This is a genomic window from Cupriavidus sp. OTU4054 (assembly GCF_038440175.1).
GTDB lineage: Bacteria > Pseudomonadota > Gammaproteobacteria > Burkholderiales > Burkholderiaceae > Cupriavidus > Cupriavidus pauculus_D.
This window is the reverse complement of sequence record NZ_JASATF010000010.1, coordinates 1-57,136: the sequence shown is the minus strand read 5'-3', so window position 1 is coordinate 57,136 and position 57,136 is coordinate 1. Positions and strand designations below refer to the sequence as shown.

At 66.0% G+C, this 57,136-nt stretch carries 51 protein-coding genes and 1 pseudogene (1 of these 52 cut by a window edge); 33 read left to right on the top strand and 19 right to left on the bottom strand.

The window, feature by feature from the left end:
* Together AAHB16_RS13850 and AAHB16_RS13845 are read right to left on the bottom strand one after the other, a co-directional pair.
* Positions 1-252, bottom strand: the 5' end (the start) of a protein-coding gene (locus AAHB16_RS13850) for a tripartite tricarboxylate transporter substrate binding protein (RefSeq protein ID WP_342051142.1). 765 nt of this gene lie to the left of the window's left edge; the window shows 252 of its 1,017 coding nt (coding positions 1-252); its start codon is at positions 250-252; its stop codon lies off the left edge, out of view.
* A gap of 57 nt (positions 253-309) precedes the next feature.
* Positions 310-1,188, bottom strand: a complete 879-nt coding sequence (locus AAHB16_RS13845; protein WP_342051141.1) for an HpcH/HpaI aldolase/citrate lyase family protein — start codon at positions 1,186-1,188, stop codon at positions 310-312.
* 101 nt (positions 1,189-1,289) lie between these two features.
* Between AAHB16_RS13845 and AAHB16_RS13840 the strand changes: the two genes are divergently transcribed.
* The 3 genes from AAHB16_RS13840 (at position 1,290) to AAHB16_RS13830 (ending at position 4,554) form a co-directional block, all read left to right on the top strand.
* Entirely contained in the window at positions 1,290-2,165 is an 876-nt protein-coding gene (locus AAHB16_RS13840; protein ID WP_342051140.1) for a LysR family transcriptional regulator, read from the top strand.
* Positions 2,166-2,308: 143 nt separating this feature from the next.
* Positions 2,309-3,241: an MBL fold metallo-hydrolase gene (locus AAHB16_RS13835; protein WP_150374784.1), complete on the top strand. Its 933-nt coding sequence runs from the start codon at positions 2,309-2,311 to the stop codon at positions 3,239-3,241.
* A 173-nt stretch (positions 3,242-3,414) separates the two neighbouring features.
* Positions 3,415-4,554 carry a porin gene (locus AAHB16_RS13830; protein ID WP_446718093.1) on the top strand — a complete coding sequence of 380 codons (1,140 nt, stop codon included), beginning with the start codon at positions 3,415-3,417 and terminating at the stop codon, positions 4,552-4,554.
* A 100-nt stretch (positions 4,555-4,654) separates the two neighbouring features.
* Here AAHB16_RS13830 and AAHB16_RS13825 read toward each other — a convergent pair whose 3' ends face one another.
* A complete protein-coding gene (locus tag AAHB16_RS13825; protein WP_150374786.1) occupies positions 4,655-4,879 on the bottom strand; it encodes a hypothetical protein in 225 nt (74 codons plus the stop codon).
* 300 nt (positions 4,880-5,179) lie between these two features.
* On the opposite strand from AAHB16_RS13825, the gene AAHB16_RS13820 reads away from it, so the two are divergent.
* The 5 genes and pseudogenes from AAHB16_RS13820 (at position 5,180) to AAHB16_RS13800 (ending at position 9,937) form a co-directional block, all read left to right on the top strand.
* Positions 5,180-6,094, top strand: a complete 915-nt coding sequence (locus AAHB16_RS13820) for a manganese catalase family protein (RefSeq protein ID WP_342051139.1) — start codon at positions 5,180-5,182, stop codon at positions 6,092-6,094.
* Positions 6,095-6,762: 668 nt separating this feature from the next.
* The gene (locus AAHB16_RS13815; protein ID WP_342051138.1) at positions 6,763-8,283 is read left to right on the top strand and encodes a DUF1254 domain-containing protein; all 1,521 of its coding nucleotides are present in this window, start codon (positions 6,763-6,765) and stop codon (positions 8,281-8,283) included.
* Between the two features lie 109 nt (positions 8,284-8,392).
* A pseudogene (locus AAHB16_RS13810) lies at positions 8,393-8,506 on the top strand (hypothetical protein); the annotation flags it as partial.
* A gap of 461 nt (positions 8,507-8,967) precedes the next feature.
* Positions 8,968-9,150 carry a DUF1214 domain-containing protein gene (locus AAHB16_RS13805; protein ID WP_342051137.1) on the top strand — a complete coding sequence of 61 codons (183 nt, stop codon included), beginning with the start codon at positions 8,968-8,970 and terminating at the stop codon, positions 9,148-9,150.
* A gap of 22 nt (positions 9,151-9,172) precedes the next feature.
* On the top strand, positions 9,173-9,937 hold the full coding sequence (locus AAHB16_RS13800) for a bestrophin-like domain (RefSeq protein ID WP_342051136.1): 765 nt from the start codon (positions 9,173-9,175) through the stop codon (positions 9,935-9,937).
* 26 nt (positions 9,938-9,963) lie between these two features.
* On the opposite strand, the gene AAHB16_RS13795 is transcribed toward AAHB16_RS13800, so the two are convergent.
* Positions 9,964-10,428 carry an Lrp/AsnC family transcriptional regulator gene (locus tag AAHB16_RS13795; protein WP_446718092.1) on the bottom strand — a complete coding sequence of 155 codons (465 nt, stop codon included), beginning with the start codon at positions 10,426-10,428 and terminating at the stop codon, positions 9,964-9,966.
* Between the two features lie 164 nt (positions 10,429-10,592).
* Between AAHB16_RS13795 and glmS the strand changes: the two genes are divergently transcribed.
* Positions 10,593-12,422, top strand: a complete 1,830-nt coding sequence (gene glmS / locus AAHB16_RS13790) for a glutamine--fructose-6-phosphate transaminase (isomerizing) (protein ID WP_342051135.1) — start codon at positions 10,593-10,595, stop codon at positions 12,420-12,422.
* On the opposite strand, the gene AAHB16_RS13785 is transcribed toward glmS, so the two are convergent.
* From AAHB16_RS13785 to AAHB16_RS13775, 3 genes are all read right to left on the bottom strand, one after another.
* Positions 12,405-13,283, bottom strand: a complete 879-nt coding sequence (locus tag AAHB16_RS13785) for a DUF817 domain-containing protein (protein ID WP_342051202.1) — start codon at positions 13,281-13,283, stop codon at positions 12,405-12,407. The two genes, glmS and AAHB16_RS13785, sit on opposite strands and share 18 nt — an antisense overlap.
* A gap of 68 nt (positions 13,284-13,351) precedes the next feature.
* Positions 13,352-14,230, bottom strand: a complete 879-nt coding sequence (locus AAHB16_RS13780) for an anti-sigma factor family protein (protein ID WP_342051134.1) — start codon at positions 14,228-14,230, stop codon at positions 13,352-13,354.
* Entirely contained in the window at positions 14,227-14,808 is a 582-nt protein-coding gene (locus tag AAHB16_RS13775; protein ID WP_150374795.1) for an RNA polymerase sigma factor, read from the bottom strand. The genes AAHB16_RS13780 and AAHB16_RS13775 overlap by 4 nt, the downstream gene beginning before the upstream one ends.
* Positions 14,809-15,013: 205 nt before the next feature.
* On the opposite strand from AAHB16_RS13775, the gene AAHB16_RS13770 reads away from it, so the two are divergent.
* Both AAHB16_RS13770 and AAHB16_RS13765 read left to right on the top strand, forming a co-directional pair.
* Positions 15,014-15,913: a metallophosphoesterase family protein gene (locus AAHB16_RS13770; RefSeq protein WP_342051133.1), complete on the top strand. Its 900-nt coding sequence runs from the start codon at positions 15,014-15,016 to the stop codon at positions 15,911-15,913.
* Positions 15,910-16,284, top strand: a complete 375-nt coding sequence (locus tag AAHB16_RS13765) for a cupredoxin domain-containing protein (protein WP_150374797.1) — start codon at positions 15,910-15,912, stop codon at positions 16,282-16,284. The genes AAHB16_RS13770 and AAHB16_RS13765 overlap by 4 nt, the downstream gene beginning before the upstream one ends.
* A gap of 19 nt (positions 16,285-16,303) precedes the next feature.
* On the opposite strand, the gene AAHB16_RS13760 is transcribed toward AAHB16_RS13765, so the two are convergent.
* Both AAHB16_RS13760 and AAHB16_RS13755 read right to left on the bottom strand, forming a co-directional pair.
* Positions 16,304-16,609, bottom strand: a complete 306-nt coding sequence (locus tag AAHB16_RS13760; RefSeq protein ID WP_223851741.1) for a hypothetical protein — start codon at positions 16,607-16,609, stop codon at positions 16,304-16,306.
* 45 nt (positions 16,610-16,654) lie between these two features.
* Entirely contained in the window at positions 16,655-18,367 is a 1,713-nt protein-coding gene (locus AAHB16_RS13755) for a M30 family zinc metallopeptidase (protein ID WP_342051132.1), read from the bottom strand.
* Between the two features lie 146 nt (positions 18,368-18,513).
* Here AAHB16_RS13755 and AAHB16_RS13750 point away from each other — a divergent pair, with 146 nt between their 5' ends.
* Positions 18,514-20,184, top strand: coding sequence for an ABC-F family ATP-binding cassette domain-containing protein (locus tag AAHB16_RS13750; protein ID WP_150374799.1), 1,671 nt, complete (start codon positions 18,514-18,516; stop codon positions 20,182-20,184).
* An 8-nt stretch (positions 20,185-20,192) separates the two neighbouring features.
* On the opposite strand, the gene AAHB16_RS13745 is transcribed toward AAHB16_RS13750, so the two are convergent.
* Positions 20,193-21,413, bottom strand: a complete 1,221-nt coding sequence (locus AAHB16_RS13745; RefSeq protein ID WP_342051131.1) for an MFS transporter — start codon at positions 21,411-21,413, stop codon at positions 20,193-20,195.
* 170 nt (positions 21,414-21,583) lie between these two features.
* Between AAHB16_RS13745 and AAHB16_RS13740 the strand changes: the two genes are divergently transcribed.
* From AAHB16_RS13740 to nadC, 6 genes are all read left to right on the top strand, one after another.
* A complete protein-coding gene (locus AAHB16_RS13740) occupies positions 21,584-22,525 on the top strand; it encodes a LysR family transcriptional regulator (RefSeq protein ID WP_150374801.1) in 942 nt (313 codons plus the stop codon).
* A 57-nt stretch (positions 22,526-22,582) separates the two neighbouring features.
* Positions 22,583-23,566 carry a Bug family tripartite tricarboxylate transporter substrate binding protein gene (locus tag AAHB16_RS13735; RefSeq protein WP_150374802.1) on the top strand — a complete coding sequence of 328 codons (984 nt, stop codon included), beginning with the start codon at positions 22,583-22,585 and terminating at the stop codon, positions 23,564-23,566.
* Between the two features lie 58 nt (positions 23,567-23,624).
* Positions 23,625-24,860: a CaiB/BaiF CoA transferase family protein gene (locus AAHB16_RS13730; RefSeq protein WP_342051130.1), complete on the top strand. Its 1,236-nt coding sequence runs from the start codon at positions 23,625-23,627 to the stop codon at positions 24,858-24,860.
* A gap of 13 nt (positions 24,861-24,873) precedes the next feature.
* Positions 24,874-25,668, top strand: coding sequence for an enoyl-CoA hydratase/isomerase family protein (locus AAHB16_RS13725; protein ID WP_342051129.1), 795 nt, complete (start codon positions 24,874-24,876; stop codon positions 25,666-25,668).
* Between the two features lie 59 nt (positions 25,669-25,727).
* Positions 25,728-26,234, top strand: coding sequence for a MarR family winged helix-turn-helix transcriptional regulator (locus tag AAHB16_RS13720; protein ID WP_150374805.1), 507 nt, complete (start codon positions 25,728-25,730; stop codon positions 26,232-26,234).
* A 192-nt stretch (positions 26,235-26,426) separates the two neighbouring features.
* Positions 26,427-27,260 (top strand): carboxylating nicotinate-nucleotide diphosphorylase, encoded by an 834-nt coding sequence (gene nadC, locus AAHB16_RS13715; protein ID WP_150374806.1) that lies wholly within the window; start codon positions 26,427-26,429, stop codon positions 27,258-27,260.
* A gap of 111 nt (positions 27,261-27,371) precedes the next feature.
* On the opposite strand, the gene AAHB16_RS13710 is transcribed toward nadC, so the two are convergent.
* Complete coding sequence (locus tag AAHB16_RS13710; protein WP_150374807.1) at positions 27,372-27,917, bottom strand: MarR family winged helix-turn-helix transcriptional regulator; 546 nt, start codon at positions 27,915-27,917, stop codon at positions 27,372-27,374.
* 303 nt (positions 27,918-28,220) lie between these two features.
* Between AAHB16_RS13710 and phnN the strand changes: the two genes are divergently transcribed.
* From phnN to AAHB16_RS13695, 3 genes are all read left to right on the top strand, one after another.
* Positions 28,221-30,050, top strand: a complete 1,830-nt coding sequence (phnN, locus tag AAHB16_RS13705) for a phosphonate metabolism protein/1,5-bisphosphokinase (PRPP-forming) PhnN (protein ID WP_342051128.1) — start codon at positions 28,221-28,223, stop codon at positions 30,048-30,050.
* A gap of 43 nt (positions 30,051-30,093) precedes the next feature.
* Positions 30,094-31,086, top strand: coding sequence for a tripartite tricarboxylate transporter substrate binding protein (locus AAHB16_RS13700; protein WP_342051127.1), 993 nt, complete (start codon positions 30,094-30,096; stop codon positions 31,084-31,086).
* Between the two features lie 195 nt (positions 31,087-31,281).
* Positions 31,282-32,397, top strand: a complete 1,116-nt coding sequence (locus AAHB16_RS13695; RefSeq protein ID WP_342051126.1) for a porin — start codon at positions 31,282-31,284, stop codon at positions 32,395-32,397.
* 51 nt (positions 32,398-32,448) lie between these two features.
* On the opposite strand, the gene AAHB16_RS13690 is transcribed toward AAHB16_RS13695, so the two are convergent.
* A complete protein-coding gene (locus AAHB16_RS13690; RefSeq protein WP_342051125.1) occupies positions 32,449-34,635 on the bottom strand; it encodes a xanthine dehydrogenase family protein molybdopterin-binding subunit in 2,187 nt (728 codons plus the stop codon).
* A gap of 59 nt (positions 34,636-34,694) precedes the next feature.
* On the opposite strand from AAHB16_RS13690, the gene AAHB16_RS13685 reads away from it, so the two are divergent.
* Positions 34,695-35,438, top strand: coding sequence for a TetR/AcrR family transcriptional regulator (locus AAHB16_RS13685; RefSeq protein ID WP_342051124.1), 744 nt, complete (start codon positions 34,695-34,697; stop codon positions 35,436-35,438).
* 1 nt (position 35,439) lies between these two features.
* On the opposite strand, the gene AAHB16_RS13680 is transcribed toward AAHB16_RS13685, so the two are convergent.
* From AAHB16_RS13680 to AAHB16_RS13665, 4 genes are read right to left on the bottom strand one after another with little or no spacing between them, the layout of a single operon-like run.
* Complete coding sequence (locus AAHB16_RS13680; RefSeq protein WP_150374813.1) at positions 35,440-36,102, bottom strand: N-carbamoylsarcosine amidohydrolase; 663 nt, start codon at positions 36,100-36,102, stop codon at positions 35,440-35,442.
* A complete protein-coding gene (locus AAHB16_RS13675; protein ID WP_150374814.1) occupies positions 36,095-37,174 on the bottom strand; it encodes a 2,5-dihydroxypyridine 5,6-dioxygenase in 1,080 nt (359 codons plus the stop codon). Before AAHB16_RS13675 ends, AAHB16_RS13680 begins: the two co-directional genes overlap by 8 nt.
* Positions 37,175-37,197: 23 nt before the next feature.
* Positions 37,198-38,025: an alpha/beta fold hydrolase gene (locus AAHB16_RS13670; RefSeq protein WP_150374815.1), complete on the bottom strand. Its 828-nt coding sequence runs from the start codon at positions 38,023-38,025 to the stop codon at positions 37,198-37,200.
* Positions 38,026-38,039: 14 nt separating this feature from the next.
* The gene (locus AAHB16_RS13665; protein WP_150374816.1) at positions 38,040-38,792 is read right to left on the bottom strand and encodes a maleate cis-trans isomerase family protein; all 753 of its coding nucleotides are present in this window, start codon (positions 38,790-38,792) and stop codon (positions 38,040-38,042) included.
* Between the two features lie 328 nt (positions 38,793-39,120).
* On the opposite strand from AAHB16_RS13665, the gene AAHB16_RS13660 reads away from it, so the two are divergent.
* The 4 genes from AAHB16_RS13660 to AAHB16_RS13645 all read left to right on the top strand — a co-directional run bounded on the left by AAHB16_RS13660 (position 39,121) and on the right by AAHB16_RS13645 (position 45,291).
* Complete coding sequence (locus AAHB16_RS13660; RefSeq protein WP_342051123.1) at positions 39,121-40,281, top strand: FAD-dependent monooxygenase; 1,161 nt, start codon at positions 39,121-39,123, stop codon at positions 40,279-40,281.
* Between the two features lie 9 nt (positions 40,282-40,290).
* On the top strand, positions 40,291-40,800 hold the full coding sequence (locus AAHB16_RS13655) for a (2Fe-2S)-binding protein (RefSeq protein ID WP_150374818.1): 510 nt from the start codon (positions 40,291-40,293) through the stop codon (positions 40,798-40,800).
* Positions 40,797-43,724: a c-type cytochrome gene (locus AAHB16_RS13650; RefSeq protein WP_342051122.1), complete on the top strand. Its 2,928-nt coding sequence runs from the start codon at positions 40,797-40,799 to the stop codon at positions 43,722-43,724. The genes AAHB16_RS13655 and AAHB16_RS13650 overlap by 4 nt, the downstream gene beginning before the upstream one ends.
* Positions 43,725-43,995: 271 nt before the next feature.
* The gene (locus AAHB16_RS13645) at positions 43,996-45,291 is read left to right on the top strand and encodes an MFS transporter (protein WP_342051201.1); all 1,296 of its coding nucleotides are present in this window, start codon (positions 43,996-43,998) and stop codon (positions 45,289-45,291) included.
* 5 nt (positions 45,292-45,296) lie between these two features.
* On the opposite strand, the gene AAHB16_RS13640 is transcribed toward AAHB16_RS13645, so the two are convergent.
* Entirely contained in the window at positions 45,297-45,962 is a 666-nt protein-coding gene (locus AAHB16_RS13640; RefSeq protein ID WP_223851742.1) for a GntR family transcriptional regulator, read from the bottom strand.
* A 255-nt stretch (positions 45,963-46,217) separates the two neighbouring features.
* Between AAHB16_RS13640 and AAHB16_RS13635 the strand changes: the two genes are divergently transcribed.
* From AAHB16_RS13635 to AAHB16_RS13615, 5 genes are read left to right on the top strand one after another with little or no spacing between them, the layout of a single operon-like run.
* Positions 46,218-47,516 (top strand): MFS transporter, encoded by a 1,299-nt coding sequence (locus AAHB16_RS13635; RefSeq protein WP_150374822.1) that lies wholly within the window; start codon positions 46,218-46,220, stop codon positions 47,514-47,516.
* A gap of 17 nt (positions 47,517-47,533) precedes the next feature.
* On the top strand, positions 47,534-48,718 hold the full coding sequence (locus tag AAHB16_RS13630) for a serine hydrolase domain-containing protein (RefSeq protein ID WP_150374823.1): 1,185 nt from the start codon (positions 47,534-47,536) through the stop codon (positions 48,716-48,718).
* A 29-nt stretch (positions 48,719-48,747) separates the two neighbouring features.
* Positions 48,748-49,476 carry a maleate cis-trans isomerase family protein gene (locus tag AAHB16_RS13625; RefSeq protein WP_150374824.1) on the top strand — a complete coding sequence of 243 codons (729 nt, stop codon included), beginning with the start codon at positions 48,748-48,750 and terminating at the stop codon, positions 49,474-49,476.
* A gap of 18 nt (positions 49,477-49,494) precedes the next feature.
* Positions 49,495-50,913 (top strand): dihydropyrimidinase, encoded by a 1,419-nt coding sequence (gene hydA / locus AAHB16_RS13620; protein ID WP_150374825.1) that lies wholly within the window; start codon positions 49,495-49,497, stop codon positions 50,911-50,913.
* 3 nt (positions 50,914-50,916) lie between these two features.
* Entirely contained in the window at positions 50,917-51,669 is a 753-nt protein-coding gene (locus tag AAHB16_RS13615) for an aspartate/glutamate racemase family protein (RefSeq protein ID WP_150374826.1), read from the top strand.
* Positions 51,670-51,700: 31 nt separating this feature from the next.
* On the opposite strand, the gene AAHB16_RS13610 is transcribed toward AAHB16_RS13615, so the two are convergent.
* Positions 51,701-52,870, bottom strand: coding sequence for a zinc-dependent alcohol dehydrogenase (locus tag AAHB16_RS13610; protein ID WP_342051121.1), 1,170 nt, complete (start codon positions 52,868-52,870; stop codon positions 51,701-51,703).
* A 252-nt stretch (positions 52,871-53,122) separates the two neighbouring features.
* On the opposite strand from AAHB16_RS13610, the gene AAHB16_RS13605 reads away from it, so the two are divergent.
* Both AAHB16_RS13605 and AAHB16_RS13600 read left to right on the top strand, forming a co-directional pair.
* Positions 53,123-55,438 (top strand): FdhF/YdeP family oxidoreductase, encoded by a 2,316-nt coding sequence (locus AAHB16_RS13605; RefSeq protein ID WP_150374828.1) that lies wholly within the window; start codon positions 53,123-53,125, stop codon positions 55,436-55,438.
* Between the two features lie 78 nt (positions 55,439-55,516).
* Positions 55,517-56,302, top strand: a complete 786-nt coding sequence (locus tag AAHB16_RS13600; RefSeq protein WP_342051120.1) for a class I SAM-dependent methyltransferase — start codon at positions 55,517-55,519, stop codon at positions 56,300-56,302.
* A gap of 34 nt (positions 56,303-56,336) precedes the next feature.
* Here the strand turns inward: AAHB16_RS13600 and AAHB16_RS13595 are convergent.
* Positions 56,337-57,136 (bottom strand): FAD-dependent oxidoreductase (locus AAHB16_RS13595; RefSeq protein WP_342051119.1); only part of this gene is annotated, 800 nt, incomplete at its 5' end.

Here is a 57,136-nt window from a genome sequence, read left to right as displayed (position 1 = left end):
GGGGCGGTTGTCGATGATCACCGGCTGCTTCAGGTCCTCGCCGATCTCCTTGGCGACGATGCGCGCGAAGATATCGTTCGACCCGCCCGGCGGGTACGGCACGATGATCGTGATGGGCTTCGAGGGATAAGGGCCGTCAGCGGCCAGTGCGGGCACGGCCAGCGTGGCGGCCGTGGCGATCCATGCAATGGACGCAATGGACGCAATGGACGCGATGGATGCGAGCTTGCGGCACGACGGTGAAGTCGTCATGGTGTTGTCTCCGGATGTTTTTATATGAGGGGTGCCGCGCGATGACGGTCGGCAATATCAGGCGGGAATCAGTCCCAGCCGCCTGCCAATCTCGACAATCGCCTGCGCGCGGTGCACGAATGGGGGATCGATCATCTTGCCATCGACGACGTAGGCGCCGATGCCCTCGGCTTCCGCGCGCGCCGCGGCTTCGACGACGCGCAGCGCATGGGCGATTTCCTCGTCGGACGGACGGTAGACGTCATTGGCCAGCGCGATCTGCGTCGGGTGGATGCAGCTCTTGCCGATAAAGCCGAGCTGGCGAGACATCTCCGCTTCCGCCCGGAACCCGTCGGCATCGCGGATATTGGCGAAGACGGTGTCGTATGCGTAGACATTGGCTTCCGCGGCGGCCATGCGTACCGCGAACATGGCGGCGTGGATCGCGGCGACATTGCGCCGGTGAATGCCGTTGGGCTCGAACAGATCGCCGAGGCCCAGTTGCAGGCCCGCCACGCGGGGATGCGCGGTGGCCAGTTCGGCGGCGCGGCGCAGCGCGGCCGGCGACTCGACGTTCAGCAGCAGCCGGACTTTCTCGTCCTTACTGGTAAACCCGTTGGCGCGCTCGGCCTTTTCGATCGCGTCCGCGGCGCGGCGCACGTCTTCGGGGCTTTCCGGCTTGGGCAGATTGACCACATCCAGTCCGGGGAGGACCACCGCGGCGATATCGGCTTCGAAGTGCGACGTCGTGAGGCCGTTGACGCGGACGATCAGCGTCTTGCCGGAGGTCCGCGCCATGTCGGAACGCAGCATCTCCGCCAACAGCTTGCGCGCCTCGCCTTTGCGGTCTTCCGCCACCGCGTCTTCGAGGTCGAAGGACAGCGCGTCGGCTTCGCTGGCGAATGCCTTGGGGAAGAACTCGGGCCGCGACCCCGGGACGAACAGTTTGCTCCTCATACCGACACTCCCTCTCTGTGGATGTTTGATGACTCAGGAGTTTGCCCAAGGCGATCAACAAGATAAACTATACTTTTCTACCTTCACACCATAGAAACTCTATGGAAACCGCCTACCTTCGCGCCTTCGCGCTCGTCGTGGAAACCGGCACGCTGGCGGAGGCGGCCCGCCGCCTCAATGTCACGCCCGCGGCCATCTCCCAGCAGATTCAGGTTTTGGAGCGGCAACTGGGTACAACGCTGCTGGGCCGGGCCGGCCGCACGGTGGCGCCGACCGAGTCCGGACGCCGGCTGGCGGAACGCAGCGTGCTGCTGCTGAGCCAGGTGGACGAACTGCGCAGCTGGGTCAATCAGGCCGAAGAGATGCACGAACTGCGTATCGGCACGATCAATACGGCGCTGCACAGCCTGTTGCCCGATGCGCTCGCGCGCTTCACCAACGCGCATCCGGATGTCTCGGTCCATATCCGTTCGGCCACGTCGGGCGAACTGTTCGAGGCCGTCAAGCAGCTGGAACTCGATGCGGCGGTCTGCCTGCACCCGCCGTTTGCGTTGCCCAAGACGTTTGCGTGGGAATTGCTGCGGCAGGAACCGCTCGTGGTCCTGGCCCGGGCGCGCGACCGGCAGACGGATCCGCACGAACTGCTGCGCACACGGCCGCTCATCCGCTATGACCGGACGCTGGGCGGCGGCAAGCAGGCCGACGACTATCTGCGCAAGAACGGCATCACGCCCGCGCTGGAACGCTTCGAGCTGAGCTCGCTGCTGGCCATCGCGATGATGGTCGATCGCGGGCTTGGCGTATCGCTGATTCCGGATATCGCATCGCAGCTGACGGCTCGGCTGCAGGTGGCCAAGCTGGCCTTGCCGATTCCCTCCGAACCGCGGCGGTTCGGCGTGTTGTGGCGCCGCACGTCGCCGTGCGCGAGCCTGATCAAGTCGTTCCTCGCGCACGCGCGCGTGGCGGCGCGGACCTAGCGATTGTTGCCCCGGTGACAACATACTGAAGGCCTCCAGGACCCTACTGGTGCGCGCGTCCCGTTACTAGAATCCGTCACACGGCTGGCCGCCAAAGCGAGCCGTCCAGTGCCCTTCCCCACTCGATCGACAGGATTCTGAAAATGAGCGCAACCACCCGCAACGTGCAGCCGGTTATCACCCCCATTGGCAAGGAGGGCTCTGGCGAACTCGTGTCGTCTCGCTACGGCGTGCGTATCGGCGATGTCGATGTCGTGCTGATCAGCGACGGCGTTCTGCCGCTGCCGACGTCCACGATGTCCACCAACGTGAGCGAGGCGGATCGCAATGCATGGTTCGACGGCCGCTTTCTCCAGCGCGACATGTTCGACTGGGCGCTGAATATCGCGCTCGTGCGCAGCGGCGACAAGCTGATCCTCGTCGACTCGGGCGTGGGTGACGGCTTCGAGTACTTCTCGCGCGCCGGGCAATCGGTGATGCGGCTGGAGACCGCCGGCATCGACCTGCATGCGATTACCGATATCGTGATTACCCATATGCATATGGATCACGTCGGCGGCCTGAACGTCGACGGCGTAAAGGCCAGGCTGCGTCCCGACGTGCGCATTCACGTGGCGGCCGCCGAAGTGGAATTCTGGAAGCATCCCGACTTCAGCAAGACCGTGATGCCCGAGGCGGTGCCGCCCGCCCTGCGCAAGGCCGCGGCAAAGTTCGTGGAACTCTACGGCGAACATATCGTGCAGTTCGACCGGACCGTCCAGGTCGCGCCGGGGGTATCGGCGCGCGTCACGGGCGGACATACGCCGGGACACTGTGTGGTGGACGTGGCGTCGCAGGGCGAAAAGCTGACCTTTGCCGGCGATGCGATCTTCGAAGTCAACTACGACAACCCCGACTGGCAGAACGGCTTCGAGCACGATCCCGAGGGCGCCGTGGATGTCCGCATCGCGCTGTTCGAGGAGGCCGCCGCAACGGGCTCCCTGCTGGCCGCCGCGCACGTCGCGTTCCCGTCGATCGGTCATGTGGCCAAGACCGGCAACACCTACCGGTTCGTGCCGGTGCAGTGGGATTATTGACGCATCGCCAATCTGTTTTTCCGGGAAATGTCTTAGATTTATTTATGAAGTTTCCCGGATAAAATAGGAAGCCATATTTTACTTAAACATTGGCAATGTCATAAACCATGACGAAGTAAACGATATATTTATCTCGCGCCTCCATTCAACAAACTGTTCCCCGGAGGAGCGACATGAATACGACTTTCCGTCATGCTGTCAACGTGTGTACCAGCGTGTGTGCCCGCGTGTGTGCCAGCGTGTGTGCCACCACGGCTGCCTCGCTGTGCGCCGGCATGGCAATGGCACACGCCAAATCCAGCGTCACCTTGTATGGCGTGGCCGACGCCGGCATCGAGTATCTCAACAACGTGCCCACTGCCTCGGGCGGCGCCAGTCAGTTCCGCATGACGTCGGGCAACATGGCCACGTCCCGCTGGGGCATTCGCGGCACCGAAGATCTCGGCAACAGCCTGCGGGCGGTCTTCCATCTCGAGAGCGGCATGCTCGTGGATACCGGCGCGCAGGGCAACCGGACGCGCCTGTTCGATCGCAGCGCCTACGTGGGCCTGGCAAGCCGGTACGGCAGCGTGACGCTCGGCCGCCAGACGACGCCGATGTTCGACACCGCGCGGCGCTTCGACCCGATGGGCTTTTCACCGCGCTATGGGCTCGTCAGGAACGACGTCATCCTCGCGGGCCGCGCGGACAACGCGGTGAAATACAGTGGCACCCTCGGTAGCCTGACCGCTTCCGCGATGTATAGCCTCGGCCGCACTGGCGGCGGCGAGCTGCCGGGCAACCACAAGGTGGACCGGAACTGGGGCGCGGCGCTCGCCTATGGCGCGGGCGCGCTGTCGGCAGGCGCGGCCTACGACGAGTTTCAGGGGGCATCCGCCGCAAGCGCGGACCGCAGGGACCGCCGCGCGCTGATCGGCGCCAGCTATGCCATGGGTCCCACCACGATCTTTGCGGGCTATCGCTGGTACGGCGGCAATACCGGAAGCCTGCCCACCCATCGTTCGAACCTGTACTGGGCCGGGGTGCGCTACGCCCTGAAGCCGGCGCTGACGCTGGCCGGCGCCGCTTATTACACAGACGCCCGGGACACGGACACCCGGGCCAGGAACGCCGACGCCGTCATGTTCGTGGCATCGGCCGATTATGCATTCTCCAGGCGAACCGATGTCTACCTGAACATTGGTTACGCGCTCAACCGGGGCGCGTCCCGGCTGGGCATGAATGGCTATGGCTCCGTACGCGGCAAGTCTGCCCATGTCGTCACGGGCAAAGGGCAGAGCGGCGTGGTCATGGGAGTGCGCCACCGGTTCTGACACACCGACCCCGCCTGCGCTGCAATGCAATACGACGACTTTCATCCTGACGCCCTGACACGCAGCGGTAAGAGATACAACCGGACTTGCACGCCATGGCTCAGCCACTCACGTGCGGCTTGTCGGATTGATCGCGATTGCCCTGCTCGTCAGGCGGCGAGGCCTGCTCGTTCATGATCTCGTTCGGTGTGGGCTTGCGGTCTGCGTCGCGCTTTGGTTCGCCCGCTGACGACGCGGTATCGGCGTCGGCGGAAGGATTCTGGCCACGCTCCGACGTCGTCGGCTTGCGCGCGGGATGATTGATGCTTGTCTCCTGATGCTTCATGTCGAACTCCTGTGTGAATGCCGGATGCGAATGTTGCCTGCGGGGTGTGGACGCAAGGGTCATGCCCATGCATCCGCCTGCGCCACGCTCACGGCGCCATCATGTAGATCAGGCCGACCGCCGATGCACGCATTACACGGCGTCGCCATGGAATTCGATCCGCCTGCAAACACCGTGCACATCGCGCGAATCCCTCGCGGATAGGGCGACGTGCGCGTGCAGGAAACGTTCGTCGCGGGTACTGGGCATACTCGTTGCGCATCGAGTCTCGGCACACTCACCGCCAAAAGGAGATTCGATATGTTCGTTCACAACAAGCGCCTGCAATACACCGTCCGCGTGGCGCGGCCGGATCCCGGCCTCGCCAATCTGCTGCTCGAGCAGTTTGGCGGCCCGCAGGGCGAGCTCGCCGCCGCGTGCCGCTACTTCACCCAGGCGCTCGCCGAGGAGGACCCGGGCCGCAAGGACATGCTGTTCGACATCGCCACGGAAGAGCTGAGCCATCTGGAAGTCATCGGCTCGCTGATCGCCATGCTGAATCGTGGGGCCAAGGGGGACCTCGCGGAAGGCGTGCAACAGGAAGCCGAGCTGTATCGATCGCTGCAGGGCGCGGGCAACGATAGCCACGTCACGCAGTTGCTTTACGGCGGCGGCCCCGCGCTCATCAACTCGGCGGGCGTGCCATGGACCGCCGCCTACATCGACAGCATCGGCGAACCCACCGCGGACCTGCGCTCGAACATCGCCGCGGAGGCCAGGGCAAAGATCATTTACGAGCGCCTGATGAATGTCACGGACGACGCGGACGTGCAGGAAGCGCTCGGATTCCTGATGACGCGGGAAATCTCGCATCAGAAGTCGTTCGAGAAAGCGCTGTACTCCATCACGCCCAACTTCCCTCCGGGCAAGACGCCCGGCGATCCGCGCTTTGCAAGCGTCTATTTCAAGATGTCGCAAGGCGAAGCGATGCGTGGTCCCTGGAACGCGGACAGTACGTTCGTCTTTGTCGAGAATCCGCCGCCCGCGGTCGATGGCGGCGACGGCCTCGCGACCGTGGAACTGCCCGCCGATCAGCAATCCACGCTGGAAGCCTTTGCCATGCGCGGCGAGTCGGACGTGAATAGCGACCCGGTCACCGGCGCCGATCTCGGCAAGGCCGACGACGACCTCGACGGTACGGGCGAAGCGGATCCCCCCGCACGCAACAAGCGCTGATGCCGCGCCGCGGGGCCGGGCGCTGGCACGGCCCCCGACATCTCACGGCATGATGCAATGCCGTGAGCGCCACGACTGGTAAAGGGTTGCTCAGTCGAGCCCCCCTTTAGAACGGTATGTTCGAGACACCAACGAAGCGATCCTTCGCAAAAAGACCACATTAGGCAAGATCCTCTAATTTGCTCCGCTTTGTCGATTTTTGTGCATGTCATTGTCTGTACCGCAAAGACGCCTCGTTCATCTCCTGAACAGTGGCGCGCAGCTTCGCATCGTTCGATCGGTCCTGAATCGTTCCCCCGTCTATTGCGAACTTTCCCCCGCGAATGCATCGGGTCCGATCGAGATCATCCCGATGTGGCGCATTCGGAAACTACTTGCCACGAACGCCGTCCGGCTGGATACCGGCGACATGGCGACCGCCACGGAGATCGTTCTCGCGACGCGCCCCGCTCCCGGTGACGACAATGGCGGCAATGGGCAGAAAGACCTGCCCGATACGTGATGCCGGCCCGTCTCGCGACGTTCGCAGAGACGGTAAAAGCTTTTACATCCGGCGCGAAATCTTTGACTTCTCGTCGCGCGTGCCGCGGTCCAGTATTAGGTGCTGGCTGGGGCGCCTCGTCATGCAACCCCCCCCCGGTCTGTCTCCGTTCCTGCCGAGGGTTTCCATGCCGAGTCCGATCGACGTAGACATTACACGCAGGCTGTTCACCGCGCTGGGCGGGGCCATTCCGCTGGCGATGGCATTGCCGGCGGCCGCCGCCGATTCGAAAAGCCGGGCGTCGGCTGGCGCCAGTCCGCCAGCAAATCCCGCGGCGGCGGAGACCAGGCCGCCGCCGGGCTTGCCGATGCACGAAGGCTACGCGGAGGTCATCGCGCGCATGGCCTACATATGGGGCTGGCCGATGGTGAACATGCTGAATCGCTTCGCGCGCATCACGCAGGCCCCGCATCCGGGCCTGCTCAATGGCGTGCTACCCGCCGCGCCCCGCGGGCAGGTCGGCATGCTGCACGACTACATCGACCCGGCGGAAACGTTCGTGACCTGTCCGAACCAGGACGTGGTCTACGGACTGGGGTTCTTCCAGCTGGATGAAGAGCCGGTGGTCGCTCAGGTGCCCGACTTCGGCGACCGGTTCTGGGTCTACGCGCTGTACGACGCGCGCACCAATCAGTTCGGCCAGGTCGGCAAGCCGTACCGGACGCGGCCCGGTTTCTACCTGCTGGCGGGCCCCCAGTGGAAGGGCAACAAGCCGTCGGGCATCGCGTCGGTCATTCGCTGCCCCACATCGCTGGCCAACGCCATTCCGCGCGTGTTCATGAACGACACGCCCGACGATCGCCGCGCCATTCAACCGGTGCTCAACCAGATCGTCTTCTATCCGCTCAAGCAATTCGATGGCCGCATGAAAACCATCGACTGGGCGAAGGCACCCGAGATTCCGGGCCCCAAATCCGAGGCCGGCGCCGGCGGCGGCGAGACGCGATGGGTCATCCCCGAGACGTTCTTCGATCAGTTCGGGCAGGTGCTGGACACCGTGCCGCCCCTGCCCGGGGAGGAAGCGCTCTACGCGCAGTTCCGGTCGCTGATGGAAGTTGCGGGCCGCGACGAGGACATCCGGAAGCACCTCGTATCCGTCGCCGTCAGCACCGAACGCGACGCAATCGGACCGTTCTTCGAATGGCGCCGTAACGGCCTGCCCGCTGGCAACGGATGGAACCGCTCGACCAACAACGCGCAGACCGGCTTCGACTACTTCGATCGTACGGGCACGGCCAAATCGAACATGTTCGACAACCGGCCCAATGAGACGCAGTACTTCTATACCGACGTCGATGCGTCCGGTGCGGCGCTCAACGGAACGAACAGCTACGAGGTCGTCTTTCCCGCCGGACAGGAGCCCCCTGTCAATGGCTTCTGGTCGCTGACGCTCTACAACGACAAGCATCTGTTCCACCCGAACGAACTCAAGCGTTATTCGCTCGGCACGAAGAACGCGACCCTCAGGCGTCAGGCCGATGGTTCGCTGACGCTGTATGCGGGATCGCGGTCCCCGGGCGCGGCGCGGGAGTCGAACTGGCTGCCCGCCCCCGGCGGATCGTTCTCGCTCTACATTCGCGCCTACTGGGGCAAGACGCCCATTCTCGACGGCGCCTGGAAGCCGCCAGCCATCCGGAGGATCGCATGAACAGAACGAACGTCGCCTCGCTCGCGCTCGCCGCCATGGCGTTGTCGCTCCCTGCCCTCACCCATGCGCAAGGCTCGCGCTACGACGCGCTGGCAAGGGTGGCATCTACGTGCTGCTGCCGCCCGACTACAAGGGCGAGCCGCCGAAGGCGAGCCTGCCCAAAGGCGCGTTCGTTTACCGTTCGCGCACCAACAACGTGTTCCTGTTCTGGCGAACGTTCTTCAGCGATCCGAAAGACCTGTCGAAGGCCAATGCACAGATCGCGGCTACGCGCATCTACCCGCTTGGCCAGAAGGGCTCGGCCAGACCGATGCAGTTCCCCGACGGCAATGCCGAACCCGCGAACCTGCTGTTTCCGCGCGATGCCAGCTACTTCGACATGCTGTCCCGCTTTATCGACAGCGAGACCGTCGATCCCGCGGACATGGACATGCGAGGCTTCCTCCATACCATCGGGATCGAAAAGGGCCGGCCGTTCTCCCCCCCGCCCGAGCTGCGCGCAATGCTCGACCGCGCCGCACAGACCGGGTTCAAGATGAGCAAGGTCGTGATCACCGCTATGGTGACCGCGAGCCAGGCGGGCTCTACTATCCGGACCGGCAATGGGTCAATGTGTTCGCCGGTGAAGACACGTCGTTCCAGTCCGGCCGTACGTTTACCAATCTGGAGCAGCGCGACAAGCCCATGCAGAACGCGGATGGCTCGATCGATCTGTACTTCGGCCCGAACGCGCCCGCCGGCAAGGAAAAGAACTGGCTGCGCACGCTGCCGGGCAAAGGCTACTTCGTGATCCTCAGGCTGTACTCGCCCGAGGAAGCGTTCTTCAGCCAGACGTGGAAACCGGGAGACATCGAGAAGCGCCGTTGACCCGGCGCCAATGCATCCGCGCATGGAACAGATCATCCGCCATCCCGCCGTCCTGTTCGTCCTGCTGCTGATCCTGCTGGCGGCAGCCACGGCCATTGGCGCGCAGGTGCTGCGCCGCATGCGCCCGGTCGGCAAGGAGAACCGCGATGACTTCAATATCGTGCAGGGCGCAACGCTCACGCTGCTCGCATTGCTGATCGGCTTCACGCTGTCGATGGCGGTGGGCCGATACGACCAGCGCAAGAACCTCGAGGAAGAAGAAGCCAACGCCATCGGCACGGAATACCTGCGCGCGGATCTGGTCGAGGGGCCGGAGGCCGGACAGATCAAGGCGCTCCTCGTCCGGTATCTGGACCAGCGCCTCCAGTATTACCGGACACGCGACCGCGAACAGCTGCACGGGATCGCGGCGGCCACCGCGCAGATCGAGGACGAGATGTGGAAGACCGTGCGAGGCATCGCGCGCGACAAGCCGACACCCATCACCGCCCTTGTCGTGAGCGGCATGAACGACGTGATCAATTCCCAGGGCTACGCCGAAGCCGCGTGGCTGAACCGCATTCCGGTGGCGGCATGGTGCCTGATGATCGTCATCGCATTCTTCAGCACGCTGATGCAGGGCTATGGCGCGCGCGCGGAGACGTCCAGGGCGTTCCTGCTGCTCGTGCTCCCGCTGACGGTGTCGCTGTCGCTGGCACTCATTGCCGATATCGACAGTCCCCGCGGCGGCCTGATCCGCGTCATCCCACAGAACCTCGAAAGCCTCGCCGCATCGCTGGGCCGCTGAGCCGTCATTCTCGGCGCAGCCCGACGTCAGACCGGTGCATTCACCGCGAACTTGCCACGCTTGGTCGAGAAGAACGTCCGCACATTGCGAACGTTGTGCGTGCCGCTGAAAAGGCGGCGGGCAAAGGCATCGTAGGCGCTCATGTCCGCCAGCTCCGCGATGACGACGAAGTCTGGCCCCGGTGAGACCCGATAGCACTGGGTCACCGTGGGCTCCGCGCAGATATGCGCTTCGAACGCGTCGCAGTCTTCGGCCGCCTGACGGTCGAGCGAGACCTCGATGATGGCCGTCACCGATCGGCCGAGCTTGCCCTGATCCAGCATCGCGACTTCGCGCACGATCACCCCGGCCTCCCGGAGCCGGCGTAATCGCCGCATTGTCGTCGGCGCGGACGCGAACACGCGCTGCGCCAGCTCCACATTGGACAGGGAGGCATCCTCCTGCAGCACGCGGAGGATGCGCAGGTCCAGGTCGTCGAGGTCGTCCGTCATCGGTGAGATAACAAATCAGTGAAAGAAAATTTCACACGGAGGTTGAATCGTCGTAATAAACCATAAATCACCGGTTTTTGAAAGAAAATTTCATTACATCACCCCTACCATCGGTCCCGTGGCCACTCAACCGAAACAACGAACTTCTGAATGGAGCTGACGGTATGTGCGGAATCGTGGGTGCGGTATCGCATCGCAACATCGTGCTGGATCTCGTGGATGGACTGAAACGGCTGGAATACCGCGGGTATGACTCGTGCGGGGTGGCCGCGATACAGGAGGGCAGGCTCGTCAGATCGCGCAGCGTCGATCGCGTCGCGGCATTGCGGGGCGATATCGCGGATCGCGGCGTCGATGGCCATACGGGCATCGCCCACACGCGCTGGGCCACGCACGGGATGCCCGTCACGGCCAATGCGCATCCGCACTTCTCCCCGAACGACGACGCGCCTCGCGTTGCGGTGTCCCACAACGGGATCATCGAGAATCACGAGGCCCTGCGCACCGAGCTCGAAGGCCACGGCTATGTGTTCGCCAGCCAGACCGACAGCGAGGTCATCGCCCATCTGATCGACCACCTCTACAACGGTGACCTGTTCGAGGCCGTGCGCGAAACCGTGGCGCGCCTGCATGGCAGCTATGCCATTGCCGTGCTATGCCGCGACGAACCTCATCGGATGGTCGGCGCGCGCCGTGGCATGCCGCTGGTCGTGGGCGTGGGCGACGGCGAGAACTTCCTCGCCTCCGATGCGATTGCGGTGGCCAATGCCACCACGCAGATCGTCTATCTCGCGGATGGCGATGTCGCGGACGTGCAAATGCATCGCTACTGGATCGTCGATGCGCACGGCCAGCGCGTGGAACGCGACGTGCATACCGTCGCGGCGCATAGCGCGGCGGCCGATCTCGGCCTCTACCAGCACTACATGCAGAAGGAGATTTTCGAGCAGCCGCGCGCCGTGGCCGATACGCTGCGCGATATCACGGCGATCATGCCCGAACTGTTCGGCGACGGTGCCTACCGGCAGCTCGACAATATCGATGCCGTGCTGCTGCTGGCCTGCGGCGGCAGCTACCACGCGGCGCTGACGGCGAGCTACTGGATCGAGCAACTGGCCAACCTGCCCGTGCGCGTGGAAATCGCCAGCGAGTACCGCTACCGAGAGCCGTTCAGCAATCCCCGGATGCTGGTCGTCGCGGTGTCGCAGAGCGGGGAGACCGCCGACGTGCTCGGTGCCGTGCATGCGGCGCGCGAACGCGGCATGCACCGTACGCTGGCCATCTGCAATGTCGCGACGAGCGCGCTGGTGCGCGAATGCGCCATGCACTTCATCACGCGCGCGGGCATCGAAATCGGCGTCGCGTCGACCAAGGCCTTTACCACGCAACTGGTGGCGCTCTACCTTCTTGCGCTCACGCTGGCACAGATGCGCGGACGCCTGACGGACGCGGAAGAGCAGGAACACCTGCGCGCGCTCCGGCACCTGCCGGATGCACTGACGCGCGTCCTGGCGCTGGAGCCCAATATCATCGGCTGGGCGGAACAGTTTGCCCGCAAGGAGAACATGCTGTTCCTCGGGCGCGGCATGCACTATCCAATCGCATTGGAAGGCGCGCTGAAGATGAAGGAGATCTCCTACATCCACGCCGAGGGCTACGCCGCGGGCGAACTCAAGCACGGCCCGCTCGCGCTCGTCAGCGACCAGATGCCCGTCGTGGCCGTGGCGCCCAACGACAGCCTCCTGGAGAAGCTGAAATCGAACATGTATGAAGTCAATGCCCGCAGCGGCAAGCTATGTGTCTTCGCGGACATCGACTGCGCATTGCAGCCCAGCCCCGGGCTCGAAATCATCCGGCTGACCGAGCATTACGGCATGCTTTCCCCGATCCTGCATACCATTCCCATGCAACTGCTGTCGTACCACACCGCGCTCGCGCGCGGCACGGACATCGACAAGCCACGCAACCTCGCGAAGTCAGTGACCGTGGAGTAGCGCGGGCCGCGGCCGGCTGACCAGTGTCACCATCACATAGCTCATGATCATCAGCATGAACCACGACCCGAGCTTGCCGATGCCGACCAGATGCCAGCCGTCGAGCTGGTTGGGATACAGCCACGTGCGCGTCACGGTGCCGATGTTTTCGGCGAGCCAGATGAACAGCGCCACCAGCGTGAAGCCGAGCAGCATGGGCATGCGCCGGTGCACGCGGTCGATGCGGAAGTGGACCCAGCAGCGGCCGAAGGCCACGGCCACGAGGGCCACCAGCACGTAGCGGGCGTCCCACCAGTAGTGATGCAGGAAGAAGTTGACATAGATGGCCATCGATAACGCGCCCGTGACGACGAGCGGCGGATGGCGCGTAAAACGGAAATCGAACTCGCGCCAGACCCGCGCGATATAGCTGCCGACGGCCGCGTACATAAAGCCCGTGAACAGCGGCACGTTGCCGACGCGCAGGACCGAGGCCTCCGGGTAGATCCATGAGCCGACCGATGTCTTGAACACCTCCATGACGGTGCCGGCCACGTGGAACAGCATGATCACCTTCGCTTCGTCCCACGTCTCCAGCCGCAGCCACAGCATGGCGATCTGGATCGCCACGGCCGCCACGACGAGAAAGTCGTAGCGCGTCAGCGCCGCGCCGGCCGGGTACCAGAGATGCGTGCCGATGAGCAGCGCCACCATCAGGCCGCCGAACAGGCAGGCCCACGCCTGCTTGATGCCGAACACCACGAACTCGTGCAGGACCGTGGCCCACTCCCCGCGCCTTGCGGCCCATGCTCCGGAGATGTCCCGCCAGCCGTGGTACGTCGCGCTCAGGGTCGCCCGCAACGATCCGCCGTTTGTTGTCATTGTCATGCCGCTTGCGTTATCGATGCGGCATTTTGCCATCGGTGGCCGTGGCCCTCCAGCGAGCGCGGTCAATCCGCCGCGCGCTGCCATGCGGCGACGAACGCGCGCAACTCTCCGCCCGACGCGTCGGTCACGGCCCAGTAGCGCATGCCGCGCGCGCTCCAGCTTTCCATCTCGTAGCCCTGCACCACGCGTCCGGCGCTATCGCCGCGGCCCTTCTCCGGCAGGACGTAGACCTCCAGCGGATGGTGGTTGCGGCGATAGACAAGCACCGCGACGCGGCGGCCGTCCACGTAGTCGAGGCGTCCGCCCACCAGCGGAAATCCCTCCGCGGCAAGGTCCCGGACCTCAGGCGCATAGTCGATGCGGCCGTTGAACCATGGCTTGACGGTATGGCGATCGGTGGACGCCACGTCGATCTCGCGCGTCGACAGCAGCGCGCGGACGTGGCTGGCGACGATCGCGTCCGCGGTAAGGTCGGTCGGGGATTCGCGCAGCGCGTAGCCGGCGATGGCCAGCCCCACGGCGGCCACCGTCACGGCCGCCATGGCCGCGTTGAGAGCCGGCGACCATGTGAACCAGCGACGCCAGCCCGCCTTCAAGGCCGGAACATCGGCCGGCCCCACGGTTGCCTCCATATTCGGTCCCACAGCCGATCCACCGGACGGAAAGGCGATACCGGGCGCCAGGTCGTCCCACCCGGCATCGGCATCGGCATCGGCATCGGCAACTGGCAGCGCCGCCAGCACACGCGCGCGCAACGCGGGCGATGCACGGTAGTATCCCGCCCCCTGTCGTACGGTCCTCCGCAGCGCCCGCAGTTCCCGCAACGCTGTCACGCAGTCGCCGCAATCCTCGAGATGCCGCTCCAGCCGAACGCTGTCGGCCGCGCCGATCTCGCCGTCCGCGCAGGCCTGCAGCAGTTGACGGGCTTCGTTGCAGTTCATGGCCGCCCTCCCCGCTCGCGCACATCGCCGACCCAGGCACCCGCACCCTGCCCCTCGCGCAAGAGCACGATCTCCGCGGCAAGCATGCGCCGTCCCCGCGCCAGCCGCGACATCACGGTACCGGCCGGAATATCGACGATGCGCGCGATATCGCGATAGTGCAGGTCCTCGAGCTCGCGCAGCACGATCACCTCGCGAAACGCCACGGGCAGCCGCTCGAGCGCCGCATGCACGAGCCGCACGTCCTCCTCGCGCAGCAGCACCTGCTCGGGATCGGCCGGCATGCCGTGCCATGCCGGCAGCTCGGCGTCGGCGGCATTGTCGTCATAGCCGGTTTCGGCGGCGGATCTGCGTTGCTGGTACATCGTGAACCATGTATTGCGCACGATCGCGAGCAGCCATGGGCGCGGCCGCTCGCCCCGAAAACTCGCGAACAGGCGGAACGCGCGCAGGAACGCCTCCTGCACGACGTCGTCGGCATCGCTCGCGCCACCGCACAGCCACCGCGCGAGATTGTGCGCGGCGTCGAGGTGCGGCAGCACCAGCGCATCGAAGCGGCGGCGCTCGCTGGCGTCCACATCAGGCCTCGTGATGCCGGGTGGCGGCGAAGGTGGGGTCTGTCGGCGATCGAATCATGTTGGGTATTCCTCGCTATACCGACGGCACCCCGAGTTTATTCCCGCGATCGGCGGTTTGCGGTGAATTTTTTTTGCGGCCGCTTGCCGGGAATATTCCGCTGTGGGCGACGGTAAGACTGGCAGGATCATCGAGCAAGGAGCCACCATGACCCTCCCCTGCAACCGGCGCGCCTTTCTGCGCCTGGCCGGCGCCGGTGCCGGCGCCGTCTTCGCCTCCGGCCTGCCCGGCTGGGCCGCCGCGCGCGACGACGACTTCTTCTTCGTGCAGTTGTCCGATTCCCACTGGGGATTCCAGGGCGCGGCAAACCCCGACGCGCGCGGCACGCTGCCCCGCGCGGTGGCGGCCGTCAACGCGCTGCCGCGCGAGCCGGACTTCATCATGTTTACGGGCGACCTCACCCACTCCACCGACGATCCGGCCGAACGGCGCAAGCGCATGCGCGAGTTCCAGGCGGCCATCGCTCCGCTCAAGGCCGGCCAGATCCATCTGATGCCGGGCGAGCACGACGCAAGTCTCGACAACGGCGAGGCCTATCGCGAGCTGTTCGGGCCCACGCATTACACGTTCGATCACAAGGGGCTGCACGCGATCGTGCTCGACAACGTGTCCGATCCCACGGGACAGGTCGGCGACGCACAACGGCAATGGCTGGCGGACGATCTGTCGAAGCAGCCGCGCGATGCGCGCATCGTGGTGTTCACGCACCGGCCGCTGTTCAACCTCTATCCGCAATGGGACTGGGCCACGCGCGATGGGGACCGCGTGGTCGAGTTGCTGATGCCTTACCAGAACGTGACCGTGTTCTACGGCCATATCCATCAGGAGCATCACCACCTGACCGGGCATATCGAGCATCATGCGGCGCGGTCGCTGATGTTTCCGCTGCCGCCACCGGGCTCCCAGCCCCGCCGCGAGCCGCTGCCCTGGGATGCGGCACAACCGTACCGCGGACTGGGATGGCGCGAGGTGACAGCGATGCGGCAGCCGGCCGGCTACCGGCTGGCCGAACGTCCCGTGAGCGATACCTCGGGAGGCCAGTCATGACGACGCGCGTACATACCCGGCGCCGCACGGTGCTTGCATGGTCGGCGGCACTGCTCGCCACGCCGTTGATCGCCAGGCTCGGCGACGCCGCCGCGCCCCGCGTGATTCCCGTTCGCGCGCGGCGCTTCGTGTTCACGCCGGACAAGATCGTGCTGAAGGCAGGAGAGCCTGTGGTGCTGGAGTTGATCGCCGAGGACGTGATCATGGGCTTCAGCGCACCGGACCTCGGCGTGCGCGCCGATATGCCGCCGGGGCAGACCGTACGGCTCGCGGTCACGCCCGCGAAGGCGGGGACCTATACGTTCCTGTGCGACCTGTTCTGCGGGTCCGGGCATGAGAGCATGTCCGGTGTGATTGAGGTCAAAGCCTGAGCGAGTTCAAGCGAAGGCCCTACGGCTGCGCGGGCTTCGACGTCTCCGTCACGCGCAGGGAGGGCAGCCACACATCCGGGCCCGGCGCCCGGACCACGGTTCCCTTCACCCTCGTCTCGCGCCCCGCCAGCGACCTCGCCTCCGCCAACGGCATGCCGATCAGCTCCCAACTCTCCTTCGATGTCGTGTGCATCATCACGGTCGGGAACGGTTCGTTGCCCTTGATATGAATCTCGCCGACCAGCGTTCTCTCTCCGGAATCCGCGGCCGCGGCGCATGCGGTCAGGCCGAGGGCCATCAGCAAAGGCAGGATCTTGGTTTGCATTGTCTTGTCCATCGGAAGAAAGGGCGGCAACCGCCGCCCCCTAGCTTACTGAATGACGACCGATAGCGTCGAGCCCGCGGGGACCTTCACCGTTTCACTGTAGGTACCGGACACGGCCCTGCGCACGACCGGCAGGCTGGCGTACGGCTGCAACGTCGCGGGTACCGATTGCGTCAGCGTGCGGGTGGCCAGCAACGCCTGCGGGTCGATCACGGGCAGCGTGAAGCCACCTTCCGCGCGCGCCGGGAAGCCGAAGCCAGCCGGGCTCGGAGCCTTCATCAGCGAGGCCGATGTCGCACCGAACCGGCGCAGCTGTTCGCCGAGGCTCGACGTCGGCGCAATGGCCCGAATCGACGAATCGAGCACGGCCAGCGAGTCCGTGCTGCTCACGTTCGTCAGCAGGTGCTTGTAGAACGCCAGCCCCAGCTGCCGATCGAGGAAGCCGCCCAGCGAGCCGGACACCGAATAGCTGTCGCAAGCCGCGCCAAACGGGTCCCACGTGGTCAGGCTGCAGTTATACGACCCGGCCTTGTAGCCGACGTAGTTGGGGAACCGGACATCCCGGATGGCGTTGTAGGTCGGGTCGATCGACTGGCTCGCGAAGTCTTCCATCATCATCGCGGTGCCTTCTTCCAGCCAGGTATCGAAGGCATTGGCGGGCCCCTGCACCACGGCGCGACGGTAGAAGTTCTGCATATGCATGCCTTCGTGCGCCATCGTGAGGAGCATCGACTGCAGGCCCGACGAACCGCCAAGGTAAAGCGTCTCCGCATCCAGATACAGCGACACCGACTGGTTGCTGAACGCACTGCCCGCCGTCGTCAGCGCATTGCGCGCGTAGAAGTATCCGACCACGCCAAACGGCCGGCCATTGTTGTCGAAGTTCAGGATGACGATGTCGATCGGCTGCGCGACCGCGCCGCTGATGAGGTCGGTATAGGGGTGCGGCCCCCAGACCGGCCCACCGGTCTGCTTGAGCATGTCGTAGATCTTGCCCGTCGGGACGAACCCCGCATACAGCGCATTGACGATGGCGGCGCTGACCTTGGTCGGGTCGCTCTCGGCGCTTTCCACCCAGAAATTCACGACCGTGCCATCGGAAGCGGTATCCGTGCGCACCAGCGTCGTGGCGCGCACGCTGTTGTCCTCGTGGAAGAAGTTTCGCGTATCGCCAACCGTATAGGCCGCGCGCTGGGGGACCGTGCCGAACGACGAACCGTTGATCCCCGCCTTGCGGGGACCGGCAAGTGCCGCCCAGCCGTCGCGGTTGAAGTCCGAGATGCGGCGCGTGATCGCGCTCTTGCCGTCATCGAGCTGGATCGCGCTCGCGGCGATCGCCGGCAGGTACGAGGCCGTCAGCGGGATGGTCGGCATCGTCTGCGCCGTGCCCGTCTGGTTCGTGAAGACCAGCGTCACGTCCTGGCCGCCGAGCCCGGAGATGCTGATCGGCATGTCCACGGCGGAGGCGGTCGCATTGATGTTCTGCCACACGCCGATTCCGCTACCGGCGTAAGTGTTGGCATCCACGGCGGCACAGCCCGAGCAGGCCGGCGATACGACGCTGGTCGGCTTGGCGACCGGCGTGGCCGGCGTTCCGGGGGTGCCGGGGGTACCCGGTGTTTGGGTGCCCGTGGTGGCGGTCGTGGATTGCGCCGCGGGCGCATCGTCCCCACCGCCTCCGCAGGCGGCAAGCACGGCAGATGTCAGCAAGGCCACGGCCAGAGACCCCGGGAAAGACAAAGTGCGCGCGTTGCGCATGTATTTCTCCTGATTGTGTTGGATGCCGCGATCCGTCAATACGCGGCATTCCCCTTATCGGCAGAAATACGAGGTCGAATCACCCCGCCATCGGGGGGCTCCCGGCCATTGGGCTATCATGCGGGTCCCCTCCGAAGTGGTCCCCTATGATTACCGTCCGTAATGTCACGCTGCGCCGTGGCGTCAATGTCGTGCTCGATCGCGCGTCCGTCACCTTCAATCCCGGCGAGAAAATCGGTCTTGTTGGCCGCAATGGCGCGGGAAAGTCGTCCTTTTTCGGCCTTCTGAACGGCACGCTGCACGAAGACAGCGGCGAATTCTCGATTCCGGCCGCGTGGCGGATGGGTCAGGTCGCGCAGGACATGGCGGAGACCGAGCAAAGCGCGACCGACTTCGTGGTCGAGGGGGATACCGTGCTGCTGGCCGCGCAGGCCGAGGTTGCGGCCGCCGAGGCCAGCGAGGACGGCATGCGCATGGCCGAGGCCTATATGGCCCTGCACGACGCCGGCGCGCACGACGCGCCCGCCCGTGCCCAGGCGCTGATCCTGGGTCTCGGTTTCGGCGCCGCGCAGCTGAGCCAGCCCGTCAACAGCTTCTCGGGCGGCTGGCGCATGCGGCTACAGCTGGCCCGCGCGCTGATGTGCCCGTCCGACCTGCTGCTGCTCGACGAACCGACGAACCACCTGGACCTCGATGCGCTGGTCTGGCTCGAAGCATGGCTCAAGCGTTATGCGGGCACGCTGGTCGTCATCAGCCACGACCGCGAGTTCCTCGATGCGGTGACGCAGGTCACCGTGCACGTCGATAACGCGAAGCTCGTGCGCTACGGCGGCAACTACAGCCGGTTCGAGGAGATGCGCGCGGAGCAGCTGGAGCTGCAGCAGGCCGCGATGGCCAGGCAGGCGGACAAGATCGCCCATCTGCAGAAGTTCATCGACCGCTTCAAGGCCAAGGCGTCGAAGGCCAAGCAGGCACAGAGCCGCGTCAAGGCGCTCGAGCGCATGGAAAAGATCGCCCCGGTGCTGGCCGACGCGGAGTTCTCCTTCGAATTCAAGGAGCCGCTCAACGTCCCGAATCCGCTGCTCTCGATGCTCGATGCGAGCTTCGGCTACCCGGTGCCCGACGACGCGCCGGCAGGCGCCACGCCCACGGTCATCGTGCGCGGCATCAACCGTTCGGTGATGGCCGGCCAGCGTATCGGCATTCTTGGCGCCAACGGGCAAGGCAAATCCACGCTCGTGAAGACCGTGGCACACGCCCTGGCCCCGATTGCCGGCGAGATCAGCGAGGGCAAGGGCCTGAATATCGGCTACTTCGCGCAGCAGGAACTGGACGTGCTGCGTCCGCACGACACGCCGATGGAACACATGATCCGCCTGGCGAAGGACACGCCGCCCCATATGCGCGCGCCAGGCCAGAGCGGCACCGAACAATCGCTGCGCACCTTTCTCGGCACGTTCAATTTCAGCGGCGACATGGTGCATCAGGCCGTCAGCACGATGAGCGGCGGCGAAAAGGCACGGCTCGTGCTGTGCATGATCGTGTGGCAACGCCCCAACCTGCTGCTGCTCGACGAGCCGACCAACCATCTGGACCTGGCCACGCGCGAAGCGCTGGGCATCGCGCTCAACGAGTTCGAAGGCACCGTGATGCTGGTCAGCCACGACCGCGCGCTGCTGCGCGCCGTCTGCGACGAGTTCTGGCTGGTCACCAAGGGTGGCGTCCATCCTTTCGACGGCGATCTGGAGGACTATCAGCAGTTCCTGCGCAACGAGGCGCGACGCATGCGCGAGGAGATGCAGGGCAAGCCGCAATAAGCCGTTCGTTATGCGGCGGGAGCGGGCGAGCGGACGCACAACAATGGCACCGCCCCCGCCGCCAGCAACGCGCCGGACAGCGTGAATGCCAGATTGAAGCTACCCGTCTCGGCCACGATATAGCCCGTGACGATGGGCGCAACCAGGCCGAAGATATTGCCCACGGTGCTGATAAAGCCAACGGCGCTTCCCACATCGCGCGCATCGCGGGTCAGGTCATTGGCGAGCGCGAGGTTGAGCGACACCGCCGACGCGCAGGCGGCGAGCGACAGCGTGATGACTGGCAAGATCGCCACGAGGTGGTTCAGGTACGGCACCGCCGCGACCAGCGCGGAGCCGAACAGGCACGCGGCCACCCAGAACTTGCGCGTCCCCGATGCAAGGTTGGCCGGCATGAACGCATCGCTCAGCCGGAGCACCGCGACGACCAGCAGCGCGGCGCCAAGATACGTCGCACCCAGCAGCAGTCCGGTCGTCGTGACCGGCAGCGACTGCTCCTTTTGCAGGTAGCTCGGCAACCATGCCAGAAACAGATGCGTGGAAAACCCGGCGCAGCCGTGTGCGAACGCGCTCGCCCGCATGGGAGCGCTGCCGGCGATGCCGCGCAGCCCGGCCGAGACCGATCCCACAGGCTGCGCGGCGTCCACCTGCGCGGGAGGTGCGGGACGCGCGGGACGTGCGGGACGTCCGCCGTGCCGGTTCCATGCAACCCAGAAGCCCAGCCACACCGCACCGATGGCCCCCGCCACGATAAAGACGACACGCCATCCCCACGTCGAGATCATGCCCGACAAGGCCACCGCACCGATGGCCGGCCCGATCAGGCTGCCACTGTGCAGGATGCCGGTCGCCAGCCCCCATTTGTTTCGGGGCACATGATCCCGAATCGTGCGCGCGCCCGTCGGATAGGTAACCGCGGCGCAAAGGCCGGCGGCCAGACGGCATGCGAGCAGCGACAGAAAACTCCACGAGAACGCAATGGAGGCACTGGCCGCGGAAAGCAGCCCGATACCGAGGCCGCCCACCCGATAGGCGCCGAACCGCCCGACCAGATGGCCGGCGGGAATCAGCGCCATGAAGTACAGCCAGCTGAACGACGACAGCAGGTATCCCATCGCCACGGGGGACAGACCGAACTCCTCGCTCACCGCGACCGCCGTCAGCGACAGCGCCGTGCGATCGACATAGAGAATCACGGTTAACGCGGACAGCAGAACGTAGATTCGCATCGGCTTCCTGTTCAGAACCCCGGTGCCGTCGGCCTTGCACGCATATCGTTGCTATCGACGTCAGCCGGCTGCCGCAGGTACTGTACTTCAACTCGCTTTCACCCGCGCGGTAGAATCCGGTTCTTACCAGACTTGGACGGCACCCCTGCCTCGGGCACGCCTCAATTGCGATGTCATCCAGCCAAGCGCGCGCCTCGCGACTGCATTTCGATCTGACCACCGTTCAACTGTTTATCGCCGTGGCGGACATGGGCAGCATTACCCGTGGGGCGGAGCGGCTGCATCTGGCGCCCGCGGCCGCGTCCCGCCGCATCCTCGAGCTCGAATCGCAGTTGGGCGTGTCGTTGTTCGAACGGCTCCCGCATGGCATGGCCGTGACCGAAGCGGGCGGCGCGCTGCTCGCGCATGCGCGCGGCATCAGCCATACCGTGCAGCGCATGCAGGACGATGCCGCCTCGTACATCGGCGGCGTGCTTGGCGTCGTGCGCATCGCCGCGCCCAAGTCGGCCGTCATCCAGTTCCTGCCATCGGACATCCAGCGCTGCGCGGCGGAGTGTCCGGGCATTCGCATCGACCTGCAGGAGATGAACAGCGAGGAGGTCCAGCAATCGCTGCGCCGCGGCATGGCCGACCTGGGCATCTACGACGGCAACCTCGGCGTCGTCGATCTGCCCACCGCGCCCTATCGGTCCGACCGCCTCGCGCTGGTCGTCGCCAGCCAGCACGCGCTGGCCCGCCGCAAGCGGGTATCGCTCGAGGACGTCCTCGACTGCGACCTGATCGTGCTCAGCGCGAGCTCGGCCATTTCCATCCTGCTGGAGCGCCTGGCCGCCGAAGCGGGCAGGACGATGCGCATGCGCATGCGGGTGCAGGGGTTCGACAGCATCGCCGCGCTCGTCGCCGAGAACCTCGGCGCCGGCGTCATGCCGGAAGCCATCGCGAAGAAGGTTGCGGCCGGATCCCGGTTCGTCCGCATACCCATCGACGAGCCCTGGGCGGAGCGGCGGTTTGTCCTGTGCCACCGGCCCCACGGCGAACTGTCTTCCGCCGCCCATGCGGTATTGCGGGTGCTTGCGCAAAAGGCGAAACCAGACTTCCCCAAACAGCGATAGCGTTCCCGGGGCGCTTTGCACATCATGGTCTCCATAACAAGTACCACGGAGACAATGATGCAACGCAGACAGTTCATGCTCGGCGCGGCGGCCGGGCTGACGGGATTGACCGGGTTAACGCTACCCGGCCTCGTCAGGGCGGCCGACATGGCGGGCCCCGTCCGCATCCTCGTCGGCTTCGCCCCCGGGGGCGGCACCGATGTGCTGGCCCGCGTGCTGGGCAACAAGCTCACGCAGATGTGGAACACCAGCGTGGTGGTCGAGAACAAGCCCGGCGCTTCCGGATCGATCGCGGCCGGCTACGTCGCCAAGCAGCCCCCCGATGGCACGACCCTGCTGATGGCGCACGTCAACAGCCATGCCATCGCCCCGGCGATGCTGGACCTCAAGTACAACCCGCGCACGGATTTCTCCCCCATCGCGATGGTCGGCGTCACGCCCAATATGCTGACGTGCCGCGCCGAACAGAAGATCCGTACCGTGGCCGAAGTGGTGGCGCTCTGCCGCCAGAAACCCGGCAAGATCTCTTTCGGCTCTTCGGGCATCGGTTCCTCGCAGCATCTGGCGCTCGAGCTGTTCCGCATGCAGGCCAAGATCGACGTCGTGCACGTGCCCTACAAGGGATCGGGCCCGCTGGTGGCCGATCTGCTGGGCGGTCAGATCGACTACGCGTTCGATACGATGACCGCCGCCACGCCGTTTATCCAGCAGGACAAGGTGGTTGCCATCGCGCAAACCCGCCTGAAACGCGCCGCCGCCTATCCGAACGTGCCCACCCTGGCCGAGTCCGGCTTCCCCGGCCTCGACGCCGCGTCCTGGTATGGCCTGGTCGGCCCCAAGGGCATGTCTCCCGCGCTTGTCCAGCGCATGAACGCCGACGTCAATCGCGCGCTGGCCATGCCCGACGTCGTCGAGCGGCTCAAGAGCTTTGGCGCCGAGGACTACGGTGGCTCCAGCCAGCAGTTCGGCGAATTCATCGCATCGGAGTCCACCAAATGGGCGAAGGTCGTGAAGGACGCCAACGTCAAGGCGGAAAGCTGAGGCCACCCTTCTGACGCCCAGCGCGACACCGAACAGAAACCCCTAGCAGGATACGACGATGACCGATGCGCGCAACGATCAGGCACAGCGCAGTGCCACCCCATTGCCTCTGGCCGGCGTCCGGGTGCTGGATGTGACCCAGGTCATGGCCGGCCCCTATGCCTGCATGCTGCTGGCCGACCTCGGCGCCGACGTGATCAAGATCGAACCGCCGAAAGGCGGCGACCAGACGCGCGGCGCGATGGGATTCAAGATGAAGGGCCCGGACAGCATGGGCTTTCTGAACATGAATCGCAACAAGCGAAGCATGACGCTGGACCTCAAGACCGAATCGGCGCGCGAGGTCTTTCTGCGGCTCGCGAAAACCGCGGACATCCTCGTCGAGAACTATCGGCCCGGTGTCATGAAGCGCCTTGGCATCGACTACGACACGCTGCGCGAGATCAATCCCAGGCTCGTCTATTGCAGCATCTCGGGTTTCGGGCAGTCGGGACCGTGGGCCACGCGGCCCGGCTTCGACCTGATGGCGCAGGCCATGTCGGGCGTGATGAGCGTGACCGGTTACCCCGGCGGCGCGCCGGTCAAGGCCGGTGTGCCCGTGGCCGACATCGGCTGCGCGCTGTTCGCGGTGTACGGCATGCTCTCCGCCTATATCGGCGCGAAGGCCACCGGCAAGGGCCAGTACGTCGATGCCTCGCTGTTCGACTCCGCGCTCGCGTTCTCCATCTGGGACACCTCGGAGTACTGGGGCACGGGCCGCGAGCCGGAGCCGCTCGGCACATCCAATCGCATGAGCGCGCCCTATCAGGCCGTGAAGGCCGCCGACGGCTACTTCGTGATGGGCGCGACGAACCAGAAGCTCTGGCAGTTGCTCTGCAACACGCTCGAACGGCCCGATCTGCTCGCGGACGAGCGCTTCGGCACCGTGGCGTTACGCCTCGCCAACCGCAACGAACTGATTCCGGCCCTCGAGGAGAGCTTTGCCGCGGACAGCTGCGACCGCTGGATCGAACGCCTGCTGGAAGCGGGGATCCCGGCCGGGCCGATCCTGACGTATCCTCAGGCTTTCGACAGCGAGCACGGGCGGCACCGCCAGATGCGCATCGAGATCGATCACCCGATCGAGGGCAAGGTGCCCAATATCGGCTTTGCCGTCAAAATGGGCGGCACCCCGCAGCAGGTGCGCCGCCACCCACCGCTGCTGGGCGAGCATACGGCAGAGGTACTGGACGAGCTCGGGCTGTCGAAGGACGAGCAGGCGTCGCTGGCCGATGCCGGCGCGTTTGGCGGATAACGGAAAACGGCCAATGACAGAACCCTCGGCACAAGGACAGGTCACGCTCTCCAGACAGGGCCCAATCGCCTTCATCACGTTCGACCGCCCGGCGGCTCGCAACGCGATGACGTGGGCGATGTACGACCAGCTGGGCGCGCATTGCAAATCGCTGGCCGCCGACACGGCCGACCGCCCCCGCGTGGTGGTGTTGCGCGGCGCCGGCGGAGAAGCCTTCGTCGCGGGCAGCGATATCGCGCAGTTCCAGCGGTTCACGGGCGGCGACGACGGCATTGCCTACGAGGCCGGTATCGACGAAGGCATCGGCCTGATCGAACGGCTGCCCATGCCGACCGTGGCCGTCGTCGATGGCTGGGCCGTCGGCGGCGGACTGGCCATTGCCACCGCCTGCGACTTCCGCCTGGCTACCTCGAAAGCCCGCTTCGGCGTGCCGATCGCCAAGACGCTCGGCAATACGCTCTCCGCCGAGAACCTCGCCAAACTGCGCGCCGCGTGGGGCTTGCAGCCCGTCCGGCGCATGCTGCTGCTCGCGCAGATTCTGGACGCCGACACCGCGCTGGCGTGCGGCTTCCTGCATGGCATCCATGCGCCCGAGGAGATCGACGCGCAGCTCGCCGCGCTCTGCGACCAGCTCGGCGCGCTGGCGCCCGTCACCCAGAGCGTCGTGAAGGAAGCCCTGCGCCGCCAGACCGTCGAGGCCGTGGCCGACACCGACGATCTCGTGCGTACGTGCTACGCCAGCGAAGATTTCCGGGAAGGCGTCGATGCCTTCGTGAACCGCCGCCCGCCGGCGTGGAAGGGGCGCTAGAGCCGGATCGGTAATGGCCGCTATACTTCCCAGTCTACCGAGGCCATTGCACGCTCATAGTGAATACCCAGACCAGCCACGAGTCACGCAGCAGCGAGGACAGCGACTACGACTTTACCGAGCAGGTCGGCCACCTGCTGCGCCGCGCGTACCAGCGACATGTCTCGATTTTCCAGCAGACGATTCCCGATTCGCAGCTGACCGCCGGCCAGTTCGTGGTGCTCTGCGCGATTCAGGCGCAGGGGCCCTGCTCCCTGAGCGCCATCGCCCGCGCCACGGCCATCGATCAGGCAACGGTGCGCGGCATCATCGAACGCCTGAAGTCGCGGGACCTGATCGTCGTCTCGCACGACGCGCGCGACCGCCGCAAGGTCGTGGTGCTGCTGTCGCCCGCCGGGCAAACACTGATCGGTGAGGTCGTCCCCTTCGCGCAGGACATCAGCGAGCGCACCATGGGCGGCCTGAACCCCGCCGAGCGCGTCGCGCTGCTGTATCTGCTGCGCAAGCTGAGCGACCTCGAGGACGCGTCGCCCGAACCCGTCGCCGACGCCGACGGCACCGCCTGACGCCCTCCCCGCCCCTTTCCTCCGCCCCCATTTGTCGGTTCCACGCCTCCCGCCGGGGACCCGTCACGCCCCCATAATCTTAGAGATCGAATAATTGTTGACATCGCCTGTCCACGCGATAGTATTACGCCATGGACTTCGATCTCTAACGATTTTTGGAAGTGCCAAATCCACCGACTCTGGAGCTGACAAATGTATGACATCTACACCACCGACAAGCTGATCGACCTTTGGCTGACCGAAGACATCGGCATCTGCGACCTGACGGTCCAGACGATGATCGAGCCGGGCGAAACCGGCACGTTCTGCATGAACGCCCGCGAGCCGATGCTCATCGCCGGTATCGACGTGGCCGCCCGCATCTTCGCGCGCTACGATCCGTCGCTGTCCATCGACGTGCGCGTTGCCGATGGAGACAAGGTGGAAAAGGGTGCCATCCTGCTGAACGTCAGCGGCAATGCGCGTAGCGTGCTGACGGCCGAACGGACCGCCCTCAATATCATGCAGCGGCTGTGCGGCATCGCCAACCACACGGCGAAGTATGCCGAGGCCATTGCCCATACCAAGGCGCGCCTGATCGACAGCCGCAAGACCACGCCGGGCCTGCGCGCGCTGGAAAAGCATGCGGTGACCTGCGGTGGCGGCCTGAACCACCGGCTGAGCCTCGACAATGGCGTGATGATCAAGGACAACCACATCGCGGTCTGCGGCAGCATTGCCGCCGCGGTGGAGCGCGTGCGCCGCAAGCTGCCGGTGCTGACGAAGCTGGAGGTGGAGTGCGACCGTCTGGAGCAGGTGCATGAAGCCCTGGCGGCCGGCGTGGACGTGATCATGCTGGACAACATGTCCGTGCCCGACATGAAGGAAGCGGTACAGATCGTGAACGGCCGCACCAAGGTCGAAGCCTCGGGCGGTATCCGCCTGGAAACGATTCGTCCGATCGCGGAAACCGGTGTGGACTATATCTCCACGAGCAAGATCACGCAGTCGGCCCCGGCCGTGGATATCGGCCTCGACGAAGCCTGATTCGCGCGCGGTTCCCAGTTGTAGCGCCTTCTACCCGAGAAGGCTTCGCCCTCGCCGGTTCGCCGTCGAGGGCTTTTTGCCGTGGTGCGCCCGTGGCGCGCCGGCGATACGTCAAAGATCCGACAGCAGCCGCCCCACTTCCTGCGTGGACGGCACGCGGCGCCCGCGTTCCGCCAGCGCCATCTCGTCGGCAACCAGCTTCTGCGTGATGGAGATCAGCACCCGGCGCGTCGTCAGCACGTCCTCCTCGCTGACGCCCTCCACACTGAGCGTATTGACCTCGGTCGCCAGCGGCTCCAGCTTCTTGCGCAGTGCGCGCCCCGTCTTGCTCAGGAACACGTGCACCTTCTTCTTGTTGCCGGGCAGATGCATGCGCTCCACGTAGCCCAGCGCCTCCAGCGCCTTGACCGCCGAGAACGTGGTGGGCTCCGTCACGCCCGCCCGCTCGCTCAGGTCGCGCTGCGAGAGGCCATCGTGGCGCCAGAGAATGCGCAGGATGGTCCAGTGGCCGTACGACACCGAATGATTGGCCAGCCGCAGCTGCAGCGCGCGGATATACGCGCGGGCTGCGTCCTTCACCAGGTGAGCAAGGCGTTCTTCACTGGCGTCGTCCAGCGGGACGGGTACTGCGGGGCTATCTGGCTTTTTCGTGGCCATGGCGATGACAGGGAGGCGTAAAGGAACAGAACGGCGCACATGATAGCGCGTCTGGCCACGGACCCGCGTCCAGCGCCATTCCGCACTCGATGTAGCGATCACTACATCAGTGCGTCATGCGCGTTGTCCATGCATCCCGCACCGCTAGCGCGCATGGTCTCCGCTAGCGTTTTCCCTGAGAAAACCCCGAATCCCGCGTACACACTCGATTTCCGGGAGCTGGCCCGTCCTTTGCATAAACTTAGACATCGAACTTAACTTGACACGCTATCGGCGGGTGCTAGCATAAGCCTACAAACTTCGATGTCTAAGTTAAATATGAACAAGACTGGCACATTCTTCCTTGTCGTCGGCCCCAGTGGCGCAGGCAAGGACTCCCTGATCGACGGTGCACGCGCGATTCTCACGGACGGCTATCGGTTCGCCCAACGCGTCATCACGCGTCCGAGCGGCTCTCCCGGCGAGGATCATGAAGGCGTTTCCGATATGGAGTTCACGCGTCGCCAGGAGGCCGGCGAGTTCCTCGTCACGTGGAACGCGCACGAGCTGCGCTACGGGCTGCCCGCCGCGCTGATCGAAACGCTTGCGTCGGGCACGCACGTCATCGCCAATGGCTCGCGCGGCGTGGTGGCGGAGCTGGCCGCGCGTCTGCCCCACTTTGCCGTCGTGCTGGTCACCGCGCCGCAGGAAGTGCTGGCCCAGCGCATTGCCTCGCGCGGCCGCGAGTCCGGCGAACAGATCTCGAAGCGCGTATCGCGGCAGGCGGCGTCGATTCCGGAAGGCGTGCAGTGCCTCACGGTGTCCAACGAAAGCACGCTCGAGGCCGGTGTCCAGCGCTTTGTCGAGGCAGTGCGTGCCGGTGCGTGCGCGCCGGCGGCCCCCGTGGCCCCTTCGAGCCGCGTCAACCTGATGGCGAAACTGCGCGGCGAGGCGCTCGACGAAGCCGCTTACGTGGCCGTGCTGCGCGACGCCATTGCCGGGCGCTACACCGAAGCGGAACTGACGGCGTTCCTGATCGCCGCCACCGGCAGCCTCGACGACGACGAAGTGGTGGCGCTGGCCCGCGCGCGCACGGCCTTCACGCCGCGCATCGCCTGGGACGAGCCGCTCGTGGTGGACAAGCATTCGATGGGCGGTGTCCCCGGCAGCCGCATCACGCTGATCGTCGTGCCCATCGTCGCGGCCTATGGCCTCGCGATGCCGAAGACCTCGTCGCGCGCCATCACGTCCGCGGCCGGCACCGCCGATGCGATGGAAACCGTGGCCCGCGTGGACCTCACGCAGGCCGACGTGCAGCGCTGCGTGGCGCAGGCGCGCGCCTGCATCGCCTGGAACGGCCGCCTCAACCATTCCGTGATCGACGACGTGATGAATGCCATCACCCGTCCGCGCAAGCTCGATTCGCGCCGCTGGTCCGTTGCCTCGATCCTCTCCAAGAAGTACACGGCCGGCGCCACGCACGTGATGGTGGACCTGCCCTACGGGCCGCAGACCAAGCTCGCCGACCGCGCCGATGCGGAGGCGCTGGGCGCGCTGTTCGAGCGCGTCGGCGCGGGGCTGGGCCTGCACGTGCGCGCCATCGCCACCGATGGCAGCCACCCGATCGGTCGCGGCATCGGTCCGGCCCTGGAGGTCCGCGACGTCATGCAGGTGCTCGACAACGATCCGGCCGCCCCCGCCGACCTGCGCGCCAAGGCCCTTTACTTCGCCGCCCAGATCCTCGCTTTCGACCCGCGCGTGGGCTCGCCCGAGCAAGGCATGCGAATTGCGGAAGCCCTGCTGGATGAAGGCAAGGCGAGGACGGCATTCGACAGCATTGCGGGCGCCCAGGGCCGCAGGCCCGAGGCGGTGATGCCCGGCGTGCACATCGCGGAGATCGCGGCCAGCCGGGCTGGACGCGTCGCCGCGATCGACGGTCTGCGCATCTCCGGCGTGGCACGCGCGGCGGGCGCGCCGCGCGATCTCGGTGCAGGCGTGGACCTGCTGTGCACGATTGGCGCGCATGTGGCCGAGGGCCATGCGCTCTACCGCATTCACGCGGCGTCGCCCGCGGCACTCGACGCCGCGGTGGCGGAGGCGCATGGCCCGGGTGGCGACCAGAGCAACCAGGCAGTCCGTATCGATCCCGATTGAGCGTTCTTCTTCTTTCCTTCACCCTAACCGACGAGGCATATCCATGAGACCCCCATCCATCGTCAGCGGTCTGGCATCGCTGCTGTTCGCCGCCGGCTCCCTTGCCACTCTGCCGGGACTCGCGCAGGCGAACGTTGCCAGCAACTTTCCGCAAAAGCCCATCCGCCTGGTCGTCACCTTTCCGGCAGGTGGCGGCACGGACGCGCTCGCCCGCGTGATCGGCACCGACATCAGCAAGTCGCTGGGCCAGCCCGTGGTCGTCGATAACCGCCCCGGCGCCAGCGGCAACATCGGCGCGGAATTCGTGGCCAAAAGCCCCGCGGACGGTTACACGCTGCTGATCGTCAACAGCAGCTTCGCCATCAACCCGAGCGTCTTCAAGAAGATGCAGTTCGATCCGAAGGCCGACTTCAGCGCCGTCATCTCGTTCGCCTCGGTGCCCTCCGTCATCGCGGTGCCGTACACGTCCAAGATCCGCACGTTCAACGAACTGCTGACCGCGGGCAAGAGCGGCACGCCGCCGAGCTATGCGTCGTGCGGCAATGGCACGCCCCAGCACCTGGCCGGCGAGCTGCTGAAGATCTCCGCCAAGATGGACATGCTCCACGTCCCGTACAAGGGCTGCGCCCCGGCCATCGCCGATGTGCTCGGCGGCCAGGCCGACGTCAGCGTCAATACGCTGACCAATACCGTGCCCTACCTCAAGAGCAACAAGCTGCGCGCGCTGGCCGTGACCTCGCAGGCCCGTTCGCCGTTCCTGCCCGACGTGCCGACCGTCAGCGAACTCGGCGTACCCGGTTACGACGTCGATCAGTGGTTCGGCATCCTCGCGCCGGCGCACACGCCGCCAGAAGTCGTGCAGAAGCTCAACGCGGAGATCGCCAAGACGATCGCCAAACCCGAGATCAAGGCCTCGCTCGCGCAGCTCGGCTTTGCCACGGGCACGAGTACACCGGCAGAGTTCCAGAAGCTGGTGAGCAGCGATATCGACCGCTGGCAGAAGTTCGCGACGAAGATCAACCTGTTCGTCGACTGACGCACCGGGGCCGCGCCCAGGTTTCAGCAGGCAGATCCCCTACTTCCCGTTTTTCCGTATCGCCGCTACGCGGGCGCAAGCCAGCCCCGTGAGAGCGCGTTCGTCCCTGCGTCCTGACATTGCGTCGGGCGTTGCCGGCCTGCGCGCTTTTTTCGGGGCGGCGCCAACGATTTCGACCACCAGAACGCACATAACATGAGCCAATCCCGTACCTTCCTTCGACGTACCGCCCTTCGACACATCACGCTGGCAGCCATGACGCTGTGCGCGGCCCACGCGGCGCACGCGCAGTCGTCCATCACGCTCTACGGCGTGGCCGACGCCGGCATCGAGTACCTGACGCACGCCGACGCCAACAATCACAGCCTCGCCCGCATGACCTCCGGTAACCTGTCCGGCTCGCGCTGGGGCATGCGCGGCACGGAGGATCTTGGCGGCGGACTGCAGGCGCTCTTCGTGCTCGAAGGCGGCTTCGATATCGACAGCGGCACCGCTTCGCAAGGCGGCCGCATGTTCGGGCGCCAGGCCTTTACGGGGCTGTCGTCGCAATACGGCCGCGTCACGCTGGGCCGGCAGAACAATATCCTGTACGACATCCTGATCAACTACGACGCCATGGCCGTGTCGCCGCGCTACTCCATCTTCACGATGGATACGATGACGGCGGGGCGCTACGACAATGCCGCCAAGTACGTCGGCAAGTTCGGCGGCCTCACGGTCAGCGGCCTGTACTCGTTTGCGCGCGGCACCTCGCTTTCCGGCGGTGCGTTCGGCAGCGAGGTGCCTGGCAATCCGAAGAGCGACCGCGCCATGAGCGGCGGCCTGGAGTACAACGCGGGCAAGGTCGGCGTGACGGTGATCTACGACATGCAGCAGGGCACCAGCGGTCTGACCGGACAGAACCCGGCGCAGAAGGACCAGCGACTCGCCGTGGCCGGTACCTATACGTTCGCGAACGCCAAGCTGTTCGCGGGCTACCGCTGGCTCAATGGCAATATCGGCGCCACGGCCGCGCTGCCGTCCAAGCGCGCGGACCTGTTCTGGATCGGCGCCGGTTACCAGATCACTCCGGCGCTGTCGCTGAGCGGTGCCGGCTACCTGCTCAATGGCCGCAATGGCAACGGCGATGCATGGAGCGCGTCGATGCTGCTCGACTACGCGTTCTCCAAGCGTACCGATGTCTATGCGCAGGTCGCCTATATCCGCAATGACGATACGTCGCGCATCGGCCTCAACGGCCCCGCGACCGCGATCGGACCGGCGGGCACGAACCAGCTGGGCGCGCTCGTCGGCATCCGCCACAAGTTCTGACAGAAAGGGGAACCTGCCACCGCAGCCGGTGGCAGGACGCAGAACGCCGGCTCAGACGGCCAGCAAGGACGCGCAGGCGCTGCGTACGGCCTCGGGCACGAACGGCGCCTGGGTAAAGCGGACGCCGGTCGCATCGAACAAGGCGTTGGCGATGGCCGGGGCACCGGGCAGCGACGCGGATTCGCCCGCGCCGAGCGGGCTTTCCTCCTGCCTCGGCATCAGCAGCACATGAATGGGCGGCAGTTCGGGAAACGTCGCGATCGGATAACTGCCCCACTCGCGGCTGGCCACCCCGCTGGCATCGAAGCGGACCTGCTCGCGCAGCACGCGGCTCAGGCTCTGCACCACATTGCCGTGGATTTGATGCCTTACACCGTCCGGATTGACCATCATCCCGGTGTCCTGCCCCACGTGCAACCGCGTCACCCGCACGTCTCCGGTGTCCGGGTGCACCTCCACATCGACGATCCACGCCGCCCATGCCGCGCCGAAACCGGGAAACTTGCTGTGGATATAGCGCGCGTAGGCCACGCCGCGCCCGCGCAGCAGGCCGTCGGCATCGGGCCTGCCGCGCGACCCGCGCGCGCCCTCGCGCCAGCCGGCGGCCCGCGCCAGCGCTTCGAGCAGTTCGCGCGCCCGGACATCGGGCAGATGCCGCAGGCGGAATGCCAGCGGATCGGCGCCGCATCGATCGGCCATCTCGTCGATAAACGACTCGTGCGCGAAGGTATTGGGCAGCGCGGAGACGCCCCGCAGCCACGCGGCCCGCGCGATGGCGGGCGTGTCGTCGCACGCGACATCCAGCGATTCGAAGGCGTAGGCGGGCATCGCGGTGCGATCGCCCATCTCCAGCATGCGCGGGTCCGCCGGCACGCGGCCCGTGAGCAATAGCGCCAGCACCGGCGCATCGTTCGACGGATAGCGCGACACAAACTCGTAGGCCGTCAAGGCGCCATCGGCATCGGCGCTGCCGCGCACGTCCATCAGCTGCGCGGCGCCCTTGGGCTCCCACAGATGCTCCTGCTCGCGCGAAAGTTGCACGCGCACGGGCCGCCCGACGGCGCGCGCCAGCAGCACGGCGTCGGCACACACATCGTCGGCGCAGTTGCGCCCGTAGCAGCCGGCCGCCTCCATGCGGACGATCTCGATATTGCCTTCGTCGAGGCCCGTCAGCCGCGCCATATCGATACGGAGCACGTGCGGATTCTGCGTGCCCGACCAGATCGTCAGCCGGCCGTCTGTCCAGTCCGCCAGCGCGCACGACGGCCCGATCGAGCCGTGCATCTGATAAGGCCAGACGTAGCTGCGTTCGATGCGATGCGCGGCGGCGTCGAGGGCCGTGGCCGTGACACCGGTCTGCGCGAGCTGGCGCCGCTTGCCGGGCGCCGCGCGCAAGGCGGCCTCCGGCGCGTTGAGATCGGGCAGCGGCGGCACGGGTTTCCAGCGGACCTTGAGCCGCCTCGCGGCCTCGATCGCCTGCTCCTCGCGCTCGGCCACCACGCCGATAAAGTCGCCTTCCACATGGATGCGGACCACGCCCGGCACGTCGGCAATCGACGTCTCGTCCACACCGATCAGGCTCGTGCCGACGAAATCGCCACAGTCGCGGCCCGCATACGGCGGACGCACGACACGGCCGTGCAGCATCCCCGGCACGCGCATGTCGTGCACGAAGGTCAGCTCGCCGGTCGCCTTGGCCGGAATATCGACGCGCGGCGCGCTGCGGCCCACCACGCGGTATTGATCGACGGGCCTGGTCTTGACGTCGTCGGCGAGCGGCAGTTCGACATGTTCGCCGGCGAGCAGCGCCGCGAGGTCGATGGGACCGCCGGCCGCCTTGTCCACGAGCCATGCGCGCGCCTGCGCTGCGGCGCGCCGCAGCGGCAGCGCCGAGATCTGGATCGAAGCGCTGGCGATCGTCGGCCCCTGGTTCGGTGTGGCCTCGGTGTGGCCGAGCACCATCTTCACGGCCTCGGGCTCGACCTCGAGCTCTTCCGCCACGATCTGCGCAAGCGAAGTCCGGATGCCGGTGCCGAGGTCCACATGGCCGTTGAACGCGAGAATCTCGCCCGACGCGCGCAGCGCCACGAAGATGTCGGGCAGATCGGAAACGAAGCCGGAGGCCGCGCCCGGCTGGCCCGGCGAAGGACGCGGCGCGGCCGCCGCGGGACGCGTCACCAGCAATACGCCCGTCTCTCGAAACAACGCTTCACGCAGTGCGCGTGGGGTCTGTGACATCGCTCATCCTGATGGATTGCCCGGCTATACTCTGTTGCAAACTTCCGACCACGGCTCGAATGCCCAAAGACATCAAGCAGGCTTCAGTCCTCCCCCCGGCGCGACCCGGTACCCGTGCCCGGCAGGCACAGGACACGCGCGCCAAGATCCTCAAGGCCGCGATCAAGGTCTTCGCCCAACGCGGTTACGACGGCGGACGCATCGAAGCGATCTCGACGCTCGCGAACACCTACGACCGCATGATCTATTACTACTTCGGCAGCAAGGAGAAGCTGTTTATCGAAGTCCTGGAGACCATCTACCTCCAGCTCAACGAAGCCGAACAGAAGCTCGAACTGGATCCGGACAATCCGGTGCGGGCCCTGACGCAGCTCGTGGACTTCGTCTGGCAATACTATCTCGAGCATCCCGAGTTCGTGGCCATTCTCAACAGCGAGAACCTGAACCGCGCCCGGCATGCCCGCAAATCCGAACGCCTGAGCGAGATTTCGGGCTACGCGCTGTCCGTCCTCGATGGCATCCTCACGCGCGGCATGGCGGCGGGTACGTTCCAGCCCGGACTCACGGCGCGCGACGTCTACCTGATCATCGCCTCGCTCGGCTACTTCTACAACTCCAACCACCACACGCTGAGCGCGTTCCTCGGCGAGCCCATCATGGGCGCCGAGGCCGTCGCCCACTGGCGCGACGTGATTCAGCGCACCGTGCTCAATGCCGTGTGCCACCGCGCCGACGTGCAGCCTTTCGAGGCGCCGCCGGCGGGGCGGCGGCCGCCGGGCCGCCCCCGCCGCGCGCAGCCGTGAGCTAGGCCGCCAGCGCCCCGGTGGCGCCACCGCTCGCACCGCCGCTCGCACCGATCCTGGCAAGGGCCTCGTCGCGCGCCATCACCATCGCGTACTTCTGTGCCATGTCGAACAGGTTGGCGTCGTGCGGGCCGATGGCACGGTCGCCCACACAATCGGACAGCACGAGCGGACGGAAACCGTAGGACATGGCATCCACCACGCTGGCACGCACGCAACCGCTGGTTACGCAGCCGGCCACGACCAGCGTCTGCACGCCGCGCTGCGCGAGCCAGGCCGCGAGCGACGTCCCGAAGAACGCCGACGGCACCGTCTTGCGCACCACGAGCTCGCCGGCGGCCGGCGCCAGTTGCGGCACGATCTGGCTCGCCGGACCATCCTCCTTCAGCGTCAGCATGCCCGGCACCTTCAGCGTGAAGATGTTGTGGTCCGCATCGTCGTCGGCAAAGACGATGCGGCTGTGGGCGACGGGCCAACCCATGCGCCGCGCCGTGGCCAGCAGCGGCTGCGTGTTGGCGATGGCTTCCGGAATATTGCCGCCGCCGAACACGGCCGGATCGGCGAAGCCGTTGACGAAATCGATGATCAGCAGGCCGTAAGGGGCCTTGAGGTCCATCGCCGTGCCAAAGCCCTGGCGGCGATAGGTCTGGACGTCTTCATGCATGTGCGGGCTCCTGATTCGTGTGTGCGACGCCGTCCACTGTGTCGTCCAGCACCTTGCCGGCGGCAACCACGGGCTCGCCATCCAGGCTGACCGTGCAGCGCCGCAGCGGCATATCGATATGGCACGCCGTGGTGCGGGTGCCGCCTGCCTCGTTGTTCGGGCCGAACGAGCACAGGAAGTTGCCCTCGAATGCGCGCGCATCCATGCCGATGGTGGCCTCGCGGTCGTACATCGCCAGCGTCGACCAGTGCGCGCGCGGCTGCAGCCCCCATCCGACATGCGACATCGCATACGACTCCGGATCGTTGAACGACGCCATGTATTCGGCGAGCAGCTCGGCATCGAGCCCGCCTTCGATGGCGGTGACGTAGCCGTTCTTCACGGTCACGTGGATGGGCTCCTGCACGTACGACTTCATCGGCAGCAGGATATCGCCGCGATCGAGCACGAGGTGCCCGTTGGTGCCGCCCTCGTTCGGCCAGGTCAGCACGAAGCCGCTCGGCCAGTGGTCCCAGCGGCCGGGCTCATCGACAAACCCATACTCGCTGATGGCCGGGAACTCGCCGAGCGCGCAATGGAGATCGGTACCCGCGTCGGACGTGATATGCATGGTCCGGGCGCGGGACAGCCGCGCGGTGGCGGCCTTCACGCGGGTGCGGTCGGCCTCCGTCGGCACGAGCCGGGCCAGTACTTCGGGCGGTTCGACGGCCAGCAGGATCTTGGTGCCGGTGGACAGAATCTCGTGCTGCTCGGGCGAGAACAGCAGTGTCATCAGGTCCAGCACCAGATCGCTGGCCTTGAGCGCGGCGATGGCCGCGGGGTTGCCCGTCAGCGGCGTGGTGCCGAGATAGGCCAGCGCATCGCGGCTCAGCGCCTTTTCGCCGTTGACGGGCGGCAGGTCGAGCCGGTTGACGATGGCGCCCATCGACTGCGCCGCCAGCAGCGCGGTGCGCAGCGTCTGCGGATGCGTGTCCGCACCGGTGAGCACCGTCACGGTCTGCCCCGATTCCAGTTTCGACAGCGTAAGGACCTGCTTCCACGCGCAGATCAGGTCGTAGTCACTGACAGCCATGCTTGGCTCCTTGCAGTTGAGTTTCAGCCCACCAGCGTGGCGCCGAGAAAATCGCCGAACGCCGCATAGAAGCCCGCTTCGTTGTCCCACGGGATCATATGGCCGGCATCGGGCACGCGCGTCTCCAGCAGCCCCGGGCGCAGCGCCTTCATTTCCTCGACATCGGCCGGCAGCACGACGTCGCCGCGCGCCGCCGTGATCAGCAGCGTCGGGACATTCACGCGCGGCAGATCGGCGTGGATATCGTCGGTATGAAACCCGTCGAAGCTCTGCAGCACCGCGCGCTCGTCGCAGGTATGCAGCCACTCGGCGCGCAGGCGGCGTTGTTCCTCGGTCCACGTCGGGCAGAACGGGCGCATGCCTTCGGCGTCCGTGCCCTGCACGGCAAGGCGAATCGAGTCGACATACCACGGCAGTTGCGCGGGATAGGCGCGCCGGCCCGGGCCCGACACGGGCGGGTCGATCATCACCAGCCGCGTCAGGCCGGCGGGCTGCGAGCGTGCCGCGCGCACGCCGATGCGGCCGCCCATCGAATGGCCGACGATCTGATAGCGCTTCAGGCCCAGTGCCTGCGCCAGCGCGATCACGTCCGCGGCCTGCGCATCGAGGCTGTAGTCGAGCGTATCGCCGGCCGACGACAATCCGCGGCCGCGCACGTCGAGCACGTAGGTATCGAAATGCGCACCGAGGCGCTCGCCCACGAAGCCCCACGTGATGGCGGGGCTCGTGATGCCCGGAATCAGAATGACCGCGTCGCGCCCGGCGCGCGCGCCCTCGGTGCCGCCGTACCGCAGGTAATGCTGGCGAATGCCGTTGGCCTGCACATTGGCGCCATAGAGAAACGTACTCATGCTGGCTCTCCTGTTCAATAGGCGCCCGACAGCAGCGTGCCGCCACCCGGCACCACCGCTTCGAGGTCCAGTTCCTTCAGCAGCGCGTACGTGGTGGCGATGGCCGCGGTGATCACGGGCTTGCCCGTCATCGCCTCGACTTTCTCCACCACGGGCAGCGACGGCATCTGGACGCACGCCGACAGCACCACGGCATCCACGTCCTTCGTGTTCATCGACGCCACGATGGCGGGCAGGCGCGACGGATCGTGCCGGCCGACTTCCAGGTTGTCCGGAATCTCGAGCGCGCGCCACTCGACGACCTCGAAGCCTTCGTGCTGGATGTAATCGACCACGAGCTCGGTCAGCGGCTTCATGTACGGCGCCACCAGCGCGATGCGCTTCGCACCGATCACCTTGAGCGCATTGACCAGCGCGCCGGCGCTCGTCACGACCGGCGCGGTACCGCCGTTCTCCGCCGTACGCGACTTCAGGCGGGTTTCCGAGGTGCGATGGTAGCCACGCCCCATCGACATGATGGCCACCAGGCAGGCATAGCCCAGCACGTCCACGCGGGCATCGCTGAGTTCCAGCGCGCAGCGGTCGGACTCGCCGTCCATCGCCGCGAGTTCCTCTTTCTTGACCGTCTTCATGCGCATGCGGCTCGAATGGAACGTGAAGCGCTCCGGACGCACGAGCTGGCGGGCGGCCAACATGGCCGGGATCTCGGTTTCCATGGTGGTGTTGGAACTCGGCACGATCTGCCCGATGCGGAAAACTTTCTGCACTTGTGACTCCGTTGAACTTTGTCTTGTCTACCCACCCGCCTCGCTGCACGGGACGCATGGCGCACTGGACGGCGCCCTTCCGAAAATTCTAGTGTACACACCTTATTTTTACAACACACTTTTCAAGGCCACGGAAAGCACTCGTTCAGTGCATTCTGAATGAATGAATCCCCGCTTTGACGCATTATTGCGCCAATTTGCGGCATCGAATTAAACACGCCACATGGAAATCAGGGTTTTCACTAGATCATCGAAAGTCGGCTTTACTTGAAAAAGTATGGTGTGTACACTCGATTTCACAGTGACAGACCAACTCAGGAGAGACGTCGTGCAACGGAATACGCGAATTGCGGTGATCGGTGCGGGCCTGGGCGGGACGGCGGCAGCCGCCCTGCTCCAGCGCGAGGGATTCAATGTGAAGCTGTACGAGCAGGCCCCCGGCTTCTCGCGCCTGGGTGCCGGCATCCACGTCGGGCCGAACGTGATGAAGATCCTGCGCCGCATCGGCATCGAAGACGCCATGAACGCAATGGGTTGCCATCCCGACTATTGGTACAGCCGCGACTGGAAGACCGCGGAGGTCGTTGCGCAGATTCCGCTTGGCGACTACGCGCTCTCCCACTACGGCGCGAGCTACCTGACCGTGCACCGCGGCGACTTTCACGCGCTGATGACCGAAGCGGTGGAACCGAGCCGCCTCGTGTTCAACAAGAAGCTCGATCGCGTGGAAGACCTCGGCGACGTGGTCAAGCTGACCTTTACCGACGGCACCGTCGAAGACGCCGATATCGTGATCGGCGCGGACGGCGTGAACTCCCGCATCCGCGAGCATCTGCTGGGCGCGGAGCCGCCGAAGTACACGGGCTACGTGGCGCACCGCGCGGTGTTCCCGATCTCGCGCGTCAAGGGCTATACCCACGACCGCTGCACCAAATGGTGGTCGGACGACCGCCACATGATGGTGTACTTCGACACCAGCAAGCTCGACGAGATCTATTACGTGACGGGCGTGCCCGAGCCGGAATGGGACATGAGCAAGAGCTGGGTGCCGAGCAGCATCGAGGAAATGCGCGCCGCCTTCGACGGGTGGCACCAGGGCGTGCAGTCGCTGATCGAGGGCACGGTGGAGGTCACCAAGTGGCCGCTGCTGGAACGCGATCCGCTGCCGCTGTGGAGCCGTGGCCGGCTGGTGCTGCTGGGCGATGCATGCCATCCGATGAAGCCGCATATGGCGCAGGGCGCCGCGATGGCCATCGAGGACGCGGCGATGCTGACGCGCTGCTTCGTCGAGGCGGGCCTCGAGGATCACGCTTACACGTTCTCGCTCTACGAGGCGAATCGCGCCGAACGCGCGGGCCGCGTGCAGAAGGTATCGCATGACAACACCTGGCTGCGGACGAACGAGAACCCCGACTGGTGCTTTGGCTACGACGTGTTCTCGGTGCCGCTGCGCGATCCCGCCACGCGTGCCGTGCCCGCGGCTGCCTGAACCGCGTTTATGACCGCGCCCCGCCCCCTTCTGTTGCGCGTCAACCGGCAATCGCACGATGTCTGTGTGGATCCGCGCACGCCATTGCTCTACATCCTGCGCAACGATCTGGCCTGCAATGGCCCGAAGTACGGCTGCGGGCTCGGTCAGTGCGGGGCGTGCACGGTGCTGATCGACGGGGTGGCGGCACGCTCGTGCATCGTGCCGGCAAGCGCGGCCGAAGGGCGGGCCGTGACCACGCTTGAAGGATTGGGCACCAGCGCCGCGCCCGATCCGGTGCAGCGGGCCTTTATCGAGGAGCAGGCCGCGCAGTGCGGCTACTGCCTCAACGGCATGATCATGAGCACCAAGGCGTTGCTGGCCGTGAACCCCGCGCCGACCGAGGGCGAGATTCGCGAGGCGCTGCGCTTCAACCTGTGCCGGTGCGGGACCCATGTCGAGATTCTGCGCGCGGTGCAGCGTGCGGCCGAACTTCAGCAGCAGGATGCCGCGGCAAGCGAACGCGAGGCGCTCCGATGAACGCCCGCACGCAGGACGCCTTGCATGTGCCCGTGCCGGCGGCGACGCTGTTCGGCCACGTCGTCCGGCCGGCCGGCGGACTGGGTCGCCTGCTCGGCTACGACGCCGACGCAGCGCGTCGGTGGGAAGGCAGCCTCGAAGGGAACGTCGAAGGTACGATCGACGTGATCGTGCGCGGCGATTTCCTTGCCGTGGTGGCGACGTCGCCGGAACATGCCGCGGCGGCAGCCCGCGCGCTGCGCCCCAGGTGGGCGCTCGCCGAGCCGGCACCCGCTGTCACGCGTGTGCGGCAGGTCGCGATGCATGGCGACGCCGACGCTGCGTTGGCGCCGGACGGCGAGGCCGTGTACCGGTGGCCGCTGATCGCCCCGCGTGCCGATGCAAGCGGCACCGCCACCGCGCACTGGCACGACGGGACCATGACCGTCTGGCTGGCGACAGCACAGACAAGCGCCCTGCGACTGGAGGTGGCGGCGCTGCTGGGCGTGTCCGCGGCACAGGTATCGATCGTCTGCGATCCCGATCCGCCCGCCGGACATGACGATTTCTGCGCGCGCCAGGCTGCGGCCGATGCGGCCCTGCTCGCGCATGCCGCCGGCCGGCCGGTGCGCGTGACCTTCCGCGCCGACCCCGATGCTTTCTCCCCCAGGCTGACGCTTGCCGTGCGCAGCGCGATCGATCCGGCATCGGCCTACCGTATTACCGCATCCGCCACGCCGGATGCCAATCTTCCGATCGCCCTGCTGCAGACGGGCACCACGGTGCCGTTCGCCGATGACGCGCGGATCGATGACGCGCGGATCGATGACGCTCAGATCGATGGCACGCTGGTGCCGCCCTACGCGACCGACCATCTCGCGGTTTCGGCGGCATTGCCCCTTGACGTACCCGCGGGGGTCGCGGCCCGCGGCCATGTGTTCGCGCACGAGTCCGAGCTCGACGCACTGGCCGTGCGATCGCGGATGGACCCGGTGGCGCTGCGGCTCCAGTGGCTCGACGACAGCACCGGCACCCAGCTGATCGAGCGCGTGGCGGCCCAGTCCGACTGGCAGGGGCCGTTACAGGGACATCGGCAGGCCGGCGACGGCATCCGGCGCGGACGCGGCTTTGCCTATGCGCGCGCGATCGATATCGACAATGGCCGGCCCACGCAAACGTGGTCGGCATGGGTGGCCGATGTCGAGGTGGATGCCCGTACCGGCGATATCAGCGTGACGCGTGTGACGGTCGGGCACGAGCGCGAGGACCATGCCGCGCCGGCGCCTGCCCGGCCCACCGCGCTGCGGGACGACATTACCGCCGCCACGCGGCAGCTGACACGGGGCGGCGCGAGCCACGACGACTGGGGATGGAATCCCGCCTCCGAAGCGCGCGACGCGATGGCCCTCGCCACGCATGCGCCGACGCATGCGGTGGCCCCCCAGACGCAGGTCAATATCGTGGGCGCGCTCGCGGGCGGCGCCTCGGCCACGCTGCCCGCGGCCGCCGCCGTGGCCAACGCGATTCACGATGCCACGGGCATTCGCCTGCGCGAGCCACCGTTCAGCGCCGGCGAGATTCGACGCGGGCTCGCTGCCGAGGGTATCGATGACGGTCTCGCCCGAGGCGCCTCACGCAAGCGCCGCTGGCTGCTGGCCGCGCTCGCGCCCCTCACCGCGCTGGCGGGATTGTTCGTCACGATCATGCCGTGGCGCGCCCCCATCGCACCGGTAGCGCCGCCAGTACCCGGCTTCTATTCGGCCGCGACCATCGAACGGGGCCGCCTGGTTGCCGCCGCGGGCGACTGCGCGGTCTGCCACACCGCCCCCGGCGGCACGCGCAATGCCGGCGGCCTTGCCCTCGACACGCCCTTCGGCACGGTGTACAGCACCAATATCACCCCCGATGTCGAGACCGGCATCGGCAACTGGTCGTTCGCGGCATTCGAGCGCGCTATGCGCGAAGGCATCCATCGCGACGGCCGCCACCTGTACCCCGCTTTCCCATACACGGCGTTCGCCAAGGTCAGCGATGCCGATATGCAGGCGCTCTACGCCTATCTGATGTCGGCCGAGCCCGTGGTATCGCGCCCGCCGGAAACGAAGCTCGCGTTCCCGTTCAATATGCGCCCTTCGCTGGCCGGCTGGAACGCGCTGTTCCACCGCAACGCACCGTTCGAGCCCGTGGCCGAGCGCTCCGCACTCTGGAATCGTGGCGCCTATCTCGCCGAAGGGCTCGGGCATTGCAGCGCCTGCCATTCGCCGCGCAATGCGCTCGGCGGCGAGAAAGGCGGCAAGGCCTACCTGACCGGCGGCATGGCCGAGGGATGGGAAGCGCCAGCGCTGACGGCGCTGTCGACGTCGCCCTTGCCGTGGACCGAAGAGGATCTGTTCCAGTACCTGCGGACCGGGTACGCCGCGCGGCACGGCGCCGCCGCGGGGCCGATGGCGCCCGTGGTGGAGAGCCTGCGCGAACTCCCGGAGAGCGACGTGCGGGCCATTGCGCACTATGTGGCATCGTTCAGCGCCCCCGCCATTGCCGACGCCGCGCCACCGCCCGCTGAACAGGTGCGCGCCATCGAAGCGCGCGCCGATGCGCAGGCGCTGAAGCTTTCCGGCAGCATGGGCCGCCTCTATCAGGCCGCCTGCGCGGTGTGCCATCAGGGCAATACCGGCGTGCCGCAGTTCGGCGTCAAACCCTCGCTGGCGCTGAACACGAATCTGCACAGCGCGCGCCCCGACAATGTGATTCAGGCCGTGATGCATGGCATCTCCGCCCCGCCGCATGCCGGCATCGGCTATATGCCCGGCTTTGCCGACAGCCTGGACGACGAACAAGTGAGTGGACTGGTGCATTACCTGCGCGCGCGATTCGCGCCCGACGCGCCCGCCTGGACCGGGGTGGAAGACGCCGTCGCGCGCATCCGCAGCCAGCCCTCGCACTGACACGCAGCATCATTCAGAATCGATAGATAAAAGTCGATCGCACGCCAGCTGGCGCGGACCTTGCACCGAAAAAAAGGCCGCCCAGTTCGGTGATATCTCGGGTATACAAACGAAGGCGAACACAGGATAAGGAGCGAAGATGCACTCCCCGTATCAAGACAGCGCGGCTGCCCTGCCCCCGGGTCTATCCCACTCGGGCTCCGCCACCACCGACGCGCGCGATGGCGCGCAATCGTCGGCCTCTCGTCCATCGGCGTCCGGCAGCGTGTCGCTGGAGACCGGCATTCGCGCGGCCGGCGTCGGCAAGTTTCAATACCGGCTGTTCGTGATTTTCGGGCTCGTATGGCTGGCCGATGCCATGCAGGTCCTGTCGATCGGCTTCAGTGCCCCCTCGATCGCCAAGACGTTCGGCATCACCGTGCCGCAGGCGTTGCAGACGGGCACGTTCTTCTTCGTCGGCATGCTGATCGGCGCCTTCGTGTTCGGCCGCCTGGCGGACCGCATCGGCCGCCGTCCCGTGCTCATGATGGCCGTCGTCATCGACGCGCTGTGTGGCGTCGCCTCGGCCTTCGTTCCCGAGTTCACATGGCTGCTGGTGCTGCGCTTCCTGACGGGCGTCGGCGTGGGCGGCACGCTGCCCGTGGATTACACGATGATGGCCGAGTTCCTGCCGAGCGACCGCCGCGGCCGCTGGCTGGTGCTGCTGGAATCGTTCTGGGCCATCGGCACCATCTGCCTCGCGCTGCTGGCGCTCGCCGCGCTGTCCTACGGCGACCAGGCATGGCGCGTGATCTTCCTCGTGACGGGCGTCCCCGCGCTGATCGGCGTCGTGCTTCGCTTCTATATTCCCGAGTCGCCGATGTTCCTGAACCGCAGCGGACGGTCGGACGAAGCGCGCAAGGTGCTCGAGCGCGTGGCAAAGGTCAACGGCAGCAAGCACGAGATTCCCCCGCTGCAATCGGAGCGCGCCGAACCCAAGTCCGTGTTCGCGCTGTTCTCCGGCAGTTTCCGCCGCCGCAGCCTCGCGCTGCTGGTCGCCTGGGCGCTGATCTCCATCGCCTACTACGGCGTGTTCGTGTACCTGCCGATCAAGCTCAGCGCCGAAGGGTTCGCGTTCATGCGCGGACAGGTATTCCTCGTGCTGCTGGCTATCGTGCAGCTGCCGGGGTTCGCACTCTCCGCCTACGGCGTGGAACGCTGGGGCCGCAAACCCACGCTGATCGGCTTCCTCGTCCTCAGCGCGGCCGGCTGCATGCTCTACAGCCTGGGCACCTCGCCCGCGGTGGTCATCGGCTCCACGCTGCTGATGAGCTTCTCTTTGCTGGGCACATGGGGCGCGCTCTACGCGTTCACCCCCGAGGTCTATCCGACCGACCTGCGCGCAACAGGCATGGGCACGGCCGGCGCGGTGGCCCGCTTCGGCGGCCTGTTCGCACCGGCGATCATCGCACCGGTCATGGCCACGCACTTCACGCTGGCACTGGCGATGATCTCCACGATGCTGCTGGTGGGGGCGTTTGCGATCGGGGCGGTGAACGTGGAGTCGAAGGATCGCGCGCTGGACTGAGGGTATTAACGCCCCGCCGAGGCCCGCGCGGCCGGTTCCGCCAGCGATGCCTCCACCACCTTCAGCACCTCGCGCGCGGTGTTCTCCGAATGCTCGCGCAGGATCTTCGCCAGCCGGGGCCGGCCCTGCTCCCGCAGGGCTTCCATGATCGCCTCGTGTTCCGCGTGCGATTCCTGCCAGCGCAGCATGTCCGCATTGGCCGCGCCGCGTGCGCGGTGCACCTTGCTCATCAGCGTCGCATAGATGCCCGACAGCACCGCGTTCGCCGCGCTGTCCACGATGAGCTGATGAATCTCCTGATTGATCCGGAAGTAGTCGGTGCGCTTGCCGGCCGCGTGCGCGTCGACCATCGCCTGATGGCGGCGCTCGATCTTCGCGAGCGCGGCATCGCTCATCCGCCCGGAGATCAGTTCGCCCGCGTGCGCCTCCAGCCCGTGTAGCGTTTCGAACGTTGCGCGCAGTTCATCGAGGTCGAGCGGTGCCACGCGATAGCCGATGTACTGGCGATGCAGCACCAGCCCTTCCGAGACCAGGATCTTGAGCGCTTCACGCAACGGCGTCTTGGAAACGTCGAACGCCTCGCAGAACGCTTTCTCGTCGATGCGCACACCCGGCGGGAGTTCGCCTTCCTGAATCATCGTGCGCATGCGCGCCGCGATTTCGGCGGACATGCCCAGTGTGCGGAGGCGGGCGGTTTTGGGGAGGACTTGTGTCACTGACGTCACCAGATAGGGGAATCTGCACCAGATGGGAGACTAACATAACCAACTTGGTGTTTACACTACTCCAATACAATACCTATATAAATCAATCACTTCTCGTCGTTGTAATTACAGATTACGTATCCTATACTCGCTTCCAGTTGCGCGACACCCCCCACCGACATGCCTCGACAACGCAGCACCCAAGGAGCTAGGAGACCCGCAATGCCATCCACCAGCCAGGCCGCCACGATGACGGCCACGCGCAGCAGCGTCCGATGGAAGATCTTCCTGATGATGCTATTCCTCATCGCCATCAACTACATCGACCGCGCCTCGTTGTCGGTCGCCATGCCGCTGATTGCCAAGGAATTCGACCTGAGCCCCACCATGCAGGGGCTGATCCTCAGCTCGTTCTTCTGGACCTATGCCTTGATGCAGGTGCCCGGCGGCATGCTCGCCGACAAGTACAAGCCGCGCATCGTGATTGCCTGCGCGACCGTGTTCTGGGGCGCATTCCAGGCGCTGGCCGCGGTCTGCACCACGGCCACCACGCTGCTGCTCACGCGTCTGGGCCTCGGTGCCGCGGAAGCGCCGATCTATCCGGCCGGCGGCAAGCTCAATGCCATCTGGATGACGCAGAACGAGCGCGGCCGCGGTGCCACGCTGCTCGATGGCGGCGCGCCGCTGGGCGCGGCACTCGGCGCCATCATCATCACGTGGCTGATCTCCGCGCTCGGCTCGTGGCGCCTGGCGTTCGTCGTGGCGGGCGTGGGCACGGTCATCGCCGGCATCGTCGCGTGGCGCTATATCCGCAACTCGCCGCGCGAACACGCCGGCGTGAACGAACTGGAAGCGCGCTATATCGAGGAGGCGCAAGCCAGCGAGCATCGCGCCGAGCCGTCCAACCTGTCGGGCCGTTCGCTCGACTTCTTCAAGTACCGCTCGGTCTGGTGCATGGCCATCGGCTGGATGTGCTTCAACACCGTGTTCTACGGCCTGCTGACCTGGATGCCGAACTACCTGAACAAGGTGCACGGATTCGATATCAAGGCCATGGGCGGCGCGAGCTTCATCATCTTCTTCTGCGGCTTCGTCGGTGAACTCATCGGCGGCTGGATCGCCGACAAGTGGAAGGAGGCCGGCGGCCGTCCCAACGTCGTGATGCGCACCCTGTTCGGCATCGCCGCCGTGGTGGCCACGGTCTCGATCTTCTCGGTGGCCTACGTGACCAACCCCGTCGTGGTGGTGGCCCTGCTCTCTTCCACGCTGTTCTTCCTGCGCTGGTGCGGCCTGTTCTGGTGCATTCCGTCGATCCTCGGCACGCGCAACAAGATCGGCTTTCTGGGCGGCGTGATGAACCTGGGCGGCAATATCGGCGGCATCAGCGTGCCGATCATCGTGGGCATGATCGTGCAGTTCACGGGCTCCTACTTCCTGGCGCTGATGTTCTTTGCCGCCGCGGGCGTGGGTCTGCTGCTGTCGTCCACGGCCATCGACTACGAGACGAAGCTGCCGGTCTGAGCGCGGAGGACACCATCATGAAATCGTTGACGATCATCGCCACGGCCGCGCTGTTTGCACTGGGCACCCCGCTGGCACAGGCCGCACCGGCTGCGGCTGGCATTCCCACCGCGCAGCCGGAAGCCGTCGGCGTGGACTCCGCGAAACTGGTCGCGCTGTCCGAATGGATCCGCCGCGACAAGCTCGACGTCCGCAGCCTGCTCGTCATCAAGGACGGCAAGCTCGTCTTCGAGCGCTACAGCGACGGACTGGGCCGCGACTACAACCACGAGTTGTACTCCGTCACCAAGTTCATCAGCGCGCTGCTGGTCGGCACGCTGGTCGGCGACGGCAGGCTCAGCGCGACCGATGCGCCGGCCACGCGGCTGGCGGCGGCCCGCCCCGACCTCGCGCCGTCGCTGGCGGACAAGCAGCAGATTCAGCTGAGGCACCTGATGTCGATGGCCAGCGGGCTGTCGTACAAGCTCGTCGAAGGTACCGACACGCTCTATTACGGTGTGCCCGATCGCCTCAAGGTGGCGGCCTCCGCGAGCGTGCGCACCGCGCCGGGCACCGAGTTCGACTATATCGACGTGAACCCCGTGCTCGTGGGTGCGACGATCAGCCAGGTGACCGGCATGCCGGAGCAGCAGTATGCGGCCAGGCGCCTGTTCGAACCGCTCGGCATGTCCCACTACCGCTGGGACGGGGCCGACGGCAAGGGCGCCGTGTCTGGCGGATGGGGCCTGCGGCTGCGTTCGATCGATATGGCGCGGCTGGGCCTGCTGATGCTGAACCAGGGCCGCTGGAACGGCCAGCAGATCGTGCCGGCCGCGTGGGTCGCGCAGATGACCACGCCGTCCGGCCCCGCACGGGACTATGGCTACTACTGCTGGGTCAACAACATCGTGCAGAGCGAACGCGAGTTCAGCGCGATGGGTTACAAGGGCCAGTTCATCACCGTACTGCCGAAGCAGAACGCCGTGATCGTGATGAACAGCATCATGTCCACGCAGGGCGGCCTGCGCGACGCCAGATATCTGGACTTGTATCGCCAGATGGTCAACGACTACGTGCTGCCCGCGCTGCAGGCGGGCAGTCACGGCACCGTCAAGCCCGATGCGGCACGGCAGGCGGCATTAAAGAAGGAACTCGAGCTCGCGCGCAATACGCAGGGTGTACCCGGCACCCAGCTCGCCTTCAACGACAAGCCCGAACGATAAAAAACCATATCACTCCTGAGATCCCAAACATGAGCAAGCAGATTCGCCTCGGCATGCTGACGCCCTCTTCCAATACCGCGCTGGAGCCGATTACCAGCGCAATGGTCAGCAGCCTGCCCAATGTCAGCGTGCATTTCTCGCGCTTTACCGTCACCGAGATTTCGTTGCGTGACCAGGCACTGGGACAGTTCGACCTCGAGAAGATCCTGACGGCCGCCCAGTTGCTGGCCGATGCCCGCGTGGATGTCATCGCGTGGAACGGTACATCGTCGGGCTGGCTCGGCTTCGAGCGGGACCGCGCGCTGTGCAAGCAGATTACCGAAGCCACGGGGATTCCGGCGACCACGTCGGTGCTGGCGCTGAACGAGATTCTCGAGAAGACGGGCGCGCGCCGATTCGGCCTGGCCACGCCTTACCTCGATGACGTGCAGCAACGCATCGTCGCCAACTACGCGCGCAGCGGCTTCGACTGCTCGGCGGAGCGGCACCTCGGCCTCCATGTGAACTACAGCTTTGCCGAGGTGCGGGAAGACACCATCCGCGACATGGTGCGCGCGCTGGCCCGAGAGAACGTACAGGCCATCACCACCTTCTGCACCAACCTGCACGCGGCGCATCTGGCCGAGGCGCTCGAGGCCGAGACGGGCGTGCCGCTGTACGACACGATCTCCACGGTCGTATGGAGTTCGCTGCGGCTGGCCGGCGTGGATACGCGCGCGCTGCAGGGCTGGGGCCGCCTGTTCCGCGAAGTCGTGTAACGCGCTGGAGGGATGACCATGTCCGCAGACAACAACCTCGACCTCGTGATCCGCAATGCCGACGTGGTCACCGCATCGGACCGCTTCCGCTGCGACATTGGCGTGCGCGGCGGCAAGATCGTGGCGCTGGGCCATGGGCTGCCCGCCGCGCGGCAGGACGTCGATGCCACGGGGCTGCTCGCGCTGCCCGGCGGCGTCGATGGCCATTGCCATCTGGACCAGCCGATGCCCGACGGCCTGCGCATGGCCGACGACTTTTTCACGGGCACGCGCGCGGCCGTGTGCGGCGGCACGACCACCGTGATCCCGTTTGCCGCGCAGGAGAAAGGCCACTCGCTCAAGGCCGCGGTGGCCGACTACCATCGCCGCGCCGACGGCCGCGCGGTCATCGATTACGCGTTTCACCTGATCGTTGCCGATCCCACCCCCACCGTGCTGCAGGATGAACTGCCGTCGCTGATCCGGCAGGGCTATAGCTCGTTCAAGGTCTACATGACCTACGACGACCTCAAGCTGTCGGACCGCGAGATGCTGGAAGTGCTGGACGTGGCGCGCCAGAACGGCGCGCTGGTCATGGTGCATGCCGAGAACGCGGACTGTATCTCGTGGCTCACCGACAAGCTGGTCGGCGAGGGCCGCATCGCGCCGCGCTTTCACGGGCTAGCCCGGCCCGCCGTGGTCGAACGCGAGGCCACGCATCGCGCGATCTCGTTCGCCGAACTGGTCGATGTGCCGATCCTGATCGTGCATGTGTCGGGCAAGGAGGCCATCGAGCAGATCCGCTGGGCGCAGGGCCGCGGGCTGAAGATCCTCGCGGAGACCTGCCCGCAATACCTGTATCTGACGGCGGAGGACATGGGGCTGCCGGGCGACGATGGCTATGAAGGGGCCAAGTGTGTCTGCAGCCCGCCGCCGCGAGACCCGGAGAACCAGGCCGCGGTCTGGCGTGCGCTGGCCAATGGCGTGTTCAGCGTGTTCTCGTCGGACCATGCACCTTTCCGCTACGACGATCCGCAGGGGAAGAAACTCGGCGGCACCGCGCAGTCGTTCGACCATATTCCCAACGGTGTGCCGGGCATCGAGACGCGCCTGCCGTTGCTGTTCGATGGCGTGCGGCGCGGCAAGCTGTCGCTGCACCAGTTCGTGGAACTGACCGCGTACCGGCCCGCGAAGCTCTATGGGCTGTACCCGCGCAAGGGCACGATCGCCATCGGCGCCGATGCGGACATCGTGCTGTGGGATCCCGCGCGCAAGGTGCGCATCGCCAACGAGAACCTCCATCACGCGGTGGACTATACGCCGTACGAGGGGATCGAGGTCACCGGCTGGCCGATGACCACGTTCTCGCGCGGGGAGATGATCGTGCGCAATGGCGAATATCTGGAACCGTCCGCCGGTCGCGGCAAATTCCTCGAGGCCGGACAGCCGGAAATCTGAACCATGAACCTTCTGATCGTCAATCCGAATATCAGCACGTCGGTGACCGACCTGATCCACGCGGAAGCGCAGCGGACGGCGTCGCCCGATACCCGCATCACGATGGCTACCGCCAGCTTCGGCGTGGCCTATATCGAGACGCGCTTCGAAGCGCTGGTCGGCGGCTACGCCACGGCCTGCGCCGCCGCCGAACACGCGGGCACATTCGACGGCCTGATCGTGGCCGCCTTCGGCGACCCGGGTCTGGCCGGGCTCAAGGAACTGTTCGACGTCCCCGTCGTGGGCATGACCGAAGCCGCGCTGGCGAGCGCCTGCCTGCTGGGGCAACGCTTCTCGATCATCGCCATCTCCCACCGCATCCAGTCGTGGTACCGCGAATGCGTGGCGGCCAACGGACTCGCATCGCGGCTGGCGAGCATTCGATCGCTGCAGACACCGCTGCGCGACATCGGCAGCGTGCAGCAAGACCACGCCGCACGCCTGGAAGCGCTGAGCCTGCAGGCCGTACGCGAAGACGGCGCCGACGTCATCATCGTGGCAGGCGCCCCGCTGGCGGGGCTGGCGCGTTCGTTACAGGGGAAGATTCCGGTGCCGGTGGTGGACGGGGTCAGCAGCGCGGTGCGTCACTGCGAGTCGCTGGTGGCGCTACGGCCCGGCACGGCCCGCGAAGGCAGTTTCTCCGCGCCGCCGCAGAAGGCGAATACGGGCTTGCATCCGGCGGTGGCACGACTGCTTGGACCTGAGCATCGGCCATAGCGCACACGACGCCCGTCGCCATCGGCCAGGGTCAGAACTTGATGACCGCCTTGATGCAGCCGTCGTGCTTCTCCCGGAACGTCTTGTACATCTCCGGCCCCTGCTCGATGCCGATGCGGTGCGTGATGACGAACGTCGGATCGATCTCGCCCGACAGGATGCGTTGAAGCAGATCGTCGGTCCAGCGGTTGACGTGCGTCTGCCCCGTGCGAACGGTCAGGCCCTTGTTCATCAGCGCACCCATCGGAATCTTGTCGACGAAGCCACCGTAGACGCCCGGAATCGACAGGATGCCCGCGGGACGGCAGCAGTAGATCATTTCGCGTAACACGTGCGGGCGATCGGACTCGAGCATGACCGCCTGCTTCACGCGGTCGTAGACCGAGTCCAGCGATGCCGTCGCATGGGCTTCGAGACCCACCGCATCGATGCACTTGTCCGGGCCCTTGCCGCCAGTCTGCTCGTTCAACGCCTCGACGATATTCACGGTATCGAAATTGAGCGGCGTTGCCCCCAGCGACTCGGCCATGGCCAGCCGCTCCGGCACGCGATCGATCGCGATGACCCGTTGCGCGCTCATCAGCTTCGCGCTGAGAATCGCGAACTGACCCACGGGGCCCGCGCCCCAGATCGCCACCACGTCGTCCGGCTGGATATCGCACTGCGCCGCGGCCTGCCAGCCGGTGGGCAGGATATCGCCAAGGAATAGCACCGACTCGTCGCTGACGCCTTCCGGAATCTTGACGGGGGCGACGTCCGCATACGGCACGCGCACATACTCCGCCTGCCCGCCCGCATAGCCGCCGGTCAGATGCGTGTAGCCGAACAGCCCGGCGGTACTGTGGCCGAACACCTTGTCGCCGGTTGCCTTGTTGCGGTTGGTGCGTTCACATACCGAGAAGTTGCCACGCCGGCATTGATCGCACTCCCCACAGATGATCGTGAACGGCACGACCACGCGGTCTCCCACCCGCAAACGCTTGTTCTCCGAGCCCACCTCGACCACTTCGCCCATGAATTCGTGACCCATCACGTCGCCCTTCTCCATGCCCGGCACAAAGCCGTCATAGAGATGCAGATCCGAGCCGCAGATCGCGCAACTGGTCGTTCTGATGATCGCGTCTCGCGGATGCTCGATCTTGGGGTCGGGAACGTTGTCGCAGCGAATGTCGTGTTTTCCGTGCCAGCAGAGCGCTTTCATTTGTATCTCCGGTCGTCCGATCGTAGGGGTGATCGCAGGCGTCCCATTCGTGGAGCATCGATCATGCCCGACGGAAAACGAATGCTATAGGCGACATCGCCCCCGCATTCGCTCGCCAAAGCGCGCAATAAAGGCGTGGGCTATCTGCCAGATTTACATCTTGCCGGGCGCTCCCGCAAAGAACGCGCGCGCTGGAAGCGTGGAACGAAGGTTGCTCTTGTCCGGGATTGCCAACCTGCGGAGACGATCGCCATGCCGAACGGCAACAAGCTCAAAGAGTACAAGCATGCTTCGGGGGGCTGGGGCTCGCTGAGGGCCGTTGCCGAAGTTCTCGTGCGCGAGCATGCGACGCTGCAAGGCAGCCGCATTCTCATGCGCCAGAACAAACCCGACGGGCATATGTGCGTCAGCTGTTCATGGGCAAAGCCGAAAGATCCGCATACGTTCGAGTTTTGCGAGAACGGCGCGAAGGCAACGGCGTGGGACCTGACGGACAAACGCGTCGATCCGGACTTTTTCGCGTCGCATACGGTCACGGAACTCGAAACATGGCATGACCACGAGCTCGAGGAAGCCGGCCGCGTCACGTCACCGATGCGATGGAACGCCGAGACCGACCGGTACGAACCGGTCGACTGGGACGCCGCGTTCGAGGAAATCGGACGCGAACTTCGCGCCATCGCGCCGGCCGCCGCCGCGCTCTATACGTCCGGCCGCGCGTCGCTGGAGACGGCTTACATGTACCAGCTGTTCGCACGGATGTACGGTACGAACAACCTGCCGGACAGCTCGAACATGTGCCACGAAAGTACGTCGGTCGCGCTGACGGCGGCGATCGGCGTCGGCGTGGGAACCATCACGCTCGACGACTTCGAGAAGACCGACCTGATGTTCTTCTTTGGGCAGAACGTCGGCACCAACAGCCCGCGGATGCTTCATCAGCTTCAGGATGCGCGCCGCCGCGGCGTGCCGATCATCACGTTCAATCCGATCCGCGAGCCCGGCCTCGTGAGTTTCGTCAACCCGCAGTCTCCGGGCGAGATGCTGACGCCGGGCGCCACGCAGATCAGTACGCAATACCATCAGGTGAAGGCAGGCGGCGATCTCGCCGCGATCACCGGCCTCTGCAAGGCACTGCTGGAAGCGGACACCCTCAGCGTGGGCGAAGGACGCGGAAGTCTGCTGGATCGGGACTTCATCGATCGGCATACCGTGGGCTTTCAGGCGTTTGCGCAGTTCGTCCGGCGTACCGATTGGGCGGAGATCGAGCGGGAAAGCGGCCTCGCGCGCGCCGCGCTCGAGGGCGCCGCGGCCGCATATGCCCGCGCCAACGCGGTCATCGCGCATTTCGGCATGGGGTTGACCCAGCATCGGACCGGTGTGGAGAACGTGCGCATGGTGACGAACCTCCTGCTCTTGCGCGGCAATATCGGCAAACCCGGTGCCGGGCCGTCGCCTGTGCGTGGCCATTCGAATGTCCAGGGGCAGCGAACCGTCGGCATTACCGAAAAGCCGGAACTCGCGCCCCTCGACAAGCTCGCCGCCCAATACGCATTCGAGCCACCAAGGGAAAAGGGATTGGACACTGTCGGCATGTGCCGCGGCATCATGGATGGAGACATCCGCGCCGTCATGCAGCTCGGCGGCAATCTCGTGCGCTCGGTACCCGACCGGTACGCGTTCGAACCCGCCTGGCGAAAGCTTCGCCTGACGGTCGGGATTACCACCAAACTCAATCGCAGCCACCTCGTGCACGGTGCCGTGTCTTATATCCTGCCCTGCCTCAGCCGCATCGAAAGCGACGTTCGGCCTCATGGGCCGCAAGCCGTTTCCATCGAAGACAGCACGGGCTGCATGCATGGCTCCCGCGGCAGCGCCACGCCCGCGGGCCCCGACCTGCGCTCCGAACAGCAGATCGTTGCGGGCATCGCGCGCGCGACGCTCGGCGAGGACACGGCGGTGCCATGGACCGATTGGGAGAACGACTACGCGCTGATCCGCGATGCCATCGCGGAGACCTATCCCGACATCTTTCATGACTTCAATGCGCGCATGTGGACGCCGGGCGGGTTTCACCGGCCACTTCCGGCGCGCGATCGGCAGTGGAAAACAAAAAGCGGAAAGGCCGAGTTCCTTGCGCCGGAATCCCTCTGCGAAGATCCCGACATGCAGGCGATGGATGCGACGACGCTTCGGCTGTTCACCCTGCGCAGCGATGACCAGTTCAATACGACGATCTATTCGCTCGATGACCGCTTTCGCGGCATCAAGGGGACGCGCATGGTCGTCCTCATGAACCCGATGGATATCGATCGCCTCGGCCTCGCGGCTGGCCAGCATGTTTGCCTGGAAGCGGTCGCGGACGATGGCGTCGAGCGGCGCGTGAATGGACTGGAGGTCGTGGCGTTCGATCTACCGGCGGGATGCGTTGCCGGTTATTTCCCCGAATGCAATCCGCTTGTTCCGCTATGGCATCACGCAAGGGAAAGCCATGTCCCCGCTGTGAAATCGATTCCCGTCAGGATAGTGGAAGCCAACCCGGCGTATGCGGATCCACCCATCGAATGATCGGCCGATCGGCTGATCGACCGATCCCGATGCGCGCATGCAGGCGATATATTCCAAGCCTTTCGGCTCCGGATTTCCATGCGCGCCACTGCCCCCCACATCGCCCTCTATGAACGTATGGGCGAGAGAACGACCCAGCCGTTTGCGCTGCAGGTCCTCGAAGGACTGGGACCGATTGCCGGTCGGTCCGTCATCGATATTGCCGCCGGCACCGGTGGGCTCGCCGTCGCCGCCGCGGAACGAGGCGCCGTCGTGACGGCGACCGATATCCATCCCGCGATGGTCCAACGCGCCGCGGAGCGGTTGCGATCGTTCGCCGGCTGTCATGCGCAGGCGGAAGACTGCCGGGCGCTGACGATGACCGATGCGCAGTTCGATATCGCGATATCCATGTTCGGCGTTCTGGCCTTTGCGTACTGGCGGCAGGGGATTGCCGAAATGGCGCGCGTCACCCGTCGTGGCGGCCAGATCGCGCTTGCCATGTGGACACACGGTGACGACTGTTCACCCGCGCATGTCCTGCGACGCGTATTCCATCGCGAATTTCCACAGAAGACGTTGTGGCCATCAGACCTGTTTCCGCTGTTCACGGAGGATGCATTGGCCGCCAGCGTGACGGAGGCAGGCGTCGCGAGTGTCGAGGTTCACGTAGCAACGGCGGAATGGCATCCGTTCTCTTCCGCCGACGTGGTGAACGAATGCGACCCGATGTTCAGAAGCTTCCCCGGCTACGCCGCACTCGATGCTGACGAAGCGGCGACCCTGCGCGCGTCTCTCGAGCAGGCGTTCCAGGGCTATGCGGACGACCACGGCATTATCCGCCTGCCCACGCGCGCGTTCATCCTGCATGGCCGAAAACCGTGATCGTCCGCCGAGTCCGAGAAGTGGGGACGTGTGATCAAGGCTGCCGGGATCGAGCCCGAATAGGCTGCGGCATCCGCGACCGGGAGCCGTTCGTCGCCGTTGCGCGCCGCCCGAGACGACCATAGCGGTCCCAGCGGTAAGGCGCCAGATCGATGGCCGCGTCCCGCCCCAGAACAAGGTCACTCACGACGCGCGCGGATCCGCACGCCATCGTCCAGCCCATCGCACCGTGACCGCAGTTGAGCCAGAGGTTCGCGTGCCGCGACGCGCCCAGGAACGGCAGGTTGTCGGGCGTCATCGGCCGCTGTCCCACCCATCTATGCGCGGTGGCATCCCGAATTTCGGGGTACACCCCGTGTGCAAAGGCTTCCAGCGCCTGAAACCGTGCCTCCACCTTGCCGGGCCCCGGAACGCCGATGTCGGCGAAGCCGGTGAACCGCACGGTCTCTTCACCAAAGGACGCCCACGCGACCTTGTGAGGTATCGACACGGCGCCCACGCGCGGGCGCGACGATCTGGCGCCGTAATACGAGATCGAGTAGCCCGTGACGGGAAAGATGGGGAGCGCGTAATCCAGCGACGCCAGAAGCCGGCGCGAGGCCAGTCCCGCCGCTACCACGACCGCATCCGCCTGGTATTGGCCCCGGTCCGTCTCCACACCGGTGACGGCGGCGCCCTTGACAGCAAACCCGCGCACCCGCTCTCCAAAATGGACCCTGACCCCGAGACGGACCGCCTGCTCGAGGGCCGCGGCCCCGGAGAGCGCGGCGGCGCCCGGGGCGGCGGTGGGGGCAAAAACCCCGCGGGGGAACATAACCGAAGCCACGGCCAGCC

Excerpts from the sequence above, each read along its gene's own strand:
- AAHB16_RS13655 (WP_150374818.1), top strand. The coding sequence starts at position 40,291 with ATGACCGCGCCCCGCCCCCTTCTGTTGCGCGTCAACCGGCAATCGCAC.
- AAHB16_RS13735 (WP_150374802.1), top strand. The coding sequence starts at position 22,583 with ATGCAACGCAGACAGTTCATGCTCGGCGCGGCGGCCGGGCTGACGGGA.
- hydA (WP_150374825.1), top strand. The coding sequence starts at position 49,495 with ATGTCCGCAGACAACAACCTCGACCTCGTGATCCGCAATGCCGACGTG.
- AAHB16_RS13700 (WP_342051127.1), top strand. The coding sequence starts at position 30,094 with ATGAGACCCCCATCCATCGTCAGCGGTCTGGCATCGCTGCTGTTCGCC.
- AAHB16_RS13760 (WP_223851741.1), bottom strand. The coding sequence starts at position 16,609 with ATGCAAACCAAGATCCTGCCTTTGCTGATGGCCCTCGGCCTGACCGCA.
- AAHB16_RS13785 (WP_342051202.1), bottom strand. The coding sequence starts at position 13,283 with ATGACAACAAACGGCGGATCGTTGCGGGCGACCCTGAGCGCGACGTAC.
- AAHB16_RS13750 (WP_150374799.1), top strand. The coding sequence starts at position 18,514 with ATGATTACCGTCCGTAATGTCACGCTGCGCCGTGGCGTCAATGTCGTG.
- AAHB16_RS13600 (WP_342051120.1), top strand. The coding sequence starts at position 55,517 with ATGCGCGCCACTGCCCCCCACATCGCCCTCTATGAACGTATGGGCGAG.
- AAHB16_RS13755 (WP_342051132.1), bottom strand. The coding sequence starts at position 18,367 with ATGCGCAACGCGCGCACTTTGTCTTTCCCGGGGTCTCTGGCCGTGGCC.
- AAHB16_RS13615 (WP_150374826.1), top strand. The coding sequence starts at position 50,917 with ATGAACCTTCTGATCGTCAATCCGAATATCAGCACGTCGGTGACCGAC.
- AAHB16_RS13765 (WP_150374797.1), top strand. The coding sequence starts at position 15,910 with ATGACGACGCGCGTACATACCCGGCGCCGCACGGTGCTTGCATGGTCG.
- AAHB16_RS13730 (WP_342051130.1), top strand. The coding sequence starts at position 23,625 with ATGACCGATGCGCGCAACGATCAGGCACAGCGCAGTGCCACCCCATTG.
- AAHB16_RS13745 (WP_342051131.1), bottom strand. The coding sequence starts at position 21,413 with ATGCGAATCTACGTTCTGCTGTCCGCGTTAACCGTGATTCTCTATGTC.
- AAHB16_RS13770 (WP_342051133.1), top strand. The coding sequence starts at position 15,014 with ATGACCCTCCCCTGCAACCGGCGCGCCTTTCTGCGCCTGGCCGGCGCC.
- nadC (WP_150374806.1), top strand. The coding sequence starts at position 26,427 with ATGTATGACATCTACACCACCGACAAGCTGATCGACCTTTGGCTGACC.
- AAHB16_RS13680 (WP_150374813.1), bottom strand. The coding sequence starts at position 36,102 with ATGCATGAAGACGTCCAGACCTATCGCCGCCAGGGCTTTGGCACGGCG.
- AAHB16_RS13685 (WP_342051124.1), top strand. The coding sequence starts at position 34,695 with ATGCCCAAAGACATCAAGCAGGCTTCAGTCCTCCCCCCGGCGCGACCC.
- AAHB16_RS13725 (WP_342051129.1), top strand. The coding sequence starts at position 24,874 with ATGACAGAACCCTCGGCACAAGGACAGGTCACGCTCTCCAGACAGGGC.
- AAHB16_RS13840 (WP_342051140.1), top strand. The coding sequence starts at position 1,290 with ATGGAAACCGCCTACCTTCGCGCCTTCGCGCTCGTCGTGGAAACCGGC.
- phnN (WP_342051128.1), top strand. The coding sequence starts at position 28,221 with ATGTCTAAGTTAAATATGAACAAGACTGGCACATTCTTCCTTGTCGTC.
- AAHB16_RS13690 (WP_342051125.1), bottom strand. The coding sequence starts at position 34,635 with ATGTCACAGACCCCACGCGCACTGCGTGAAGCGTTGTTTCGAGAGACG.
- AAHB16_RS13815 (WP_342051138.1), top strand. The coding sequence starts at position 6,763 with ATGCCGAGTCCGATCGACGTAGACATTACACGCAGGCTGTTCACCGCG.
- AAHB16_RS13780 (WP_342051134.1), bottom strand. The coding sequence starts at position 14,230 with ATGAACTGCAACGAAGCCCGTCAACTGCTGCAGGCCTGCGCGGACGGC.
- AAHB16_RS13695 (WP_342051126.1), top strand. The coding sequence starts at position 31,282 with ATGAGCCAATCCCGTACCTTCCTTCGACGTACCGCCCTTCGACACATC.
- AAHB16_RS13605 (WP_150374828.1), top strand. The coding sequence starts at position 53,123 with ATGCCGAACGGCAACAAGCTCAAAGAGTACAAGCATGCTTCGGGGGGC.
- AAHB16_RS13625 (WP_150374824.1), top strand. The coding sequence starts at position 48,748 with ATGAGCAAGCAGATTCGCCTCGGCATGCTGACGCCCTCTTCCAATACC.
- AAHB16_RS13805 (WP_342051137.1), top strand. The coding sequence starts at position 8,968 with ATGCAGAACGCGGATGGCTCGATCGATCTGTACTTCGGCCCGAACGCG.
- AAHB16_RS13630 (WP_150374823.1), top strand. The coding sequence starts at position 47,534 with ATGAAATCGTTGACGATCATCGCCACGGCCGCGCTGTTTGCACTGGGC.
- AAHB16_RS13835 (WP_150374784.1), top strand. The coding sequence starts at position 2,309 with ATGAGCGCAACCACCCGCAACGTGCAGCCGGTTATCACCCCCATTGGC.
- AAHB16_RS13845 (WP_342051141.1), bottom strand. The coding sequence starts at position 1,188 with ATGAGGAGCAAACTGTTCGTCCCGGGGTCGCGGCCCGAGTTCTTCCCC.
- AAHB16_RS13825 (WP_150374786.1), bottom strand. The coding sequence starts at position 4,879 with ATGAAGCATCAGGAGACAAGCATCAATCATCCCGCGCGCAAGCCGACG.
- AAHB16_RS13710 (WP_150374807.1), bottom strand. The coding sequence starts at position 27,917 with ATGGCCACGAAAAAGCCAGATAGCCCCGCAGTACCCGTCCCGCTGGAC.
- AAHB16_RS13800 (WP_342051136.1), top strand. The coding sequence starts at position 9,173 with ATGGAACAGATCATCCGCCATCCCGCCGTCCTGTTCGTCCTGCTGCTG.
- AAHB16_RS13670 (WP_150374815.1), bottom strand. The coding sequence starts at position 38,025 with ATGAGTACGTTTCTCTATGGCGCCAATGTGCAGGCCAACGGCATTCGC.
- AAHB16_RS13610 (WP_342051121.1), bottom strand. The coding sequence starts at position 52,870 with ATGAAAGCGCTCTGCTGGCACGGAAAACACGACATTCGCTGCGACAAC.
- glmS (WP_342051135.1), top strand. The coding sequence starts at position 10,593 with ATGTGCGGAATCGTGGGTGCGGTATCGCATCGCAACATCGTGCTGGAT.
- AAHB16_RS13740 (WP_150374801.1), top strand. The coding sequence starts at position 21,584 with ATGTCATCCAGCCAAGCGCGCGCCTCGCGACTGCATTTCGATCTGACC.
- AAHB16_RS13640 (WP_223851742.1), bottom strand. The coding sequence starts at position 45,962 with ATGTCCGCCGAAATCGCGGCGCGCATGCGCACGATGATTCAGGAAGGC.
- AAHB16_RS13650 (WP_342051122.1), top strand. The coding sequence starts at position 40,797 with ATGAACGCCCGCACGCAGGACGCCTTGCATGTGCCCGTGCCGGCGGCG.
- AAHB16_RS13795 (WP_446718092.1), bottom strand. The coding sequence starts at position 10,428 with ATGACGGACGACCTCGACGACCTGGACCTGCGCATCCTCCGCGTGCTG.
- AAHB16_RS13830 (WP_446718093.1), top strand. The coding sequence starts at position 3,415 with ATGAATACGACTTTCCGTCATGCTGTCAACGTGTGTACCAGCGTGTGT.
- AAHB16_RS13635 (WP_150374822.1), top strand. The coding sequence starts at position 46,218 with ATGCCATCCACCAGCCAGGCCGCCACGATGACGGCCACGCGCAGCAGC.
- AAHB16_RS13820 (WP_342051139.1), top strand. The coding sequence starts at position 5,180 with ATGTTCGTTCACAACAAGCGCCTGCAATACACCGTCCGCGTGGCGCGG.
- AAHB16_RS13675 (WP_150374814.1), bottom strand. The coding sequence starts at position 37,174 with ATGGCTGTCAGTGACTACGACCTGATCTGCGCGTGGAAGCAGGTCCTT.